We start from the raw sequence: 55993 nt of genomic DNA on the forward strand, positions 1-55993 counted from the left end.
AAGGGCTGGAAGATCCTGACCAAGCTCCGCTGCTGCCCCCGACGCGCCACCGCGATCATCAAGGCCATCCTCGCCCTGCATCACGGCCCGACCAGCCAAAACCCACGATGAAAAGCGCTCAATGTCAGTGTCAGGCGAAAACTGAAGCCGCCTGCGGAAGGGCGAGGTGCTGGGCTGAAGTGGCGCCGGATCGACCTGGACAAGGGGCTCCTCCGCACGCCGCGGCAGCTTCAGCGGCACTGGTGGCAGCACGGCTGCGACAACCCGCACGCGTGCGGCGCTCGCCTGCACAAGGTCGAGCCCGGCCCGAAGGGGTGCAAGCGCCATCAGATCGCGTGTCCGCCGCCGTGCCCCCGCGGCTGCACCCGGACACGCCAGCAGATGCCCTCAGCGCCACGGTGGCGGCCTCAAAGAGGTCGACGTGAAGTCTCGGGCTGGTCGCCGTGCCGTTGGTATTCCCGCTCCCCTGCTCGAAGCGCTGAAGCAGCACAAGGAAGCCCAGGAGAAGGAACGGGAGACCGCAGCACAGCTCTGGGAGGAAGGCGATTGGGTGTTTGCCCAACCGAACGGCAGACCGATCGACCCGCGCGCCGATCATGACGCGTGGAAGGCGCTGTTAAAGGAGGCGAAAGTACAGGATGCCCGCCTGCACGACGCCCGGCACACAGCCGCGACCATGCTCCTGGTACTCGGCGTGCCGACCCGTGCGGTAATAGAGGTGATGGACTGGTCGCAGATGGCGATGACGACCCGCTACCAGCACCTCACCCCGGAACTCATCTCCGGCATCGCTGAGCAGGTCGCCGGACTGCTCTAGCGAACTAACTGAGACGACGCAGGGCACCGGTCATCCGGTGCCCTGCTCACATGCTGGTCAGAGTGTGGGCGCGGCAGGTTTCGAACCTGCGACCCCTCGCTTGTAAGGCGAGTGCTCTCCCACTGAGCTACGCGCCCGGAACGCCCGTACGGCGGGCCGGAGGGTGGCAAGCTTACCCTGCCCCCACCGGCCCGGTCGTGCGGCGTGCCCGGTCGGTCAGGCCGCGACGGCCTCGGCGAGGGCCTTGCGCCAGCCCTGCTGGTCGCGCGCCTCGCCCGGCATGTTCATCTCGGCGAAGCGGACCACGCCCGCCTTGTCGATCACGAAGGTGCCCCGGTTGGCGATGCCCGCGACGTCGTTGAAGACGCCGTACGACTGGGCGACCGCGCCGTGCGGCCAGAAGTCGGCCAGCAGCGGGAACTGGTAGCCCTCCTTGTCGGCCCAGATCTTGTGGGCGTAGACCGAGTCGACGCTGACGGTCAGCACCTGGACGTCGTCGTTGACGTAGTCGTTGAGGTTGTCCCGCACCTCGCACAGCTCACCCTGGCAGATCCCGGTGAAGGCGAGCGGGTAGAAGACCAGCAGCACAGTGCGCTTGCCACGGAAGTCCGAGAGCCGGACCTCCTGGTTGTTCTGGTCCTTGAGCACGAAGTCCGGCGCCTCGGCGCCAACCTCGATCGGCATGCGAGCTCCTCAGGATGGGATCGGATGGGCAACAGCCTGCCACACCCGGCAGCGGGCGCCGCCGGGTGATCGCCGGCGCCGGCCTACTTCTTGCTCTTGGCCCCGCGGCGCAGGACGAGGCGGGCGCCGCTCCAGTCCCGGCCGGCGTTGACGGTGGAGGTCTGCTGGAGGCCGGCGGTGGGCGCGGACTCGGCGACCTCGCTCGGCTCGACGTGCCCCTCGCGCCCCGCCTTGGGCGTGAGCAGCCACACGACACCGTTGTCGGCCAGCGGGCCGAGGGCGTCGACGAGAAGCTCGAAGAGATCACCGTCGCCATCGCGGTACCAGACAAGCACCGCGTCGACCACCTCGTCGGTGTCCTCGTCGACCAGATCTCCACAGCGGTCGGTCAGGGCGTCTCGGAGATCCTGGTCGACGTCGTCGTCGTACCCCATCTCCATGACGACCATCCCCGGTTCGATCCCGAACCGGTCCGCCAGGCTGCGTACCCCGTCGGCGGCCTGACCAGCGGTCGCGCTCACTGTCGCGTGCCTCCTCATCTCATCCCTGCCCGCGGCGTCGCGTCGACGCCGTCAGGCAAAGTCCACACAGTTGTGGCTCCCCGCGCAAGTGGCGCACCGGGTGGAACGGAATTTACCGTGCCAGAAGCGTGCGGGCACCCTGGGTAATTGCTTCCTCGGAGACCAGAACCTGACGGGCCGCCGGACCTAATGGTACAAAAGAGTCAACTCCGGCCACCCGCCGAGCCGCTCCGACATAGCCTGCATCCACCAGGGCCGCGATGACCCCCTCGCCGACCCCGCCGGAGCGGCGGGTCTCGTCCACGACCAGCACCCGGCCGGTCGCCGCCGCCTCCCGGATGACGTCGGCCACGGGCAGCGGGGAGAGCCAGCGCAGGTCCACCACCCGGGTGCCGATCCCCTCGTCGGCGAGGGTCGCCGCCGCGCGCAACGACATCGGCACCCCGTTACCGAACGTGATGATCGTGACATCTTCGGCGGAGCCGACGCCGTAGACGCGGGCCCTCCCGATCGGCACGTGACCGCCGGTCCACGCGCCGGGCTCGGCGTAGCGGGAAAGCCACTCGCCGTCACCGTCGGCGTACAGGTCGCGGGTGTGGTAGAGCGCGATCGGCTCCAGGAAGACGCAGACGCTGCCGTCCACCGCCGCGCTGGCCAGGCAGGTGCGCAGCATGGGCGCGGCGTCGTCCGGCCGCGCCGGCACCGCGATCACCAGGCCCGGCACGTCCCGGAGTACGGCCACCGAGTTGTCGTTGTGGAAGTGCCCGCCGAAGCCCTCCTGGTACGCCAGCCCGGCCACCCGCACCACCATCGGGTTGCGGAAGGCACCCTGCGTGAAGAACTGCATCGTGGCGGCCTCGCCACGCAGCTGGTCCTCGGCGTTGTGCAGGTACGCCAGGTACTGGATCTCGGGTACGGGCAGCATCCCGGCCAGCCCGGCGCCGAGCCCCAGCCCGAGGATCGAGGTCTCGTCGAGCAGCGTGTCGAAGACCCGGGCCACGCCGAAGCGGTCCCGCAGCCCCTTGGTCACCCCGTACACGCCGCCCTTGGCGCCGACATCCTCGCCGAACACCGCCATCTGCGGATGGTCGAGCATCCCGTCGGCGAGCGCGGCGTTGATGCTCTGCGCCAGCGTCAGCGGGCCGGTCAGCTCCGGCGGCTTTCCGCCGAACGCCTCCGTACGGGCGGCGGTGCCGGGGCCGCCGGCACGCGCCGCCGCGTCCGCCACCGCCCGGGCGACGCGTGCCGGCCGGCGCGGGGCCAGCGGGGCGACCACGTCGGCCGGTGCGGTCAGCTTCGGCTCGTCCAGCACCTCCTCGGCGATCCGCCGCACCTGCCAACCGATCTCGTCGTACCGGGCCAGCAGCTCCTCGCCGGTGGCGAGGCCCGCCCCCACCAGCAGCCGTGCCGTGGCGGTCAGCGGATCCCGGGCGAGGTCGGCCGCGATCTCTCCGGGGCTCCGGTACGCGGTCTCGGCATCCGCGCCGGCGTGTCCCATCAGCCGTACGGTCGACAGGTGGAGCACGGCGGGGCGCCGGTGCCGGCGCACCCAGGCCGCCGCCTCGGCGGCCGCCTCGTACGCCCGCGGCAGGTCGCCGCCGTCGGCGGAGAAGTAACGGACCCCCGGCTTCGACCGCAGGGTGGTCTCCACCCACCCCTTCGGGGAGCGGACGCTGATGCCGAGGCCGTTGTCCTCACAGACGAAGAGCACCGGGATGCGCAGGCCCGTGTGGTCGTACCAGCCGGCGGTGTTGAACGCGGCCGTGGCACTGGCGTGGTTGACCGAGGCGTCGCCGAACGAGCAGACCACGATGGCGTCCGGCGGCCAGGAGGTGTGCGTGGCGCCCCCACCGCCGCTGGCCGGCACCCCGTCCCGGCGACCGGAGGTCTCCAGCCGGCGCAGCCGTTCCACGGCCAGCCCCATCCCGACGGCGCGGGGCAGGTGCGAGGCGATCGTGGAGGTGGTCGGGACGACGGCCAGGTCGGCCCGGCCGAAGACCTTGTGCCGCCCGCCCGCGAGCGGCTCGCTGCTGGAGGCGACCATGCCCCGCAGCACGTCGCGGGCCGCCTCGGCGTACCCCGGGTGGATCGGCCGGTCCACGGCGGACCCGGCGCCGCCGGTCGGCTCCCCCGGGTCGGCGGCGTCCGGCACCGAACCGTCGCCGGGGCCGTCCGGGTCGGCCGGCGCGGCCTCGACGGACCCGTCGGCCGCCGCCGGCCGGTCGATGCCGCCCCGCTCGGCGTCGAACCGCCCGACGTCGGACCGCTCAGCGTCGAACCGCTCGGCGTCGAACCGCTCGCCCAAGGGCTGGTCGGCCTCGGGCCGCTCGCCCGAGGGCCAGTCGGCCCCGTCCCGGTAGGCCTCGTCCCGGTCGGCCTCGGGCCGGTCAGCCTCGGGCCGGTCGGCCGGCGTCCACCCGGCGGCCTGGGCGGCGCGGACGCAGTAGAAGGCACCCGAGCGGTAGTGCAGCAGCGCCGGGTCGGTGGCGCGCAGCGCGGCGGCGACCGCGGCGTTGCCCTCGTGGCCGGCGGAGCCGATCGTGTAGTAGCCCTCGCCGAAGCTGCGCAGCCACCGGCCGGCCAGGTCGAGCTGGCGGCTGGTGGCCTGCGCGTCGAAGAGGTCCAGCGCCCGCGCGCCGGTCAGCGTCGTGTCGTCGGTGACCGGCCGTGCGGGGTCACGCCGCTGCGACGGGGTGGCCAGCGCGGCCAGCGTCTCCCGGAACCGGTCGTCGAGATCTTGCGGGGTGGTCACGTCGGACAGCATTACCGACGAGCGGCCTGTGCGCCCACTCGGACACGAACGACGCGGTGTGGGTCAGTCGTCGTCGCACCCCTCGGGGCAGCCGCCGTCGGAGACCTTCCAGACCAGCTCGCGCAGGGTCGCCAGTTCCTCGTCGGTGAGCCCGGCGAGCAGCCGGGAATCCGACATGACCTGGTGCACGCGGGCCCGCACCTGCCGCCCGGACCCGGTCACCACCAGCGTCTTCTGCCGCCGGTCGGCGGGGTCGGCGTGCCGCTCGACCAGCCCGGCCCGCTCCAGCTTGTCGACCAGGGCGGTCACGTTGGAGCGGTCGCAGCCCAGCCCTTCGGCGAGGTCGCGGGCCGGCAGCGGCAGGTCGGGGTCCAGCTCGTGCAGCGCCCGCGCGGTCGCGGGGGTCAGCCCCAGCTCGGCGATCTCCCGGTCCTGGTGGTGGCGCAGCGCGGCGGCGACGTGCGTGATGCGGCGCACGACGTCGCCGGCCAGCGCCGCGCGGTCGGCGGGATCCGGCGGGACGGCGGAGACGGGCTGCGGAGCCATACCTCATATCCTACGCGCGTCAAAAGTTGAGCAGCTCCACCATTGGCGGTTCGCGCGGAATCCCGCCGTCAGCCGGGGAGGAACGAGAAGCGGACGGTCCGGGTGGGGTTGTCGCCGTTGGGGTCGACCAGGCAGACCGACTGCCAGGTGCCCAACGCCAGCCGGCCGTCGACGACCGGCAGCGTCGCGTACGGGGGGACGAACGCCGGCAGGACGTGGTCGCGCCCGTGGCCGGGCGAGCCGTGCCGGTGCCGCCACCGGTCGTCGGTGGGAAGCAGGTCGTCGAGCGCGGCCAGCAGGTCGTCGTCGGACCCCGAGCCGGTCTCGATGATCGCCAGTCCGGCGGTGGCGTGCGGCACGAAGACGTGCAGCAGGCCGTCGCCCTGCCCGGAGACGAACCGCTCGGCCTCCGCCGTGATGTCCCGGACGGTCGGCCGGGCCCCGGTCTGGACGGTGATCACCTCACTGCGCATACGACGCATTCTGCCCGAGCGGGCGGTCGCCCGCCCGGTCCCTGCCGGACGGGCCGGTTGCGCAAAGTTACCGGCGGGTACCTGTGTCGCGCGTCGCGTCTCCGGGCGGTGGGCGTGACGACAGGTGCCACCAGGGGGCAGGATGGCGCTAGAGACCTATCCCACACAGAACCGAGGGAACGCCTGTGGCTACGGAACGCAAGCGCCCGGTGATCACCGCTGGTCTGCCGAGCCAGCTTCCGGACATCGACCCTGAAGAGACCAGCGAATGGGTCGAGTCGCTCGACGGTGTCATCGACGAGCGCGGGACGAAGCGCGCCCGCTACGTCATGCTGCGCCTGCTGGAGCGGGCCCGCGAGCGCCAGGTCGGGGTGCCGTCGCTGACCACCACCGACTACATCAACACCATCCCGCCGGAGCACGAGCCGTGGTTCCCGGGTGACGAGCACGTGGAACGGCGGATCCGGGCGTACGTCCGGTGGAACGCGGCCATGCTGGTGCACCGGGCGCAGCGTCCCGAGATCGGCGTCGGTGGGCACATCTCCACCTTCGCCAGCTCGGCCTCGCTCTACGAGGTGGGCTTCAACCACTTCTTCCGGGGCAAGAACCACCCGGGCGGCGGCGACCACATCTTCTACCAGGGCCACGCCTCCCCCGGCATGTACGCGCGGGCGTTCCTGGAGGGGCGGCTGACCGAGCACCAGCTCGACGGGTTCCGCCAGGAGCTGTCGCACCCGGGCGGCGGCCTGCCGTCGTACCCGCACCCGCGGCTCATGCCGGACTTCTGGGAGTTCCCCACGGTCTCGATGGGCCTGGGCGGGCTGAACGCGATCTACCAGGCGCGGTTCAACCGCTACCTGCACCACCGGGGCATCAAGGACACCTCGGACCAGCACGTGTGGGCGTACCTCGGCGACGGCGAGATGGACGAGCCGGAGACGCTCGGCGCGATCGGCGTGGCCGCCCGCGAGGAGCTGGACAACCTCACCTTCGTGATCAACTGCAACCTCCAGCGGCTCGACGGGCCGGTGCGCGGCAACGGCAAGGTCATGCAGGAGCTGGAGGCGTTCTTCCGGGGCGCCGGCTGGAACGTCATCAAGGTGGTCTGGGGCCGGGAGTGGGACCCGCTGCTCGCCGCGGACACCGACGGCGCGCTGGTCAACCTGATGAACACCACGCCCGACGGTGACTACCAGACCTACAAGGCGGAGTCCGGGGCGTACGTCCGGGAGCACTTCTTCGGCCGCGACCAGCGGACCCGCAAGATGGTCGAGGACCTCAGCGACGACGAGATCTGGAACCTCAAGCGGGGCGGGCACGACTACCGCAAGCTCTACGCGGCCTACAAGGCGGCGATGGAGCACACCGGTCAGCCGACCGTGATCCTGGCCAAGACGATCAAGGGCTGGACGCTGGGCTCGCACTTCGAGGGCCGCAACGCCACCCACCAGATGAAGAAGCTGACGCTGGAGGACCTGAAGACCTTCCGCGACCGGCTCTACCTGGACATCCCGGACAAGGCGCTGGAGGACAACCCCTACCTGCCGCCGTACTTCACCCCGGGCGAGAAGTCCGACGAGATCGCGTACCTCAAGGAGCGGCGCCAGCAGCTCGGCGGCTACCTGCCGTCGCGGCGCTCGGGCCAGAAGCGGCTGGCCATCCCCGGCCCGGAGCGCTTCGCCGACGTCAAGCGCGGCTCGGGCAAGCAGAAGGTGGCCACCACGATGGCCTTCGTCCGCCTGCTCAAGGACGTGATGAAGGACAAGGAGTTCGGCAAGCGCTGGGTGCCGATCATCCCGGACGAGGCCCGCACCTTCGGCATGGACTCGCTCTTCCCGACGCAGAAGATCTACTCGCCGCACGGCCAGCGCTACACCTCGGTCGACCGGGAGCTGTTCCTGTCGTACAAGGAGTCGACCGGCGGGCAGATCCTGCACGAGGGGATCAACGAGGCCGGCTCGGTCGCCTCGTTCACGGCGGCGGGCTCGGCGTACGCCACCCACGACGAGCCGATGATCCCGATGTACATCTTCTACTCGATGTTCGGGTTCCAGCGCACCGCCGACGGGCTGTGGGCCGCCGCCGACCAAATGGCCCGGGGCTTCCTGCTCGGCGCCACCGCCGGCCGGACCACGCTCAACGGCGAGGGGCTCCAGCACGAGGACGGCCACTCGCACCTGATCGCCGCCACCAACCCGGCGGTGGTCGCGTACGACCCGGCGTTCGCGTTCGAGATCGCGCACATCGTGGAGAACGGCCTGCACCGGATGTACGGCGAGGCGCAGGAGAACGTCTTCTACTACCTGACGATCTACAACGAGCCGATCCTCCAGCCGGCGGAGCCGGAGAGCGTGGACGTGGAGGGGCTGCTCAAGGGCATCTACCGCTACTCCCCCGCCCCGTCGGTGGGCGACGACGCGCCGAAGGCCAACGTGCTCGCCTCGGGCACGGGCATGCAGTGGGCGCTCAAGGCGCAGCAGCTGCTGGCCCAGGACTGGGGCGTGGCCGCCGACGTGTGGTCGGTGACCTCCTGGACGGAGCTGCGCCGGGACGCGGTGCAGTGCGAGGAGCACAACCTGCTCAACCCGGGCGCGGAGCAGCGGGTGCCGTACATCCAGCAGAAGCTGGCCGACGCCGAGGGCCCGAAGGTCGCGGTCAGCGACTGGATGCGCGCGGTGCCGGACCTGATCGCCCGCTGGGTGCCCGGCGACTACACCTCGCTCGGCACGGACGGGTTCGGCATGTCCGACACCCGGCACGCCCTGCGCCGGCACTTCCACGTCGACGCCGAGTCGGTGGTGGTCGCGACGCTGCGGCAGCTGGCCCTGCGCGGCACGGTACCGGCGAGCGTGCCGGTCGAGGCGGCCAAGAAGTACGCCATCGAGGACGTGAACGCGGCACCGGTCGGCGAGACCGGCGGCGACAGCTAGGACGTACCAGACGAGGGCCCGGCGCATCCCGCGCCGGGCCCTTCGTCGTCCGCCGACGAGCGAACCGGCGGTGGTCCGGAGTCCCTGGCGGGGACACCGGGCCACCGCCGTCGCGGGTGGCGCCAGGACGTGCCCGGCTCAGCCGACGGCGGCCAGATCGGTCAGCCGGGCGAGCGAGTCCTCCAGGTCGGCGCCGACCCTGCGCAGGCCGAGGCGGAGCAGTGCGGCCTTGACCGGACCGGCCGGCCAGCGTACGACGATGAGCCGCACGATCGTCCCGCCCTCCTCCTCGCCCGCGGTGAGCTGGACGTAGATCTCGGTGCGCGCCTCCGCCCGGGCACCGGCGCCCTTGGCGCGTTCGCGCCAGCCGATCAGGGTCGGCGCCTGATAGGCGATCACCTCGGCCTCATGCGCGGCGCCACGTCCGGCCTGGACGAGTTGTCGGCGCCCGAAGCCCTCTCCCGAGAGCACCTCGGCCGCACGGACCCCCGCCAGCCAGGCCGGCAACTGCTCGGCCCGCTGCACGACGTCCCAGACCGCTTCCACCGGCGCCATCACGTGCGCACTGCGTTCCACGAGGATCATTTCCGTCTTTCCTCCAGTGAGGACATCCCACGATATCGGCACTCTATGCGCAAATTCGGACGTACTGGGACGGGTTCGGAAAAGACACGCCGAAATCCATTGCGCTGCGGCGACGGACGGCCTATGGCGCATCGGCCGGCCGCCCCCTAGAGTCGCGAGCACGATTCACGTACGACGGGAGGGCGCATGTCGACCGCAGCGATGCCCGAGTTCCCCGCCGGATTCCGCTGGGGAGTGTCCACCTCCGCCTACCAGATCGAGGGCGGCGTCGACGAGAACGGGCGGGGAGCGTCCATCTGGGACACCTTCGCCCACACCTCCGGCCGGGTCGCCGACGGCAGCACCGGCGACGTGGCCTGCGACCACTACCACCGGCACGCCGAGGACGTCGCGCTGCTGGCCGGGCTGGGCGTCTCGGCGTACCGCTTCTCGATCGCCTGGCCCCGGGTACGGCCCACCGGCGACGGCCCGGTCGACCCGCGCGGGCTGGACTTCTACGACCGGCTCGTCGACGACCTGCTCGCCCACGGCGTCGACCCGGTCGCCACGCTCTTCCACTGGGACCTGCCGCAGGCCCTCGAGGACGCGGGCGGCTGGCTGAACCGGGACACCGCCCACCGCTTCGCCGAGTACGCCGACGCGACCGCCGCCCGCCTCGGCGACCGGGTGAAGCTCTGGATCACCCTCAACGAGCCCTTCATCCACATGAGCCTCGGCCACGGCACGGGCGAGCACGCCCCCGGCCGAACGCTGCTCTTCGACGCCTTCCCGGTGGCCCACCACCAACTCCTCGCCCACGGCCTCGCCGTCGCCGCGCTGCGGGCGCGTACCGCGAGCCCGGTCGCCATCGCGAACAACTACTCGCCGGTGCGCATCGCCGGCGACACCGACGCCGACCGGGCGGCCGCCGCGGCGTACGAGGCGCTGCACAACCGCCTCTTCACGGACCCGCTGTTCGGCCGGGGCTACCCCGCCGAGCTGGGCTTCGACACGACCGTGGTGCGCGCCGGCGACCTCGACGTGATCGCCGCGCCGATCGACGTGCTGGGGGTCAACTACTACAACCCGACCGGCGTACGCGCCCCGCAGGAGGACTCGCCCCTGCCGTTCGAGTTCGTGCCGCTGGCCGGGTACCCGCGTACCGCCTTCGACTGGCCGGTCGCCCCCGACGGGCTGCGCGAGCTGCTCGGCTGGCTGCACCGCACGTACGGCGACGACCTGCCCCCGATCCAGGTCACCGAGAGCGGCTGCGCGTACGACGACACGCCCGACGCCGACGGCCGGGTGCACGACCCGGAGCGCATCGCGTACCTCGACGGGCACCTGCGCGCGGTACGCGCCGCGATGGCCGAGGGCGTCGACGTGACCGGGTACTTCGTCTGGTCGCTGCTGGACAACTGGGAGTGGGCGGAGGGCTTCACCAAGCGCTTCGGCCTCGTGCACGTCGACTTCGACACCCAGCTCCGTACGCCCAAGTCCTCGTACGCCTGGTTCCGTGACCTGATCGCCCGGCCGTGACCACCGTCGACCCGACACCGGCGTCGCTGCCGGCGGCGCTCGCCGAGCCGACCGCGCCGGTGCGGCGGCGCTGGATCGCGCTGATCTTCGCGGCGAACCTCGGGGTCTGGATGGCGTTCTTCACGCCCATCCAGGTGCTGCTGCCGCAGCAGTTGGGGCGGATCGCGCCAGCCGACAAGGAGACGGCGCTGGCCGTCGTCACCGGCCTCGGCGCGCTCGCCGCCGTGCTCGCCAACCCCCTCGCCGGGGCGCTGTCGGACCGCACCTGCCTGCGGCTGGCCGGGCGGGAGTTCGGCCGGCGGCACGTCTGGACCGCCGGCGGCGCGCTGCTCGGCGCGGCGGCCCTGGTGCTGCTGGCGCAGCAGCGCACCGTCGTCGGCGTCGCGCTCGGCTGGGTCGCCGCGCAGGTCTGCTTCAACGCGATGCTGGCCAGCCTGACCGCCGCCGTGCCGGACCGGGTGCCGGTCGCCCAGCGCGGCGGCGTCTCCGGCTGGGTCGGCATCCCCCAGGCGCTGGGGCTGGTGCTCGGGGTGGTGCTGGTCACCGCCGTGGTGAGCGGCACCGCCGCCGGCTACCTGGCGATGGCGGCGGCGGTGCTGCTGCTGGCCCTCCCGTTCGCGCTGCTCACCGCCGACGACCCGCTGCCCCGTGCGCACCGGCCGGCGCTGCGCTGGCGCGCCCTGCTCGCGTCGATGTGGGTCTCGCCCCGCCGCCACCCCGACTTCGGCTGGGCCTGGATCACCCGGTTCCTGGTGCAGCTCGGCAACGCGCTCGGCACGCTCTACCTGCTCTACTTCCTCACCGACGAGGTGCGCCACCCCGATCCCGAGGGCGGCCTGCTGGTGCTGATCCTGCTCTACACGGCCGGCCTGGCGGCCACCGCCGTGGTGGCCGGGCGGCTGTCGGACCGCTCCGGCAAGCGGAAGGTCTTCGTCATCACCGCCGGCGGCATCATCGCGGTCGCCGCGCTGCTGCTCGCCGTCGCCCCGGTCTGGCCGGTGGCCGTGGTCGCCGCGCTGCTGCTCGGCGCCGGCTACGGCGTCTACCTGTCGGTGGACGCCGCGCTCATCACCCAGGTGCTGCCCGCCGCGACCGACCGGGCCAAGGACCTGGGCGTCATCAACATCGCCAACTCCGCCCCGCAGGTGCTCGGCCCGGCGCTCTCCGCCCCGCTCGTGGTGCACCTCGGCGGCTACCCGGTGCTCTACGCGGTCACCGCGGCGGTCACCGTGCTGGGCAGCGTCCTGGTGCTGAAGATCCGCTCGGTGCCCTGAGCCGCACCCCTGGCGGAATGCGGTCGCGCGCCGCCGTAGGCTGGAGACGTGACGGTACGTGTGCGCTTCGCCCCCTCCCCGACCGGTATGTTCCACGTCGGCGGTGCCCGCTCGGCGCTGCAGAACTGGATCTACGCCAAGCAGCAGGGCGGGGTGTTCGTGCTCCGCATCGAGGACACTGACGCGGCCCGCAACAAGCCGGAGTGGACCGAGGGCATCCTCTCCGCGCTGGACTGGATCGGCATCGAGCGCGGCGGCTACGAGGGCCCGTACTTCCAGTCGGAGTACGCGGGCGAGCACCGGGCCGCCGCCGCGCGGCTGCACGGATCCGGCCGCGCGTACTACTGCGACTGCACCCGCGAGGCCGTGCAGGCCCGTACCGGCTCGCAGTACCAGGGCTACGACGGCTTCTGCCGGGACCGGGGCCTGCCGGCCGGCGAGGGGCGCGCCCTGCGCTTCCGTACGCCCGACGAGGGCGAGACCGTGGTCGTCGACCTGATCCGGGGCGAGCCGACCTTCGAGAACAAGCTGATCGAGGACTTCGTCATCGCCCGGGGCGACGGCTCGCCGGTCTTCCTGCTCGCCAACGTGGTCGACGACATGACCATGGGCATCACCCACGTGATCCGGGCCGAGGAGCACCTGCCCAACACCCCCAAGCAGCAGCTGCTCTGGGAGGCGCTCGGGGTCAAGCCGCCGATCTGGGCGCACGTGCCGGTGGTGGTCAACGAGAAGCGGCAGAAGCTCTCCAAGCGCCGCGACAAGGTGGCCCTGGAGGCGTTCCGGGACGAGGGTTACCTGGCCGCCGCGATGCGCAACTACCTGATGCTGCTCGGCTGGGCGCCGTCGGGCGACCGGGAGATCGTCGAGTGGTCGGTGATCGAGCAGGAGTACCGGCTGGAGGCGGTCAACCCCTCCCCGGCGTTCTTCGACGAGAAGAAGCTCCGCGCGTTCAACGGCGAGTACATCCGGGCGCTGCCGGTCGAGGAGTTCGTCGAGGCCTGCCGGCCGTGGCTGACGGGCACCGGCACCATCGCCCCGCCGCCGTGGCAGCCGGAGGAGTTCGACGCGGACGCCTTCGCGGCCGTGGCCCCGCTGGCGCAGACCCGGATCGCGCTGCTCAGCGAGATCGTGCCGAACGTCGACTTCCTCTTCCTCGCCGCGCCCCTGATCGACGAGGCCGCCTGGGCCAAGGCGATGAAGGAGGGCTCGGCGGAGCTGCTGGACGCCGCCACGGCGGCGTTCGAGGCGCTGGAGTCGTGGGACGCCGAGACGCTGAAGTCGACGCTGGAGGCGGTCGGCGCCGAGCGCGGGCTCAAGCTCGGCAAGGCCCAGGCGCCGGTACGCGTCGCGGTCACCGGCCGTACCGTCGGACTGCCGCTGTTCGAGTCGCTGGAGGTGCTCGGCCGCGAGCGCACCCTGAGCCGGCTGCGCGCCGCCCGGGTCCGCCTGTTCTGAACCGGGCCCGTTCCCGACGGCCACGACCGCCCTGTCGGGACGGCCCACCCACGTCGAACCGTCGCCACGTCGGTCCGCGACCTCCGGCTCCGGCTCGGGGTGGTACCCGACGGCGGCGTACCCGCTCAGCGCCCGGACCGGTGGGTCCGGGCGCTGAGGCGTCCCGGGCTCGTGCCGGTCAGCGGCGGGCGGAGCGGCGACGCAGCAGCAGGCCGGCGGCGAGGGCGGCGAGGAGAAGCACGCCGCCGAGCGCCCACAGCCAGCCGCGCCCGGCCGCGTCGTCGCTCTCCTTCGCCGCGGGCACCGCGGACCCCGGCGTGCCCGCGCCCGTCGGATCGGGCGCGGCCGAGGTCGGCGCGGCGCCGGACGAGGGCGGTACGGCCGACGCCGGGGCGCTCGGGACGGCCGTGCCCGCGCCGGTCGGCGACTCGGCGGGGGTGCCGGTGGTCAGGGTGAACCGCACCTCGCCGGAGACCGGGTGCCCGTCGCTCGACGCCAGCTGATAGCCGACGATGTAGAGCCCCGCCCGGCCCGGCTTGAACGGGACGCTCACCCGCGAGCCGGAGAAGGCCGGCGCGCCGCCGAGCGCGACCACGTTGTCCGGACCGGTCACTGTGATCTTCGTCGTACTCGGATCCGCCTTCGCCAGGAAACGCAGCTCGATCCGGGACGGCGCCTCGGCCACCCGGGCGCCGTTGCGCGGATCGCTGCCGGTCAGCGAGTTGTGGGCGGCCGCCGGCGCGGCCGGCAGCACCAACGACACACCGATCGCCACGCCGACCACCACTGGCCAGGTGCGCGCCATACGTGGGAACCTGCCCCCCATGAACCCCTCCGTAAAGGTACGATCCGCCCGCTGATCCACGGCTACCGTTCATTGGTCGGGCCGGGATCACAGATAGTTCCAATTACTGTTCCACGAGCTGCAACCGATCGACGTTCTGCGCAGTCTTGAGGGTGGCACCCTGCACGGGTTCGGTCACCCCCGTCAGCCAACCAACGCGTGACCTGCAGCAAGCCATCCATCGAACGGGGCGAGGAGGCGGCGATGGTCCGAACGATGCGGCGGCTGGTCGCGGTGTTGGCAGGCGGGCTCGCGGCGGCGGTCCTGTCGCTCGGTTCCGCCGGGACGGCGACGGCGGCGCCGAAGACCCCACCGGCCGGAGTGGAGATCACCGGGCATGGGCTGGCGGAACCGCTGCGGCTGCGCGCGGAGGCCCAGCCCGCGCACGTGGTGGCGGTCATCGACCAGGTCAACTTCCTCGGCCGTACGGGGCAGCCCAAGGGCCCGAAGGCGGCCGACCTCGGTCCGAAGTACACCGTCGTGGTGTTCGCCGGTGACGTCCCGAAGCAGACGTACGACCTCTACCCGAAGGCGGTCGGCGGGCCGCGCGTCTTCCGCCCGGCCAAGCAGCCGGACGCCCGCAAGACCGCCGCGGGCTGGTTCCTCGGCCGGCTCAGCATGTCGGAGACCCTCCGCACGGCGGGCGTGCCGCTGGAGCGGCAGTTCGACACCGTCAGCGGGGGCGTCGGTGGCGGCGAGCGGGTCATCCCGGAGGACGCCCTCAACCCGGCGAAGGACCTCGACGAGGCGCTCGGCGAGTTGCAGCGGCTGATGCTGCTCAACGTCGCGGTGGTGCTGGTCATCACGTCGGGGCTCGCCGGGATCGCGCTGCTGGTCCGCCGCCGCACCCGCTGAGCCCACCGCCGGCGCCCCGCCCCATGGCCGGCCCAGGCGGGGGTCAGACCTCCAGGACCACCTTGCCGCAGACGTGCCCCGCCTCCACCAGGCGCTGCGCGTCCGCCGCCTGCGCCAGCGGGAACGTCCGTTCGACGTGGACGGTCAGCCGGCCGGCGTCCACCAGCCCGGCGAGCATGCCCAGGTCCACGGTCGACGGCTTGACGAAGAGGTAGCTGCCGCCCAGCCGGGTGACGTGCTCCGGGTCGGCCGTCGAGATCAGCCGCGCGGGACGGGTGATCAGCTCGGCCGACACGTCGAGCGCGTCGCCGCCGAACAAGTCGAGCACCACGTCCACCCCGTCGGGCGCGACCGCGCGGACCCGGTCGGCCAACCCGTCGCCGTACGCGACCGGCTCGGCGCCCAGCGACCGGACGAAGTCGTGGTTGGCCGGGCCGGCCGTGCCGATCACGCGGTCGGCGCCGAACGCCCGGGCGATCTGCACCGCCAGGTGGCCCACCCCGCCGGACGCCCCGTGCACCAGCACCGTGTCGCCGGCGCCGGTGCGGGCCGACTGGAGCGCCTGGTACGCCGTGAGGCCCGCCAGGGGCAGGCCGCCCGCCTCGGCCCAGGACGCCCGCACCGGCTTGGCCGCCAGCGTCCGCTCGGGCGCCGGGACGAGTTCGGCGTACGTGCCGTACTGGACGTGGTCGCGCCGGACGTAGCCGACGACCTCGTCGCCGACGGCGAACCCGGTCACCGCCGGCCCGACCGCCTCGATCACCCCGGCCGCGTCCCAGCCGGGGACGAGCGGGAAGTGACCCGGGATCGCACCGGCCAGGTGCCCCTCGCGCACCTTCCAGTCGACCGGGTTCACCCCGGCCGCCCGGACCCGTACGAGCACCGTGTCCGGGCCGACCGGCGGGTCGGGCAGGTCCCGGACGGTCAGCAGGTCGGCCGGGCCGTACGTGTCGATCGCGATCGCCTTCACACCGGTCACGCTAGCGGCCGGGCGGCGTCGCCGTGGTCAGCACCAGCGGCGTGGCGGCCGCTCACGGCGGTTGACGCGCTGTTGGGGGCGGACCGGGCCGTGCCGGTGCGCGCCGGCCCAGCCGGGCAGGTCGCTGCGGCAGCCCGGGACCGCCGCCGGCTCGGCCTCAACGGGCGGAGCCGGTTCCGCGACGCGCTGCCGAGGCACCGTGACGTCGTCCTCGGGGCGCTCGGGCGCGCGGGCCGGGTGCTCCGGCGAGTGGGCCGGGAACCCTCCGGGCAGCCGGCGGTGCTTGGCTGCCGCCTGCTGCTCGTGGTGGCCCGGCCGGCAGGGCTCGCCCTGGGCGCAGCCGTGCTCGGCCTCCCCGTGCGCCATCGGAGTCTCCTCACGCTCGCCCCGCCCGCCGGGGTCGCTCCGACGGGCCCTGTCACCGTACTGGCCGGCACCGACGCCCCACCCGACTCCCCCACCGCACCCACCCCCTCCCTCGCGATCATGGAGTCGTGGTGGGAATTTCGTACGACGGTGCAGCTTTCGTCCCCCACCACGACTGCATGATCGGCGGAAACGGGCCGGGTGGGGGGTGGTGGGATCGGGGGGTGAGGGCGGCGGGGTGGGTGAAGGCCGGGACGGGTGGACGGGATCTCGTGCTGGCGTGCGCCTCCCTGGTTGGCGGGGTGGTCCTGTACGGGCTGGGCACGCAGCCGCAGCTGTCCTGGCACCCGGACCTGCCGAAACCATTGTTCCTGCTGCCGCTGGCGGTGGTCTGCACGGCGGTGGGCCTACGCCGGGTCGCCACCCGGGCCAGCCTGGCGCTCGGCACGGTGGCGGTGCTGGCCGACCTCGCGATGGGCGGCTCACTGGCCACCGTCCTCGTCTACACCCAGGTGCTCTACGACGCGTGCGTGTTCGGCTCGGCCCGGACCTGGCGCCGGCTGCTCCAGGCCACGATCGGGTTGAGCGTCCTCGGCACGGCGGTGGGGGTGCTGCTGAGGGGCGACTGGCGGGGCGTGGGCATCGGGGCGCCCGTGGTGCTGGCCGGGGTGCTGCCGGTGCTCACCGGGATCAGCGTGCGGCAGTACCGGGACCAGGCGGTCGCCGAACGGGCCCGGGCCGAGCAGACGGCCCGACTGGTGGAGCTGGACCGCCGGCAGGCCGTCGGCGCGGAGCGGGCCCGGATGGCCCGGGAGCTGCACGACGTGATCGCCAACCACCTGAGCGCGGTGGCCATCCACGCCACGGCCGCGCTCTCCGTGCCCGGGCTCGACCGGTCGCAGGTCGAGTCGGCGCTGCGGGTGATCCGGGAGAGCAGCGTGCAGGGGCTGGGCGAGATGCGGCAGATGATCGGCCTGCTGCGGGAACCGGCGGAGGGCGGGGCGGCCGTCGACGCCACCGACGAGACGACCCGGGCGCGGCTCAGCGAGGTCGACGCTCTCGTGGACCGGGTCCGCGCCGCCGGACTGACCGTCCGGGCGACCCGGCGCGGCGAGCCCCGCGCGCTGCCGGTCGGGGTGGACCTGGCCGCGTACCGGATCGTGCAGGAGTCGCTGACCAACGCGCTCAAGCACGGCGCCGGCGAGGCCGACCTGCTGGTCGCGTACGAGCCGGCGGGGGTGGTGGTGGGCGTGGAGAACCCGGTCGGCGCCGGCCGGGACACGCTGACCGGCGCGGGCGTCGGCCTGATCGGGATGCGGGAGCGGGCGGCGCTGCTGAACGGCCGGTTCGCCGCCGGCCCGGCGGGGGGCCGCTGGCGGGTACGGGTGGAGCTGCCGACGGAGGTGGCGCCGTGACGGGACGGGGCGTGGCATGGCCGAGGTGATCCGGGTGCTGCTCGCCGACGACCAGCCGGCGGTGCGGGCCGGGCTGGCGCTGATCCTGGCCGGGGCGGCCGGCGTCGAGGTGGTGGGCGAGGCCGAGGACGGCGCCGAGGCGGTCCGGCTGTGCCGGGAGCTGCGTCCGGACGTCGCGGTGCTGGACGTGCGGATGCCCCGGCTGGACGGCATCTCGGCCACCCGGGAGATCGCCGCCGACCGGCTCGCCGACGTGCTCGTGCTCACCACCTTCGACGTCGACGAGTACGTCTTCGGGGCGCTGCGGGCCGGCGCGGCGGGCTTCGTCCTCAAGGACATCGACGCGGCGGGGCTGGTGGCGGCCGTGCGGACGGTCGCCCGGGGCGAGGGGTTCATCGCCCCGGCGGTCACCCGCCGCCTGATCACCGAGTTCGCGGCGACCGCCCCCACCACCTCCGCCGCGGCCCGGCAGGCGGTGGACGCGCTGACCCCCCGGGAGCGCGACGTGCTGGCCTGTCTCGGGCTCGGCCTGTCCAACCAACAGGTCGCCGACCGGTTGGCGATGGCCGAGAGCACCACCAAGACCCACGTCAGCCGGATCCTCGCCAAGCTGGACCTGCGCAGCCGGGTGCAGGCCGCCATCCTGGCCCAGGAGCTGGGACTGCCCGTCCCGCCGCCGGCCTGACCCACCGCCGCAGGTCGGGGCGTGTCAGGCTGGGGCGGTGAGCGAGCCGGGCGGGACGGAACTGTCGGCCACGCTGCGCCGGATCGAGCGGGCGGCGGGGGCGCTGGCCAGCGCCAGCGTGGCCCGGATGGACGAGACGCTGCCCTGGTTCCGCGACCTGCCGCCCGACCACCGCTCCTGGGTGATGCTGGTGGCCCAGGCCGGCGCCCGGTCGCTGGTGCAGTGGCTGCGCGACGGCGGCGGCACGGCGGACAGCACCCAGGAGGTCTCGGACGAGGTCTTCGCCACCGCGCCGCAGGCGCTCGCCCGCTCGATCAGCCTCCAGCAGACCGTCGCGCTGGTGAAGGTGATGATCGACGTCGTCGAGGAGCAGGTGTCGCACCTGGCGGCGAAGGGCGAGGAACAGCAGCTGCGCGAGGCGGTGCTGCGGTTCTCCCGGGAGATCGCCTTCGCCGCCGCCCGGGTGTACGCCCGGGCCGCCGAGTCGCGCGGCTCCTGGGACGCCCGGTTGCAGGCGTTGCTGGTGGACGCGCTGCTGCGGGGCGACTCGCCGGACGTGCTGGCGAGCCGGGCGGCGGCGCTCGGCTGGGCGGACGCCCCGCCGGTGGCGGTGGCGGTCGGGCGCTCCCCCGGCGGGGAGGTCTCCGCCGTGCTGCACACCGTCCACCGGCAGGCCCGGCGCATCGGCACGGAGGTGATCGGCGGGGTGCACGGCGACCGGCTGGTCATCGTGCTGGGCGGCGCCGCCGACCCGGTCGCGGCCACCGGCAAGCTGCTCGGCGCCTTCGGGGACGGGCCGGTGGTGGTCGGTCCGGCCGTGCCGAGCCTGGACGAGGCGACCGAGTCGGCGCGCGCCGCGCTGGCCGGCTTCCGGGCCGCACCGGCCTGGCCGACCGCGCCCCGGCCGGTGCCTGCCGACGACCTGCTGCCGGAGCGGGCGCTGGCCGGGGACGCGGAGGCGCGCCGGCGGCTGCGGCACGACGTCTACGCCGCGCTGGTGCGGGCCGGCGGGGAACTGCTGGAGACCCTGGACGCCTTCTTCGCGGCCGGCGGCACCCTGGAGAGCGCCGCGCGCTCCCTCTTCGTGCACCCGAACACGGTGCGCTACCGGCTGCGGCGGATCTCGGACGTCACCGGCTTCTCGCCGCTCGCGGCGCGGGACGCCTTCGCGCTCCAGGTGGCCCTCACCGTCGGCCGGCTCGACCCGGTGGTCCCGGTGGTACCAACCCAGACAATGACCCCGAACGCCGGTAAAACATCACACATAGGTGATGATCGCCGCCGATTTTTGTAGGAACCCTCCAAAGGTTCTAGTGCGGTTTGGTCGGGGGCGGCACAGCGCTACCCGCGCGTATCCGGGAGAGTCATAGGAGTGCTCGCCGTACTCTCGCCCGGCCAGGGTTCCCAGAAACCCGGCTTCCTGACTCCCTGGCTGGACCTCACCGGCGCCGAAGCACGTCTGCGCTGGTGGTCGGCGCTGGCCGGGGTCGACCTGGTGCACCTCGGCACCGCGGCCGACGCGGACGAGATCAGGGACACCGCGCGGACCCAGCCGCTGCTGGTCGCCGCCGCGCTGCTGGCCGCCGAGCACCTGCCGATGTACGACGTCACGCTCACCGTCGGCCACAGCGTCGGCGAGCTGGGCGCGGCGGCGCTCGCCGGGGTCCTCCCGGCGGAGGCGGCGATCACCCTGGCCGGCGTACGCGGGCGGGAGATGGCCGCGGCCTGCGCCCTGGAGCCGACCGGGATGGCCGCCGTGCTGGGCGGGGACCCCGACGAGGTGCTCGCCTCGATCGTCGCGCACGGGCTGCACCCGGCCAACCGCAACGGCGCGGGCCAGTTCGTCGCCGCCGGCTCCGTCGAGGGGCTGGAGAAGCTCGCCGCCGAGCCGCCGGTGAAGGCCCGGGTGATCCGCCTGAAGGTGGCCGGCGCCTTCCACACGCCGTACATGGCCCCCGCCGAGACGGCGCTGGCCGCCGTGGCCGCCGGGATCACCCCGAGCGACCCGGCCCGGATCCTGCTGTCGAATCTCGACGGGGCCGCGGTCAACCACGGGCGTGACATGGTGCAGCGCCTGGTCCGCCAGGTCACCGCGCCGGTGCGCTGGGACCTCTGCATGCGTACCCTGGCCGACCTCGGGGTGACCGGCGTGATCGAGCTGCCCCCGGCCGGCACCCTCGCGGGCCTGGTGAAGCGGGAACTGAAGGGGGCCGGGGCCCCCGAGGTGGTCACCCTGAACACCCCCGACGACCTGCCCGCCGCCCGGGACCTGATCGCCCGGCACGGCATGGCGCCGGGCCACGAGCCGACCATGCACTTCCGCGTGGTGGTGGCCCCGTCGGCCGGCACCTTCGAGCCGGCGCGGGAGCTCACCGAGGGCGACACGCTCCGCACCGGCCAGGTCGTCGGCCACGTGGCCACCCGGCAGGGCCCGGTCGAGGTGAACGCCCACGGCAGCGGCGTGCTCACCGAGTGGCTCGCCCACCACGACGACCCGGTCGCGCCGGGCCAACCGCTCGTCCGCATCGGAGGTCACGCATGACCGGCAGTCGGATCGTCGCGTTGGGGCACTACCAGCCCTCCCGCGTGGTCACCAACGACGACATCGCCCAGCTGGTCGAGACCAGCGACGAGTGGATCCGGGACCGCGTCGGCATCGTCACCCGGCGGATCGCCGACGGCGAGACGGTCGCCGACATGGCCGCCGCCGCCGCCGGCAAGGCGCTGGCCAACTCCGGGCTCACCGCCGCCGACATCGACCTGGTCGTGGTGGCGACGTGCAGCTCCGCCGACCGCAGCCCGAACGTGGCCTGCCGGGTCGCCGCCAAGCTCGGCATCACCGCGCCCGGGGCGTTCGACCTCAACACGGCCTGCTCCGGCTTCGCGTACGCGCTGGGCACCGTGGACCACGCCATCCGGGCCGGCGCCTCGCGCAACGCCCTGGTCATCGGCGCGGAGAAGCTGTCCGACATCGTCGACTGGACGGACCGCTCCACCTGCATCATCTTCGCCGACGGCGCCGGGGCCGCCGTGGTGTCGGCCGTCGGCGAGGGCGAGCCCGCCGGCGTCGGCCCGGTGGTCTGGGGCTCGGTGCCGGAGAAGGGCGACGCGGTACGCATCGAGGGCTGGCGCCCGTCCATCCAGCAGGAGGGGCAGTCGGTCTTCCGCTGGGCCACCACGGAGCTGGCGCCGCTGGCCCGGCAGGCGTGCGAGCGCGCCGGGGTCGACCCGTCGGAGCTGGCCGCCTTCGTGCCGCACCAGGCCAACGCCCGGATCATCGACGGCATCGTCAAGCGCCTCGGCATCCCGAACGCGATCGTCGCCAAGGACATCGTCGAGTCCGGCAACACCTCGGCGGCGAGCGTGCCGCTGGCCCTGTCCAAGCTGGTCGAGCGGCGGGAGGTGCCCTCCGGCGCCCCGGTGCTGCTCTTCGGCTTCGGCGGTGGCCTGACCTACGCCGGTCAGGTCGTCCGCTGCCCCTGAAAGCCCCTCCGGCCGCCGCGCCGGGGAGTGACGGTCGGCGTCGTCGGCCGTCGAATGATCCACGATGAGAGGAACCAACCGCAATGACCCGTGACGAGATCACCGCCGGCCTCGCCGAGATCCTCGAAGAGGTTGCCGGGGTGAACCCGGACGACGTGGCCGAGGGGAAGTCCTTCACCGACGACCTGGACGTCGACTCGCTCTCCATGGTGGAGGTCGTGGTGGCGGCCGAGGAGAAGTTCGGCGTCAAGATCCCGGACAACGAGGTGCAGAACCTGAAGACCGTCGGGGACGCCGTCAGCTACATCGAGGCGCAGTCCTGATCATGGCTCACACCGACGTCGTCGTCACCGGGCTCGGCGCGACCACCCCGCTGGGCGGGGACGTCGCGTCGACCTGGGACGCCATGCTCGCCGGCCGCTCCGGGGTGGGTCCGCTCACCCAGGAGTGGGCCGAGCAACTGCCGGTCCGGATCGCCGCCCGGCTCGCGGTCGAGCCGACCGGCCTGATCGACCGGGTCAAGCTCCGCCGGCTCGACCGTTCCGAGGCGATCGCAATCATCGCGGCGCAGCAGGCCTGGGCGGACTCCGGCCTGGCCGACTCCGGGCTGGACCCGGAGCGGCTGGGCGTCAGCGTCGGCTCCGGCATCGGCGGCGCGCTGACGCTGCTCGCCCAGGACGACATCCTGGAGGCGTCCGGCCCGCGGCGGGTCTCCCCGCACACGATCCCGATGCTGATGCCGAACGGCCCCGCCGCCTGGGTGGGGCTGGAGCTGGGCGCGAAGGCCGGGGTGCACTCGGTGGCCAGCGCCTGCGCGACCGGCGCCGAGGCGATCGCGCTCGGCATGGACATGATCCGTGCCGGCCGGGCCGACGTGGTGGTGGCCGGCGGCACCGAGGCGGTCATCCACCAGCTGCCGATCGCCGGGTTCAGTTCGATGCGGGCGATGTCGACCCGCAACGACGAGCCGGAGCGGGCCTCCCGGCCGTGGGACAAGGGCCGCGACGGCTTCGTGCTGGGTGAGGGCGCGGGCATCGTGGTGCTGGAGCGGGCGGAGCACGCCGCCGCCCGGGGCGCCCGGGTCTACGCCCGGCTGGCCGGCGCCGGCCTCACCTCCGACGGCTACGACATCGTCCAGCCGCACCCGGAGGGCGAGGGCGCGATCCGGGCGATCGCGAAGGCGATCGCCGACGCGGGCGTCGCCAGGGCGGACATCGTGCACGTCAACGCGCACGCCACGTCGACCCCGGTCGGGGACGTCGCGGAGATCACCGCGCTGCGCGCGGCGCTGGGTGACCACCCGGTGCTGACCTCGACCAAGTCGATGTCCGGTCACCTGCTGGGCGCGGCGGGCGCGCTGGAGTCGATCGCCACCATCCTGGCGATCCGCGACAGTGTCGTACCGCCGACGATCAACCTGGACGACCCCGACGACGGGCTCAGCCTGGACGTGGCCGCCAACGAGGCGCGCCACATGGACATCCCCGCCGCGCTGAACAACTCGTTCGGCTTCGGCGGGCACAACGTGGCTCTCGTCTTCACGCGGGCCTGAGACCACAGCCATGGAGGCTCACGTGACCACCACCGCCGTTGGCGTGGACGCTTCGTCCGTCGCGGACCATCGGGATCCGGAGGTTCGGCTCCGGGCGTTGTTCGACGCGGGTTCGTTGCGGCTGTCGGTGCCGCGGGACACCTCGGGTGTGCTGTGGGCGCGCGGTGAGGTCGAGGGTTCGCCGGTCGTCGCGTACGCCACGGACGCGACGCGGATGGGCGGGGCGATGGGCACCGAGGGGTGCCGGCACGTCGTGGACGCGATCGACACCGCGGTACGGGAGCGGGTGCCGGTGATCGGGTTGTGGCACTCGGGTGGTGCGCGGTTGGCCGAGGGCGTGGTCGCCCTGGACGCGGTGGGTCAGGTGTTCGCGGCGATGGTGCGGGCCTCGGGGCGGGTGCCGCAGATCTCCACGGTGCTGGGCCCGGCGGCCGGTGGCGCCGCGTACGGGCCGGCGCTGACCGACATCGTGGTGATGAGCGGAGCGGGTCGGATCTTCGTGACCGGCCCGGAGGTGGTCCGCAGCGTGACGGGCGAGCAGGTCGACATGGCCCGCCTCGGTGGGCCCGAGCCGCACGGCCGCCGTTCCGGGGTGGTCCACGTGACCTGCGCCGACGACGAGACGGCGCTGGCCGAGACGCGCAAGCTCGCCGCGCTGCTCGGTCGGCAGGGGCGCCTGTCGCCCGACGACGTGTCCGCCCAGGACGAGGGGGGACACGACCTGACGGCGAAGATGCCGGTCGAGACGAACCGGGCCTACGACGTCAAGCCGGTGGTGAAGGCGCTGCTGGACGCCCCCGGGGTGGAGCTGCACGCCAAGTGGGCGCCGAACGTGGTGACCACCCTGGGTCGCTTCGCCGGGCGTACCGTCGGGGTCATCGCGAACAACCCGCTGCGCCTGGGCGGCTGCCTGGACGCCTCCAGCGCCGAGAAGGCCGCCCGGTTCGTGCGCATGTGCGACTCCCTCGGCGTGCCGCTGATCGTCCTGGTCGACGTCCCCGGCTACCTGCCCGGCCTGGGCCAGGAGTGGGACGGTGTCGTCCGCCGGGGCGCGAAGCTCCTGCACGCCTTCGCCGAGGCCGTCGTGCCCCGGGTCACCCTGGTCACGCGCAAGGCCTACGGCGGGGCGTACATCGCGATGAACTCCCGCTCCCTGGGCGCCACCGCGGTGTTCGCCTGGCCCAACGCGGAGGTCGCGGTGATGGGCGCCGGCGCCGCCGTCAACATCCTGCACCGCAAGAAGCTCGCCGCCGCCCCGGCCGAGGAGCGCGAGGCGCTGCGCACGCAACTCGTCGAGGAGCAGACCCGCATCGCCGGTGGCGTCAACCGGGCCCTCGAGATCGGCGTCGTCGACGACGTGATCACCCCGGCCGAGACCCGCCGCCGCATCGCCGAAGCCCTCGCCGCCGCCCCGGCGGCCCGGGGCGCGCACGGCAACATCCCGCTGTAGCCGCACGTACCGTCGTGGGGCCCGCGCTCAGCACGAGCGCGGGCCCCACGCGCCGTTCAGCCCCGGTTGCGGGGGTGCTGGCGGGCGGTCCGCTCGTTGCCCCGGCGGTAGTTGCCGGTCCACCGGGCCATCACGAGCTGCGGGTCGTCGTCGACCTCGGCGAGGAACTCCGCCGCCCGGCCGCCGCGCAGGGTGCCCGCCGCCCGGCCGTGGTGGGTGATGACCACCGTGCCGTCCGACCGCTCGTCGTACGCGAAACCCTCAGCCGTCCCCATGCACGCGAGGGTGCCAGTCGGGACCGCCGGACGCGACCCGGTTTCCCGCTTGACTCTCCAGCGGCTGGAGACAGGAGGCTTCTCGACCTGCTCCCGCCCACCGCCCGGTCCACCGGCGGCCCCCGTTCCCGCCCACGGTGCCCGCCGTGGAGTGGCTGGTGGCCGCCCTGCGCGCGGCACCGTAGATCAACCGGATTGACGCCGCCGCCCCGCGCCGCTTTGATGAGCCGGCTCTCGTCGTCAACGGGGAATGGACACCATGCGACGTCGTACCCGCGCCGCCGTGCTCGCGGCGCTCGCCATCGGACTGACCGGCGGCTGCGCCGACGGGAAGGAGGCACCGTCGGCCGGTGGCTCCCCGTCGGCCTCGCCGAGCGTCACCGCCTCCCCGGTGACCCCCGGCCCGCCCTGGCACGACGAGGTGGTGGCGGCTCCCGCCGGGACCACGGTGGGCGGCAAGGGCACGCCCTGCGAGCTGCCGGTCACCTTCTCGGTGCCGGCGAAGTGGAAGGTCGAGGCGGTGAAGGGTTCGGCGAAGTTCGGCGAGCCCCGCCTCGGCAAGGCCCTCATGTTGTGCGAGATCGACGCCCGGCCGACCGGCTCCACCGGGTTCCTGCGGGTGTGGCGGGTCGACGGGGTCGCCGGCGGCGCACAGCAGCACCTCAAGCACTTCCTCGACGCCTACGCCCCGGAGGCCGCGGACGCGGAGTACCGGCGGGTGAAGGCCGGCACCGTCGACGCCGTCGAGGCGAGCTACTCCAAGGAGGCCGGCGGCACGGTCCACGACCGGGCCATCGCGATCTCCTCCCTCTACGGTCCGATCGTGCTGAGCCTGGACACCTCGGACCCCGTGGAGCTGCTGCCGGCGTACCAGCTGGTGAAGCAGTCGGCCCGGATCAACCGGGACTGACCCGGCTCAGGCGCCGCAGGTCGTGGCGGGCAGGCCGGACACCGGCACCGGGGACCGACCGCCCGGTCGGGTCTTGCCGGCCAGCACCCCGGCGAGGGCGGTCATCGACGCCCGGCTGGAGGAGTAGGTCGCCAGGAGCGTGGGCGACTTGGCCTTCGCCAGCACGTACGGGGTGTCCATGGCGACCGTGACGGCGGCGTCGGCGCGCAGGTCGCCGGCGCCGTCGCCGTACCCGACGAGGTGCACCACCGTGCCGCCGCCGGCCACCACCTTCACCCCGGCCGCCTTGAGCGCCTCGGTCAGCGCCGCCCGCGTGTGCTCGCGCCCGCCGGAGGAGGTCACGGTCACCGGCCCCCGTACGCCGCCGCCGCAGGCGCCCCGCAGCACCGTCACCGCCGCCGCGGCCAGGTCCTCCGCCGCCTTGCGGTGCGCCGGGCCGGCCAGCGTGGACAGCTCGGGCGTGGGCCGGTCGGCCAGCTTGAACTTCATCGTCAGCACCCGGGTCGCGGCCTCGACGAGGCGGGTCCGGGGCAGCGACTTGTCGCGGAGCGCGGCGAGCAACCCGTCGTACGCCTGGCGGACGTTCGGCGGCATGAGGATGAGGTCGTTGCCCGCCTTCAGGGCCCGCACGGCGGCCTCGCCCGGTGACCAGCGCTTGGCCGGCGGCATGTTCATCCCGTCGGTGATCACCACGCCCTGGAAGCCGAGCTGGCCGCGGAGCACGTCGGTGAGCAGCTTGTGCGAGAAGGTCGCCGCGGTGCCCGGGTCCACCGATCGCGCGTCGAGGTGGGCGGACATCACGGCCATCGTGCCCGCGTCGATGGCGGCGGAGAAGGGCGGCCACGCCCCGGTCTCCAGCGTCCGGCGGGGCTGGTCGAGCACCGGCAGTCCCTCGTGGGAGTCGGCGGCGCTGTGCCCGTGCCCCGGGAAGTGCTTGACGGTGGCCGCGACGCCCGCGGCCTGCAGGCCCCGGACCGCGCCCGCGACCTGCCCCGCCGTCACCTTCGGGTCCGCACCGTACGACCGGGAGCCGATCACGGTGCTGCGGGTGGCGAGCACGTCGGCGACGGGGGCGAAGTCGAGGTTGATCCCCATCGCGGCGAGTTCGGTGCCGGCCGCCCGCCAGGCGGCCTCGGTCAGCTCCGGTCGTCCGGCGGCGCCGGCGGCGAGGGCGCTGGGCAGCAGGGTCACGCCGTCGGTGATCCGGGTGACCACACCGTGCTCCTGGTCGGTGCCGATCAGGAAGGGCGCCGGCCCGGCGGGCAGCCGACCGGCGGTCGCGCGCAGGCCGTCGGTCAGCGCGCGTACCTGCTTCGGGTTGTCGACGTTTGTCGTCTCCTGGTTGCCCTTGGTCGGGTCGTCGGCGCTGAAGCCGACCAGGATCAGCCCGCCGAGCCGGTACTTCTCGACCATCTGGGCGGGGGTGTCCACCCCCGCCAGCGCCTGGTTGCCGGCCGCCGAGCCGGGCGAGACCCGGGTGGCCGCGTCGCCGTAGGCGTACGGCATCAGCACCTGGCCGACGAGGTCCTCGTCGGCGAGCGAGGCCACGAGGGCGGCGGCGCGGGCGGCGGGGTCGGTGCCGGGGACGCTCGCGGCGGGTGTCGGGGTGGCCGGCGGGGCGGCGGCGCTCGTCGGGGCCGGATCGGGACGGCGGTCCGCCGGCCCGGAGCACCCGGAGACGAGCAGTGCGGTCAGGGCGGCGAGCGCGACGCCGGCACGTCGCGGGGTAGTCGACACGCGGCCCATCCCACCAGTTCACCCCTTATCGGGGCAACTTGACCTTCACCCGCCAGGATGAGTCGGCCCCGGTCCGGGCCCCGACGTCAGCCGACGCGGGTGAGCAGGGTCACCGGCGCGCCGTCGCCGGCGTACCGGTAGGGCTCCAACTCGGCGTCCCACGCCGTGCCGAGCGCCTTGTCGAGGGCGTGCGCGAGGGCCTCGGGCGCCCGCGCGCCCGCCATGATGCTGCGCAGGCGGTCCTCGCCGAGCTGGATGTCGCCGGCCGCGCCGACGCCCGCCCGGAACAGGCCCCGTCCGGGCACGTACATGAAGCGCTCGCCGTCGGCGCCGGGGCTTGGTTCCTCGGTGACCTCGAAACGGATCATGGGCCACTGCCGGAGGGCAGCAGCCAGCTCGGCGCCCGTCCCCGGGCGACCGGTCCACCCGCACTCGGCCCGGCGTGCGCCGGGGTCGACGGGCTGAGCCGTCCACTGCAGGTTGACCGGCGCGGCAAGGACGCGCGCGATCGCCCACTCGACGTGTGAGCACACGGCGAGCGGGGTCGAGTGGACGTATACGACGCCACGCGTTGGCACGGTGACCTCCCGGAGAGCGAGGTGCGTCTTCCCCTACGACCTCGACCACCCGAGTGGTTGCTGGAACACATGATGACTGGTGTGACGGATGATGCGCCAGGGAATCGGAAAATTCGCGGGTCGGAATAGTCGGACGAGCACCCCGGTTGACCCGTCACGACGCGATGACCAGCCAGGGACCGTGGTCGTGTACAGTTCCATCGGCGGCCTGTGCCGCGCACATCTTCCGCGGGCCCACCCACCAGGGTGTCGTCCGCACAGCCCCCGGACGTTCCGTCCTCCCGTACGTCTTGCAAGGAGTACCTCCGTGGCGAGCAACACCTCTAAGACCGCGCGCGCGTCAGTCCGGGCCGGCCAGGCTGGCCAGGGTGGCGCCCTCAGCGTGCTGGGCGAGTTCAAGTACCTCATCCCGCTCAACGGCGGCAAGCACGCCTACGTGCGGAACCTGACCAACGGCAAGACCGCGCACCTGCGCACCGACTCCGAGGCCTTCGTCGAGGAGATCCGGGTGCTGGCCGCCGCCGGCCACGCCGCGAAGATCCGCGCCGAGATCAACAACCTCAACACCACCCACCCGGGTGACGGCTGGGACGCCACCGAGAAGCGCCTCGTCGAGGCCGGCGTCTTCGAGGGCTGACCCCCCTCCCCCACGCAACACCCGAACCGCCCGCCGGGACCCCCCGACGGGCGGTTCGCGCATCCCGCCCCCTCCCTCCCCTCTCTCCGTCCCCGTTGATCATGAAGTTGTTGCGCTCCGCCCCGGCGTGTCGCGACAACAACTTCATGATCAACGAGGGTGGGGTGGGTGGGGGAGTTTTTTTACGGCTCTAGCAGGGTCACCTCGCCGGTGGTCAGGTCGTAGAGGGCGCCGGACACCGTCAGGCGGCCGGCGGCGATCGGGACGGCGAGCCGGTCGTCGGCGCGCAGGGCGGCGACCGTACGGAGCACGTGCCGCCGGACCGCCATCGGGTGCACCCGGGGGTCGTCGACGCCCACCTCGGTCACCGCCGGGGCGATCTGGTCGACGAGGTGGGCCAGCGCGCCGCCCGGCGACCGCCCGCCACGCAACGCGTCCACGGCGGAGGCCACCGCGCCGCACCGCTCGTGCCCGAGCACCATCACCAGCGGCACGCCCAGCTCACCGACCACGTACTCGATGGAGCCGAGCACCGCCCGGTCCAGTACGTGCCCACCGGTGCGGATCACGCAGATCGAGCCGAAGGTCTGGTCGAAGATCGCCTCCAGCGGCACCCGCGAGTCGATGCAGCCGAGCAGGACCGCGTACGGCTGCTGGTCGCCCGAGGCCGCCGCGGCGGCAGTGACGTCGTGGCCGTGCATCGGCTGGCCGCTGACGAAGCGGCGGTTGCCGGCGAGCAGCTCGGCCAGCGCGGCCCGGGGCGACCCCATGCCCCCAGCTTGGCGGGCCCGCTGGCCGCCCGGAGCGGGTTGCGAACCTTCTCACCGACATGGTTGCCGTGGTCTCATGACGGGTAGCCGGTGTTACCACCGGGTATCCCCGGTGTTGCGGTTCCGTGCGGCCCTGGGGAGGTGACGATGCCGGAGCACGTCGAGGTACGCCTTCCCGACGACGTACGCCTGCACGTCGAGGCGATTGGACCGGCCGACGCCGAGGTCACCGTCGTGCTGCTGCACGGCTGGACGCTGGACGGGCGGGCCTGGCACCGGCAGCTCGCCGACCTGCGGCAACGCTTCGGCGACGCGGTGCGGGTGGTGACCTACGACGCCCGCGGCCACGGCCGGTCGAGCTGCATGGCGCTGCCCACCGCCACCGTGGCCCAGCTCGGCGACGACCTCGCCGCGGTGCTGGACGAGGTGGCCCCGGCCGGCCGTGTCGTGCTGGTCGGCCACTCGATGGGCGGCATGACGATCATGGAGTACGCGCACCGCCACCCCGCGCACTTCGCCGCCCGGACGGCCGGGCTGGTCTTCGTCTCCACCACCGCCGAGGGGCACACGCACACCGCGTACGGCCTCTCGCCCCGGATCGCCCGGCTGATCCGGCTCGCCGAGACCACCGGGGCCGGCGTGCTGGCCCGGTGCGGGGCCTGGCGACCGCCCCGGGCGCTGCTGCGCGCGCTGCGTCCCAGCATCCGCTGGATGCTCTTCGGCGACCGCTGCGACCCGCACGACATCCGGCTGGTCACCTCGGCGGTGGCCCGCGCCACCCTCCGCTCGATCGGCGGGTTCCGCGCGTCCATCGGGGCGCAGCACCGGCTGGACACCCTCGCCGCGCTGGCCCACCTGCCGGCCGCCGCCCTGGTCGGCGACCGGGACCGGCTCACCCCGCCGCCCTGCGCCGAGTCGATCGCCGGCGCGCTGCCGGCGACCGAGCTGACCGTCTGCCCGGGTGCCGGGCACATGCTGATGATGGAACGCCCCGACGAGGTCAACGCGGCGCTCGGCGGCGTGCTCCGTCGCGTGCTCACCGCCCCCGGCGCCGGTGCCACCACCGCCGCCCGCGCGGACTGAACCGGGCCCGGCGGGGAGCGCGGCATCGGACCGGACCGGGCCCGGCGGGGAGTGTGACGCGGCCCCTGCGGGCGTGACGCGGGTTCCTTTCCCGCACCGGTGGCGCCGTTGGTTGCGTGCGGGCCGTACCCTCTTGCGGTTGGCCTGGCGCGGTTCGCACGGTTCGCGCCGCCCGCCGCCGACGTCAGGAGGAGCGAGCGGTGACCGACCAGACCACCCTGGAACAGGAGATCGCCGTCGAGCAGCGGCATCTCGACCGGGTGTACGCCCGACTGGCCGAGCTGCGCCGGTCGGCGGTCAGCGCCGAGAAGGAGGGCTACCGGCTCGCCCGGGTGGGCAACTTCGGGGCGCTGGTCGAACGGGACGCGATGGTGTTCCACGCCGCACGGCGGCGGCACATGCTGGACGCCGAGCACGAGGGCCTGGTCTTCGGCCGGCTGGACCTGCTCGACCGGCAGGTGCTGCACGTCGGGCGGCTCGGCATCCGCGACGACGACGCGTCCACCCTGGTGGTCGACTGGCGGGCCCCGGCCGCCGCCGCCTTCTACCAGGCCACCCCCGCGCAGCCGCTGGGCGTGGTGCGGCGACGCACGATCCAGTCCTCCGCCGAGCGGGTCACCCGGATCGAGGACGACCTGCTCGATCCCGTCGCCGCGCCCGCCGACATGGCGGTGGTCGGCGACGGCGCGCTGCTGGCCACGCTGTCGAAGGCCACCGGCCGGGGGATGCGGGACATCGTCGCCACCATCCAGCGGGAGCAGGACGAGGCGATCCGCTCCCCCGGCTCGGGCGTGACGATCGTGTCCGGCGGTCCGGGCACCGGGAAGACGGCCGTCGCCCTGCACCGGGCCGCGTACCTGCTCTATTCCGACCGCAGCCGGTTCGCCGGCGGCGGCATCCTGGTGGTGGGCCCGTCGTCGGTCTTCGTCGAGTACATCGCCTCGGTGCTGCCCTCGCTCGGCGAGGACACCGCCACCCTGCACTCGCTGGGCACGCTCTTCGTGGGCCTGACCGCCACCCGCACCGATCCGCCGGCGGTGGCGGCGGTGAAGGGCTCGCTGCGGATGCGGCGGGTGCTGGAGCGGGCGGTCCGGGACGCGGTGCCGGGCGGCCCGACCGAGCTCCGCCTGCTCTACCGGGGCGCGCTGCTCCGGCTGGAGCGCCGCGAGCTGGACGGCATCCGGGACCGGGCGATGCCCCGGGGCGCCCGCCGCAACGAGGTGCGCCGGGCCGGCTTCGACGGGGTCTTCGCGGCGCTGTGGGCGCAGGCCCGCAGGCTGGGCGTGGGCCGGCTGCCCGAGCAGCGCGCGTTCGAGGACGAGATCGCCGAGCGGCCGGAATTCCGGGAGTTCCTGAAGGCGTGGTGGCCCCGGCTGCACCCCCGGCACGTGCTGGGTTGGCTGGCCCGTCCGGACCGGCTGCACCGCTACGCCGAGGGGATCCTCTCCCGCGCCGAGATCCGGCTGCTGACCGACGCGTACCGCAGCCTCGACGCCGCCGGGCTGACGATCGCCGACATCGCGCTGCTCGACGAGCTGGACGCGCTGCTCGGCAAGCCGATGAAGCCCGCCCGGGCGAAGCGGGACCCGTTCCAGCTGGCCGGCGGGGTCCGCGAGCTGAGCACCTTCGCCGACCGGCAGCGTGCCGCCCGCGAGGCGGCGCGGGAACGCCCGGACGACTACCGGGAGTACGCGCACGTGGTGGTCGACGAGTCGCAGGACGTCTCGCCGATGCAGTGGCGCATGATCGGCCGGCGGGGCCGGCTGGCCTCGTGGACGGTGGTGGGCGACCCGGCGCAGACGGCGTGGACGGGGGATCCGGAGGAGCTGACCCGGGCCCGGGACCAGGCGCTGGGCCGGCGCAAGCGGCACCACTTCACCCTCACCACGAACTACCGCAACTCGGCGGAGATCTTCGCGGTGGCGGCGGCCGAGATCCGCCGGCTGCACCCGGACCTGCCGCTGCCCCGGGCGGTGCGCTCCACCGGCATCGACCCGGTCGCGCTGTCGGTGCCGCCGGCTGAGCTGGAGGCCGCGGTGGTGGCGGCGGCCGGCGCGCTGCTCGCCGACGTCGAGGGCACGGTCGGGGTGATCACGCCGGTGCCGCGCCGCGACGAGGTGGCCGGCTGGCTGGGCCGGCTCGGCGCGCCGCGTTTGCAGGTGGTGACCAGCCTGGAGGCCAAGGGCATGGAGTACGACGGGGTCGTCCTCGTCGCCCCGGGCGAGATCCGGGCCGACCCGGGGTCGGGGGTGCGGACGCTCTACGTGGCGCTGTCCCGGGCCACCCAGCGGCTGACCACCGTCGACCCGATCGGCTGAGCCGACGTTACTTGCATACATAGCGATGTGAACATAGATTGAACGCGAATCCGGACGCCTGACGGAGGGTGGGCGCGTGGGCGCAGGTCATGACCACCATCACGGGTCGGTGGCGAATGCCGCGCACCGCCACCGGGGCCGGCTCTGGGCGGCGTTCGGGCTGCTCGCCGGCCTCATGGTGGTGGAGGCGGTGGCGGCCTTCCGCACGGGCTCGCTGGCCCTGCTGAGCGACGCCGGGCACATGTTCACCGACGTGCTCGGCATCGGCATGGCGCTCGCGGCGATCGCCGCCACCCGGCGGGCGGGCGCCGACCCGCAGCGCACCTTCGGCCTCTACCGGCTGGAGGTGCTGGCCGCACTGGCCAACGCCGTCCTGCTCTCCGGCGTCGCGGTCTACGTCGTGATCGAGGCGGTGCGCCGCTTCGGCGACCCGCCGGTGGTGCTGGCCGGCCCGATGCTGGTGGTCGCCGTGCTCGGCCTGCTCGCCAACATCGGCGCCTTCGCGCTGCTGCGCTCCGGGGCGAAGGAGAGCATCAACGTCCACGGGGCGTACCTGGAGGTGCTCGGCGACCTGCTGGGGTCACTCGGCGTGATCGGGGCCGCCCTGCTGATCGCCACCACCGGCTGGTGGTGGGCGGACCCCCTGGTGGCGGTCGCGATCGGGGTGTTCATCCTGCCGCGCACCTGGCGGCTCGGGCGGGCCGCGCTGCGCATCCTGGTGCAGGCCGCGCCGGAGCACCTCCAGGTGACCGCGGTGCACGACCGGCTGGCCGCCGTGCCCGGCGTCGCCGAGGTGCACGACCTGCACGTCTGGACGCTGACCTCCGGAATGGAGGTGGCCTCGGCCCACCTGACCATGGCACCCGGCGCGGAGGTCGGCGCGGTGCTGGGCGCCGCCCGGGCCGCGCTGCACGACGACTTCCACATCGAGCACGCCACGTTGCAGATCGAGCCCGGAGCGTCGCGCGGGGCCTGCGGGTCGGTTGAGTGGTAATGAGGACAGCCTTAAATCTGGGAGAGTATTGTGCGCTTATGCCGGATTTGACTGTTAGTGGACGTACACCCTGCGTCACCTGCGCTGCATCAGTCACACCGGCACCGGTAGGCTCGGCTTCGGCCTCCGCCAGGCGGCACCCACCGGTGCCGGCGGTGGCCGCCGCCTAATCGCCCGGCGGGGCGAACCGGGGAACCAAGTTCGTGGGGTGCATCCGCGTCAGCGGTAGGGATCTTCCGTCCCGAACCCGTCAGCTAACCCGGTCGGCGGCTGACGGAAGGACACCTGCATGCCAGTGATGGCACCTGTACGACGACGTGCCGCCCGGACGGCGGCCCTGATCGCCACGATGCTCGCCCTCGGCGCCGCGGTGGCTCCGGTCACCGCCGCCCCGGCGGCGGCCGCCACCCGGGCCGGCCTGCTCGCCGCAGCTCCCGGCCAGGACGAGGAGGGCGGCACCCCCGCCCTGCGGGCCCAGTTGGAGGCCGCCAGCAAGGGCTACCTCGACGCCAAGCGCGCCCTGGACACGTCGGCCAAGCGGCAGCAGCAGCTCGCCACGCAGCTCAAGACCACCGAGGTCGAGCTGGCCGCGCACACCGCCAGGGTCGGCGAGATCGCGGGGGCGGCCTACCGCACCGGTCGGCTCAGCGTGGCGTCCGCCCTGCTCAACAGCAGCTCGCCGGACGGCTTCATGGACCGCGCCGCCGCCCTCGACGCGGTGGCCGCCAAGGAGGACCGGGCCCTGCGCGAACTCCAGGAGACCCGGGACGAGGCCACCCGCACCAAGCTCGCCCTGGACGGCGAGATCCGGGAGCAGCGCAAGCAGGTCACCGTGATGGCCAAGCGCAAGGAGCAGGCCGAACGGGCGCTGACGGTCGCCAACCGCGAGCAGCAGCAACAGCGGCAGCAGTCCACGGGGGCGGGCACCTCGCCGGGCGGCACCTCCAGCAAGACGGCGAAGGCGGCCCCGCGCAACTCCGACGGCTCCTGGCCGCGCGAGTCGTGCAGCGTCAACGACCCCACCCCCGCCAACGGCTGTATCACCCCGCGCACCCTGCACGCGCTCAACCAGGCCAAGGCGGCGGGCTTCACCCGCTACGTCTCCTGCTACCGCCCCGGCGGCTCGGGCGAGCACCCGAAGGGCCGGGCCTGCGACTTCGCGGCCCAGAAGGGCGGCTTCGGCGGCGACGCCACCGGCGGCGACCGGACGTACGGCAACAACCTGTCGGCGTACTTCGTGCGCAACGCCGACCGGCTCGCCGTGCTCTACGTGATCTGGTACAGGCAGATCTGGCTGCCCAGCAGCGGATGGAAGTCGTACAGCGGAGCCAACGGCGACCCGTCCAGCGACCACACCAACCACGTGCACCTGTCGGTCTACTGACGCCCGCGCCCCGGTCCCCCGCCCGTCGCGGGTCACCGGGGCGCGGCGGCGTCCGCCGCCTCCAGCCACTGCGGCCGGGCCCGTCCGGCGGTCAGTCGGCCGGCGGCCCAGGCGGGCTCGTGTCGAGGGCCACGGCGAGGCGGGCGGCCAGCCCGAGGTGGGCGGCGCGGGCCTGGCGGAACGCGTAGCCGAAGAGCGGCGCGGGCGCGGCGAGGGTGATCTCGACCTCGATGCGGACCACGCCGTCGGGCTCCGCCCGCAGCCGGGTGTGGTTGCGCACCGTGGTGGCAGGCCACTGCCGGGCCACGGTGACGATCTCGTCGGGATCGTCGACGAGGACGTCGGCCCGGTAGGTGATCGGCAGGCGCACCGGCCCGGCGGCCAGTCGATCGGTGATGTCGTAGCTGGCCCGCGCGCCAGGACGGGGCGGCACCCGGCGGACCCGGACGATCAGCGGGTGCAGGTCCTCCTGCCGGGTGGGGTCGGCGAGCAGCGCCGCGGCCTCCGCGAGGGAACAGCGTGCCTGGACGGTGTAGCTGAAGGAACTTCGCCTGAGCACGCCGTCTCCCCAGCGTCGGTGGTCGCCCGATCGTCGCGCATGCCGGGCCCCCTGGCAACGCCGCGCCGATCCCGCCCGGAGTCCGGACGTCCGGCCGCCGACCACACTACGGTCAGCTGATGGATGGTCACGGTACGTGTCGATCGGCGGAGGATGGGCGCATGGACGGGTACGACGGATGAGCGGGCACGTGATGGTCTTCGCGCCCACGCCCCGGCTGACGGTGACCGTCGACCAGCCCAGCGAGGCGCCGGAGCTGCACCTGCACCCCGGCGGGCAGGGCGTCTGGCAGGCCCGGATGGTGATGTCGCTCGGGGTCGACGTGGTGCTCTGCACCGCCCTCGGCGGCGAGATCGGCCAGGTGCTGGAGCCGCTGCTGGTCAGCGAGGGGGTGCACCTGAAGGTGGTGGTCCGCGACTCCGGCAGCGGCGGGTACGTGCACGATCGGCGCGAGGGCTCCCGGCAGGAGATCGTGGACGTGCCCGGCCAGCCGCTCAGCCGGCACGAGCTGGACGAGCTCTACAACCTGGCGCTCGGCGAGGGGCTGCGCGCCCCGGTCAGCGTGCTGAGCGGGCCGAACGAGCCGTCGCTGGTCCCGGCCGACCTCTACCGGCGGTTCGCCGCCGACCTGGGGGCCAACGGCAGTCGGGTGGTGGTCGACCTCTGCGGCGAGCACCTCGACGCCGTGCTGGACAGCGGCGTCTTCTTCCTCAAGGTCAGCCACGAGGAGCTGATCGCCGACGGCCGCGCCGACGGCGAGGACGAGGAGCAGCTCACCCGGGCCCTGTACGACCTGCACGCCGGCGGCGCCGAGAACGTGGTGGTGAGCCGGGCCGACAAGCCCGCCCTCGCCCTGGTCGACGGCGAGGTCTTCGAGGTCGAGATGCCCCGGCTGGAGGCGGCCGATCCGCGCGGGGCGGGCGACTCGATGACCGCCGGGGTGGCGGCCGTGGTGGCGCGCGGCGGTGACGTGCGCACCGCGATCCGTACCGGCGCGGCGGCCGGCGCGCTGAACGTGACCCGGCACGGCCTGGGCACCGGCCGGCTCGACTCGATCACCGGCCTGGTCGACCGGGTGCGTCTCGTACCGGCCGGCAGCCGGCCGCAGGAGCGGACGAGCCCCGACGAGCTGGCCGAACGGGCGGCCGAGCGATGACGCTGCGGGTACTGGTCACCAACGACGACGGGATCGCCGCGCCCGGCATCCAGACGCTGGCGCGGGCGGCGGCGGACCGGGGCCTGGACGTGGTCGTCGCCGCGCCGCTGGAGGAGGCGAGCGGCACCAGCGCCGCGATGACCGCCGTGGAGCGCGACGGGCACGTGGTGGTCCACGAGCACCCGCTGCCGGAGCTGCCGGGGGTGCCGGCGTTCGCGGTCGGCGGCTCCCCCGGCTTCATCGCGCTGATCGCCGTGCACGGCGCCTTCGGGCCTCCGCCGGCGGTGGTGCTGTCCGGCATCAACCGGGGCGCGAACGCGGGACGCGCGGTGCTGCACTCGGGCACGGTGGGTGCGGCCTTCACCGCCGCCGCGAACGGCTGCCGGGCGATGGCCGTCTCGCTCGACGTGCTCTCGGCCGGGGATGCCACGGCCGCCAGCGGGGGTGCCGCGGTGGCCGCCGCCGCCCGGGTACGCGACGCCGAGCGGCACTGGGCGACGGCCGCCCGGGTCGCCCTGGACCTGCTGCCCCGGCTCACCGCCGGACCGGTGGAGAGCGTGCTCAACGTGAACGCGCCGGACCTGCCGCACGGTCGGCTGCGCGGGGTGCGCCGGGGCACGCTGGCCACCTTCGGCCAGGTGCAGATGACGGTGGCGGAGGCCGGGCACGGCTTCGTCCGCACGTCGCTGGAGGAGCCGGGGCAGGCCGTGCAGCCCGGCACCGACCTGGCGCTGCTGGCCGAGGGGTACGCCTCGGTGACGGCGATCCGCGCGGTCACCGAGGTGGCGGACGTCGACCTGTCGGGCCTCGGCGACGCCTGAGCGGCCCGCCTCCCGCCTCGCGGCGCCGTGGGCGGGTCAGGCGCCCGGGAGGACCTCGGGGGTGGGTGCGCCGGCGTAGTAGGGCTCGGGGGCGCCGAAGAGGCCGAGCAGGCCGGTCACCCAGAGCTGCCGGTGCACGAAGCGGCTGGGCTCGGTGACGACGAGCTTGACGCCGCTCACCTCGGCGGTCTGGAAGCCGGCGACCATCGCGCTGATGCCGACCGAGTCGATGAAGGTGACGAGCCGCATGTTCAGCTCGATCCGACCGGGGCGCCCCTTGGTCAGGACCTCGGCGATCGCCTCGCGCACCTCGTACGCGGTGTCGACGTCGATCTCCCCCCGCGGGGCGATCTCGATGACACCACCGGGCAGGACCGACTTCACGATCGACAGGCTCACGCGAGCACCTCCACTCGCCCGTCCGACGGGCGCCTCATCAGTACGCGGGCCGCGACCGAGAGTATTCCTCTGACGGCCTCGGTCGCCACCCCTCGGGATGAGCAATTCGCGGATCAGGGCACAGCAAGTCGCCCTTATCCGGACTATTAACGTTTTGCCCAACCAACGATCAGCTGCCGCTGACACGTCGCGCCCCAGGGTAGCCGGCTTCCTCCGGCACCGCCCAACAGCCGGTCCCCCGGCGTGGCCCGTACCGCTTCGGCACGGTCCTTGCCCGTTCTGCCTAGCATCGGCTCGGAGACACGACTGCGACCGGGAGGACGATCGATGCTCAGGAGACTTGCCGCGCTGGCCGGCGTCAGCGCGCTGTTGGCCCTCGTACTGGCCTGCGGGTTCGGCGGCGGCGGAGGCGACGATGACGACGACGACGACGACTTCGCGCGGGGCGCGACCACGGCGGTCGCCGTCCGCTGACGCCGGGCCCGCGCACCGCCCGCCGATGTCACCCGGGCTGCCGCACCCGCGGTACGGGGTTTGCGGAGCAGCCCTGCGGGGCACAGGCGGAAAACGAGCGAACCGTCACACGCCGGTGCGACGCCGAAGTCCGAAAATGGCCGCCGGCTTCGGCCCGAGGAGGTAACCACCATGTTCGGAAGCAACCTGCTGGACCGCAGCAAGCCCGAGCGGATCACGGACCAGGCGTGGCAGCACCTGGTCTCGGCGGTCAGCTCCGCCAGCGACAGCGTCCGGGACACCGCCCGTTCGGCCCGCCGAGGCGGCTCCGGTTTCGCCGACGAGGCCGGCGACCTGGTGGGCTCGGCGGCGGACGAGGCCCGGCGCCGGGCCACCCAGGCCTTCGACGCGCTGGCCGGCCGCCGGCCGGCGCTGCCCTGGACGCTGCTGATCGGCGCCACGCTGGTCGGCGCGGCCATCGGCTGGGCCGCCGGCACCGCCGCGCGGGCCGCCGGCAGCCGGGGCGACCGGGCGATGGACGACATCGAGTTCGTCGACGTCGACCGACCCAACTCCCCCGTCGGCCTCGACGGCTGACCGGTCCGGCACACGCTCGCGACGAACGGGCCCCGGTCGACCCATCGAGGTCGGCCGGGGCCCGCGCCTGTTCCGGGGCGACGTGCCGCGACAGGCGGCCCGCCGTCCCGCGGCCCACCGTCCCGCCGCCCCGCGGCCCCGCGGCCCCGCGGCCCACCGTCCCGCGGCCCACCGTCCCGCGGCCCACCGTCCCGCGGCCAGTCGTCCCGCGGCTCGCGGCCCTGTTCAGAGGCTCGCGGCTCAACGGCCCGCAGCCGTGGCCGGCGGGCTCACGGCCCGCAGCCAGCGGCCCTGTTCCGAAGGCTCGCGGCCCGTTCAGAGGGCGGCTTCAGAGGGCGGCGACGCTCGCCGGAGCCCGCTCCGCCCGGCTCAGGGCGCGCAGCACCGCCGGCTGCCCGTGCCGGCGTACGGCGAGACGGGCCAGCAGCGTCAGCACCGGGTCGACGGTCTCGGCCGGCAGCTCCGGGGTGGGCACGCCGACGCTGACCGCGAGATCGTCCGCGTGCACGACGAGTTCCATCAGCCGGGTGGCCAGGTAGTCGTCCAGGGTGAGCGACCACGGGCCACGGACCATGTGCACCACCCGCCCGGACGGCTCCGCCGCCAGCACGTCCGTCAACTCGCGCAGCGTGGCGGCGCACCGGTCGACCAGAGCGGCCGGGCCGTCGGCGGCGAGGCCGTCACCGGCGCGGCGGATGGCGACGTTCACCGTGGCGTCGACCGGGGCGCCGAGCCAGGTGCCGCGCGCGTAGTGGTCGAGCAGTCCCACGGGTTCGCCGGCGGGGACGGTTGCGGCCAGCACGGCGGGGACGCCGAGCACCTGGCTGGCGAGGTGGCCGGCCAGGCCCCCCACGCCGAACGCAGGCAGGGCGCTCGGTTCGTCCCAGCGGGTTGCTACGGCGGGGTCGGCGAGCAGGTCCACCGCCGAGCGCGCGGCGGTGAGATAGGCCGTCCTGATCGGACTCACGGAGGATCCCTCCTTCGACGGGCGAAGCTCCGAGCCTATGGCTTGCGGGGACACCGGCCCTCTCGGTGCGTGCCGGGTAGCCCGCCCCCTCCCGGCCACGAACCGGAGGCGGTGCCGACCGGAACGGCACAGCCGGAGCCCGTCCGCGCCGGTAGGAGACCCGGGCCGCTCCGCACGATCGCGCACGTCCCGCCCCTGGTGGGGACGGGGGTGCGCGGTCGGCGGAGCGCGGCGGTCAGCGGGCGGTGCAGGTGACGGTGGTCGGGGCGGTGTTCGCGCCGGTCGTACTGGCCAGGAAGCCGGCGGTGGCGGTGGCGCCCGCACCGAGGGCGCCGTTCCAGCTGGCGTCCCGGACGGAGACAGTCGCCCCGGTCTGGGTGTGGGTGCCGCCCCAGAGCTGGGTGATCTGCTGGCCGTCGGGGAAGGTCCAGCCCACCGTCCAGCCGGCGATCGCCGCGCTGCCGGCGTTGCGGACCACCAGTTCGCCCTGGAAGCCGCCCTGCCAGGAGCCGGTCACCCGGTACGTCGCCGTGCAACCGCTGGTCGGCGGCGGGGTGGTCGGGGGCGGGGTGGTCGGAGGTGGCGTCGTCGGAGGTGGCGTCGTCGGGGGCGGGGTGGAGGTGGTCGGCGTCGGGTCGGGCGTGCCGCCGAGCCGGTCCGCCACCAGGATGCCGCGGCCGTTGGTGCCGAGGTAGACCCGGCCGTAGACCCGGGGGTCGCCGGTCAGTGCCTCGCCCGCGTTGCCGTACTGGTGCTGGTCGTCGTTGATCCGCACCCAGGTCGCGCCGGTGTCGTCCGAGCGGTGCACGCCGGGCCGGCCGTCGACGGTGCCGAACAGGTACAGCGCCGGGTACGTCCGGCCGGGCGCGGCCTTGCCGAAGCCGACGTTGCCGGCGGTGCTCACCCCCGCCAGCTTCGTGAACGTGGCCCCGGAGTCGGTGGAGCGCCACAGCCCGCCCTCGCCGGCCAGCCACAGCTCACCCGTCCTGCCGGGCAGCGCCTTGAACTTGACGTTGCCGGTGCTGGGCAGGCCGGCGGCGGCCGAGGCGGTGAAGCTGGCCCCGCCGTTGGTGCTGACGTAGAGCTCGCCGCCGCTGAAGCCGTAGAACTTGTTGGGGTCGACCCGGTCGGACTCGATCGTCGCGTTGGCCGGGATGCCCGTCGACGCGGTCCACGCGTTGCCGAACCCGACCGAGTGCACCACCTGCTGGCCGGCGTCGCCCGGCGCCCAGACGAAGCGGCTGCCGTCGGCCGACGCGGCGACCGTGCCGCCGCTGTTGACGCCGGACGGCTCGCTGCCCTGGAACCAGTTGGCGCCGCCGTCGGTGGAGAACGCGACGTGGCTGTCGTTGGGGCGGTCCGCGTCGGTGAAGTTGCCGGCGCGCACCATCACGGCCGGCTTCGTCTCGGCGTAGTCCAGGCTGGTGGTGCTGGTGAAGGTGGGCTGGGTGAACATCATCGGCGGCACGGCGTCCAGGTCGGTGTGCCGGAAGCCGCCGATGTCACCGAGCGCGCTGACCAGCGGCGCCCCGGACGGCGGGCTGACCAGGTCGAGCACCGCGGTCTCCTCCAGGCCCTTGACCATGGGCTTGATGGTGAACTGGCCGCCGGTGTCCCACTTGGTGAGGTCGGTGCTGCCGTAGATGGTGGCGCCGGTGCCGTACATGAAGCGGTTGCTGTCGTGTGGGTCGATCTCGACCGACTCGTTCATCCAGCCGAGCTTCGGCGTCTCCTCCGGCGGGGCGGGGTTGCTGCCGAAGGTCAGCCACGGCACCGAACTGACGTCCATGGTGTAGCGCTTGGACCTGTTGGGGTAGCTGGTGAAGTCCCAGATCCGGGTCCAGGTGGCTCCCCCGTCGGTGCTGCGCCAGAAGATCGCGTCCGGCCACCAGGAGATCTGGGTGGCCACCATCAGGGTGTTCGGCTTTTGCCGGTCGATGGTCAGGCCGCTGTAGCCGAAGTACGCGTCGGCGCTGGTGGACGGGACCGGGCTGATCCGCGTCCACGCGCCGGTGGCGCGGCTGAACTTCCAGACGTCGCCCTTGCCGCCGTCGTACGGGCCGCCGGTGTCGCTGGTGGCGATGTAGAGGAAGCCGCCCACCGGGTCGACGACGCCCTTGTGCGCGAGGTAACCGGTCGGCTGCCCCGCGATCCGCTCCCAGGTGGCGCCGCCGTTCGTGCTGCGGTAGACCGGGTTCTCCTTGTCGGCCACACCCACGTAGACGGTCTGCGTGGCGGTGCCGGCCGTACCCGTGCTCTTGTCGAAGCTGACCCAGGTCAGGCCCTGATTCTGGCCGTTGTAGCCGTTCGGGTCGCTCGGGTCGGCCCGGTAGTTGCCGACGTTGGGGAAGTTGGTCACCTTCGCCCAGGTCGCCCCGAAGTCGGTGCTGCGCCACAGGCCGTTGCCGCCCTCGGCGCCGTAGTAGAGGATGCTGTTCCGGTTGGGGTCGACGGCCAGCCGCTCGCCCATGCCCCGGCCGGGCATGTTCCCGCCGTTCTTGAACGGCAGCTCGGTGACCTGCCAGGTGGCGCCCTTGTCGGCCGACCGGAGGATGGCGCCGTTGTTCGGGTCCCAGTCGTTGGTGTACATCCCGACGGCCGCGTAGACGCGGTTGGTCTGCACCGGGTCCGTGGCGACGCTGACCACGCCGTTCCAGCCCCACCTGTCGGCGCCGACCCAGTCCAGCAGCGGCGTCCAGGACTGCGTGGCCTGCGTCCACCGGTACATCCCGCCGATGTCCGTGCGGGCGTAGATCAGGTTCTTCTCCGTGGGGTTGAAGACGATGCCGGGGACGAAGCCGCCGCCGTCGATCCGGACGTTCTTCCAGGTGTACGGCTCGGCGGCGGCTGCGGCGGTGGGCGCGCCGGCTGCGGTGAACGGTGCCGCCACGACGGCCGCGGCGACGACCAGCGCGGACACGACCGCGCCGGCGTAACTTCTGCGCATCTGCGGTTCCTTCCGGGTTCGGACGCCGGGAGCCGACGTGGTGACGGCCGGACCCGGCAACGGGTACGTGCGGAATCGCGCCGGAGCTGCCCTGGCTCCGGTCATCGGCGCGACGGCTCCCGCACCCGAGGAACGCGCTTACCCTAACCGATCCGACCGGCCACCTGGAAGCGCTCCCAAGAGCCACCCGGTTCGGGTGAGGGGCCCTCACCCCGGCCGGCGCCAGGATCGGTCCCGGCGAACCCGTGCGCACCGGCAGCTATCCCGTGAGGAGTGACAGATGGCCATCGAGACGATCAGCCGTACCGACCAGGACATCCAGTCGGCCGTCCTCGACGAGCTGACCTGGGAACCCCGGGTACGGCCGCACGAGATCGGCGTGACCGTCGCCGAGGGTGTGGTCACGCTGACCGGCCGGGTGGACAGCTACGCCAAGAAGTGGGCCGCCGAGCGGGCGGCGCACCGGGTGGCGCGCGTCCGGGCGGTCGCCAACGACCTGGCCGTACGCCTCGGCACCGGCGCCGAACGCGCCGACCCGGACATCGCCGCCGCGGCGGGGCACACGCTCGAGTGGGACGCGTTCGTGCCCCTGGAGCAGCTCGAGGTGACCGTCTCGCGCGGCTGGGTCACGCTGCACGGCGAGGTGGACTGGGAGTACCAACGCCGCGCCGCCGAACGCGCCGTGGCCCGGCTGACCGGCGTACGCGGGGTCAGCAACGGCATCACCGTCCGCCCGGACACCCGGCCGGACGGGCACGACCTGGCGGTACGCATCGTCGACGCGCTGGCCCGCAACGGGGCCACCGAGGCGGAGCGGATCACCGTCCGGGTGCACGGCGACACCGTGCTGCTCGGCGGGCTGGTCCACTCGATGCCGGAGCGGGCCGAGGTGGAACGGACCGTCTGGTGCGCGCCGGGCATCCGCGAGGTGCAGAACCACATCGCGGTCGCCCCGGTGCTGGGCTGAGCCGGGCGCCGGACCACCCGGGCGGGGTGAGCCACCCTCACCCCGCCGCGGGGAAGGCTGGGAGGCATGACTGAGGTGACCCGATGACCACTCCACTCCAGGTCACCGCCCGCCTGCGGACCCCGGTGACCGGGCACGACAACGTCCGCGGGCCGGTGGACGCGCCGGTGACCATCGTCGAGTACGCCGACTTCCAGTGCCGGTTCTGCGGAGCCGCGTACGCGAACCTGCGGGAGCTGCTGCGACAGCGGGCCGACACGGTGCGGCTGGTGTACCGGCACTTCCCCATCACCAACATGCACCCGTACGCGGAGCAGGCCGCCGAGGCGGCCGAGGCGGCCGGCCGGCGCGGGCAGTTCTGGGCGATGCACGACTGGCTCTACGAGCACCAGGACCAGCTCGACCCCGTGCACCTGTCGCTCGGCATGGAGCAGCTCGGCCTGCCCGCCGACGAGGTCGCCGCGGAGGTGGAGCGGCAGGCGCACGGCGACCGGGTGCGGCGGGACTTCGTGGGCGGCATCCGCAGCGGCGTCCATGCCACCCCGACCCTGTTCGTCAACGGCACCCGCCACGACGGCACCTACGACCTGACGGACCTCCTGACGGCCGTCGACACCGCCACCCCGTAACGCCCGCCACAAGTGCATGATCGACGCAGTGGAGGGGTGGAGGGGCGGGGTGGGTTAGATGAGGTGGAGGGCGCGGGCTCGGCGGACGGCCTCGCGGCGGCGGGTGGCGTCGAGCTTGCGGTAGATGTTGCGCACGTGGGTCTTGACCGTGTTGACCGACAGGGACAGCTCGGCCGCGATCTCCACGTTGGACAGGATGCTCTGCAGGTAACGCAGGATCGTCAGCTCCCGCTCGGTCAGCGGCTCGTCCAGCGCCCCCGTGCCCCGCTCCGCCGGGGCCCGCTCGGCCGGCGCGTCGGCGCCCCGGACGAGGTCGCTGACCGTCGGCCAGTGCGCGGTACCGCCGTCCAGGTGCGCGGCGAGCAGGTCACGGACGCCGGGCTCGGCGCGGGTGAACGCCCGCCGGAAGCCCTCCGGCCCGGCCAGGTCGAGAGCCCGCTCCAGCAGCCGTCCGGCCCGCCGGTCGTCGCCCGCGCGCCCGGCCAGCACCGCGTCGAGCACGGCGGCGTCCAGGCGTACGGGCAGCGGCCAGCCGGCCGCCTCCGGCGCCTCCCAGTCCGGCAGCGCGTACCCGGCGGCGCGCGGGTCGCCGGCACGCAACTCCACCCGGGCGAGGGCGACGGCCAGCGGCGGGGCGGCCGCGTCGGGTGCCCGCGCGAGCAGGTCCCGGGCGGCGCCCAGGTCACCCCGTGCCCCGCGTACGTCCGACTCGGCGGCCAGCAGCCAGTGCGTCAGCTCGCCGGCCCGGGGGCGGTCGGCCAGCCGCTCCCGTGCCTCGGCCAGCACCCGGTGGCCCTCGGGCAGGTCACCGGCGTCCCGCAGCAGGTACGCCCGGCACAGCGCCGCCACCGCCCCCACCACGGGCTCGCCGGTGGCCGGCGCGGCCAGCGCCAGGTTCGCCTCCGCTTCCTCGGGCTGGTCCCGGTGCAGCGCGACCAGGGCCAGCGCCAGGTACGCGTGGGCGCAGTCCTCCCGGCAGGACCAACCGTGGCAGGGCGGCATGGCGAGGGCGTCCCGGGCGAGGATCTCGGCGGCCCGCAGCTCGCCCCGGACGGCGTGCAGCAGGGCCGCCCGGCTGGCGCAGACCAGCTCCGTACGCGGTCGTCCTGCTTCCCGGGCCGCCGACAGCGACCGGGCGAAGGCGAGGCCGGCGGCGGGCAGGTCCCCGTCCGCCAGGTCGGCCAGGCCCAGCGCGGTGCCGGCCACCGCCCGCACGTCGGCGTCCTCGGCGGCGGCGCCGCGCGGCTCGGCGGGCACCGGTGCGGCGAGCAGCCCGTCGACGGCGCTCCCCGACGGCGCCGCGCGCCCCGCTGGCCCACCGGTCGCCGGGGACGGGGACGCTCCGGGCGACGCCGGGGAGACGGACAGGTCGGGCGACGCCGGGGACGGTGCGGGGCGGGTGGCGAGCAGCCGGGCTGCGGCGGCGCGTACCGCTTCGGGGTCGTCGGCCAGCCGGGCCAGGGTGAGTTCCAGCGCGGTGACCAGCCGCCGGAACCGGTCCCGGCGCGGCGCCGGCAGCGTCCGGGCGGCCTCGACGGCGTCGCGCAGGTGCCCGGCGGCGGCGGTGGCGTCGCCGGCCCGGGCCCGCTCGGCGGCGCAGGCCAGCCCGAGCTCCGGATCGCGGCGCACGGCCTCCGGCGGCGGGGGCGCGGGCGGACGGCTGGCGGGCGTCTCCCGGTCGTACGGGACCAGCTCCGGCCAGCGGGCCACGAAGAGCGCGGCGGCCCGGTCGTGGTCGCCGCCGGCGAGCGCGTGCCGCAGCGCCTCGGCGGGCCGCCCGTTGTCGGCGTACCAGCCGGCCGCGCGCAGGTGCAGGTCGCGCAGTTCGTCGGCGGGCAGCCGGCCCAGCTCGGCGTGCAGCAGGTCGGCCAGCAGCGGGGGGCACCGGTACCAGGGCGGGCGGCTGTCGTCGCGGCGCAGCAGCCCGCCGTCGCCGGCCAGGCCGGCCAGCGCCTGCTCGGCATCGGTCCGGCCGGTCAGCGCGTCGGCGAGGCCGGCACAGACCGCGTCGGCGACGGCGGAGCGGCGCAGCACGTCCCGCGCGTCCGGGTCGAGCCCCGCCAGCACCTCCTCGCGCAGGTAGCCGGCCACGTCCGGCTGGTCGCCGCCGAACTGCTCGGCCCAGCGGGCCGGGTCCGGCTGCCCGCGTAGCGCCAGCGCGGCGAAGCGGAGCGCCGCCGGCCAGCCGCCGGTGCGTTCCCGCAGCCGGCGTACCCCGGCCGCCGGCAGCGCCACCCCGTGCGCGGTCAGCAGGTCGGCGACCTCGTCGTCGCCGAAGGCCAGTTCGTCGGGGCCGACCTCGGTCAGCTCGCCGGCCAGCCGCAGCCGGTGCACGGCCAGCGGCAGCCCGGCGCGGGCGCCGACCACCAGCCGCAGCCGCTGCTCGGCGTGGCGGAGCAGGAACTCCAGTCCGGCCAGTGCCTCGGGGTCGGTGATCCGGTGCAGGTCGTCCAGGACCAGCAGCACCGGCCGTTCCCGGGCGGCGAGGGCCGCGGCCAGCACCTCCAACTGGTCGGGGCGGGGCGGCCGGTCGGGCACGGGTGGCCCCGGCACGAAGTCGGCGTGATCCGTGGCCGCGCGCAGCGCCGCCGCGAGGTAGGACCAGAGCCGGTCCCCGTCGTCGCCGGTCTCCACCGAGACCCAGGCTGCCCGGGGCCCACCGGGTTCGGCTGGCACGCCGGCCGCCGCGCCGAAGTCGCCCGGCGCGGCACCGGTCGGCCCGTCGTCCCGGCGCCCCTGGGCGGCGTCGGTCACCGGCCCCGGCCCCACCCGGCCCCGCGGCGCGCCGGCCTCCCCGGCGGCCCGGAACCAGGAGGCGAGCAGCGTCGTCTTGCCCCACCCCGCGGGGGCGCGGACCAGGGTGACCGGCCCGGCGGTCCCCTCGTCCAGCGCCCGCAGCAGCCGGGGTCGCAGCACCAGCGGCTCCGGCGGCGGGGCGGGGCACAGCCGCGACGTCAGCAGCGGCGCGCCGGCCGGCCCGGGTGCGACCGCGACGACTCCCGTGTCCCGTACGTCCTCCGGCATCCGGCCCCGCCCTCCACCGACGCGTCCACTCCCCCAGGTCCCGCCGGCGGCGGTTACCCGGCGCGGGCCCGTTCACCCCTTCGGGGGGAGCCGGCTTCACCCCGCCCCGGCCGACCCTGGTCGTACGCGGGCGACCGGCCGCGCGCGCCGGTGCGCGTCCGGCGTGGGAGGGGACCGGGAGGCGGGGCCGAGGTGGATCGGAGACGACGGCTGGCGGGCGCGACCGTGGTGGCGGTCGCCGTCGCGGCGGCGGGCCGGGCGCTGGCCGTACGGCGGCGCGGATCGGACTGGCCCCGCGCGGCCGGCACCGACCCGCGACCCGCGCGCTGGCAGGTGGTGACCGTCGACCGCCCGCCCGGCGAGGTGCTGCCCGGCGGCCGCTGGCCGGAGCCCCTGCGCCGGCTCGGCCGCGCCGTGCAGGTCGAGCTGCGGCCGGCCCCCGGCTGCCGGGGCACGGAGCTGGCCGCCCGGCCGGTGCCCGGCGCGGCGGCCCCGGCGGGGCTCGCCGCCCACCTGGTCGGCGACGATCCCGGGCTGCTGGTGCGGCGGGCGTTGCGGGAGGTCAAGCAGCTCGCCGAGACCGGCGAGGTGCTCCGCGCGGACCGCTGGCCGGCCGACCGTCCGCCGGGACCGCCGCGGTGAGGGCGCTGTGCTGGGTGGGCGCGGGCGAGCTGGCGGTACGGCAGGTGCCCGACCCGGAGCTGCGCAACGGCCACGACGTCATCGTCCGGGTCCGGCAGAGCGCCACCTGCGGCGGGGACCTGCCGCTGCTGGCCGGGCGGGTGCCGTTCCTCGCCGTCGGGGACGTGCTCGGCCACGAGTTCCTCGGCGAGGTGGTCGAGGCCGGGCCGGAGGTACGCCGGCACCGGGTCGGCGACCGGGTGGTGGTCTGCTCGTCGGTGGCCTGCGGCAGCTGCTGGTACTGCCGGCGCGACCTGCCCTCCTGCTGCGACAACGGCAGTGCCGACCCGGCCGTCACCGAGGCGGCCTGGGGCCATCCCACCGGCGGGGCGTTCGGTCAGCCCCGGGCGATGGGCGGCTTCGCCGGCAGCCACGCGGAGTACGTCCGGGTGCCGTACGCGGACGTCGGCGCGTTCACCGTGCCGGAGGCGGTCAGCGACGACCGCGCCCTGTTCGCCTCCGACGCCGCGCCGGCCGGTTGGATGGGTGCGGACCTCGGCCAGGTGCGCCCCGGCGACGTGGTGGCGGTCTGGGGCGCGGGCGCGGTCGGGCAGCTCGCGGCCAGGGCGGCGTGGCTGCTCGGCGCCGAGCGGGTGATCGTCGTCGACGCGGAGGAGGAGCGGCTGCGGATGGCCGAACGGCACGCCGGCGCGGAGCCGATCGACCACCGGCTCGCCGACGTCGTCGCCGAGCTGCGCGAGCGCACCGGCGGCCGAGGCCCGGACGTCTGCGTCGAGGCGGTCGGGGCGGCCTGGAACGGGCACGGCCCCCGGTCGCTTGCCGAGCGGTTCACCGGCGGCGCCGAGCGACCGGCCGCCGTCCGTGAGGCTGTGCACGCCTGCCGCAAGGGTGGCTCGGTCTTCCTGCTCGGCGAGTTCACCGGCTTCGTCGACACCTTCCCGCTCGGGGCGGTCACCCAGAAGGGGCTGACGGTGCGGGGCGCTCGGCAGCACGGGCAGCGCTACATCCCGATGCTGCTGGAGCGGATGGCCCGCGACGAGCTGCGTACCGAGCACCTGGCCACCCACCGGCTGCCGTTGGAGCGGGGAGCGCAGGGGTACGCGCTGTTCCGGGACCGGGCCGACGGCTGCGTCCGCGCCGTACTCAGCCCCGACCTTCCGGCCGCCGCCGGCTGAGGCGGAACGCTGCGACGTCGAGGACGCCCACGACTGCGGTTCCGCGCAGCGGCCCAGCACTCCCTGCGCCGGACCGCGACGGCGCAGGGAGCGTCCAGGACCGTGTGGGGTCTACCCGGCAGCGATGTCGGCGATGACGCAGGCGATGTTGTCCGGCGCCCCTTCGGCCTGCGCCAGGTCGATCAGTCTGCGCACCGTGAGCGCAGGATCGGTGGCGGCGCTCAGTGCCGATTGCAGGATGGCCCGGTTGACGACGGCAGACAGCCCGTCGGAGCACAGCAGATACCGGTCACCGGGCAGGGCGGTGCGTAGCGCAAGATCGGCCTCGACCTGCTGCCCGCCGCCGAGGGCGCGCACCAGCAGAGCGCGCTCGGGATGCGCGGCAGCCTGGTCCCGGTCGAGCTTGCCCTGATCCACCTGGGTCTGCACCCAGGTGTGGTCCTGGGTGAGCAGAGCCAGTTCGCCGCCGCGCAGCAGGTATGCCCGGGTGTCGCCGATGTGCACCAGGGCCAACTGGGAGCCGCTGCGCAGCAGCGCGGTCAGCGTGGTGACCGGCTGGTGGTCGTCGGTCGCGAGCGCGCGCACGGTGCGGTCGGCGTCGGCGACCGCAGCGGCCAGCATCGTCAGCAGGTCGGCGGCCGGCACGTCGGCGAGGTCCAACGCTTTCAGGGCGTCGATGGCGGCCGTGCTGGCTGCGGCGCCGCCAGGCCCTCGCATGCCGTCGGCGACGGCCAGCAACCGCTCGCTGGCGTACGCGGCGTCCTCGTTGCTGTCGCGTACGGCCCCGGTGTCACACCCGGCGGCGTAGCGGACGACAAGGGTGGGATTCGCTTGGACCATGGTGGTGCCTCCTCCTGACAGACGATCCACGAGGAAGGTGGCGAGCCGCGCGCGAGCTGCGGTGTCGGCGGTGACCTCCTGCCAGTACGCGGTGATCGTCTCAGCCGCCGCCGCGGGCTCCAGGCCGCACACGGTGCGGATCTTCGCCAGTGGCATGCCGAGGCGACGTAGCTGGGCGACCAGCCGGGCCAGCGGCAGCTGCTCCGGGTCGTAGAGCCGGTATCCGGACTCGGGATCGACCGCGGCCGGCGGCAGGATCCCGACCTGGTCGTACAGGCGCAACGCCTTCGGTGTCAGTCTCGCCGCCCGGGCGAACGCCCCGATGGTCAGCAGCCCCACGTCGACATCCTCCTCGTGCCGATCACAGCGACCGGCACGCACCAGGGTGGGCCTTGCCCGAGGGGCAAGGTCAAGACCGGGGACCTCGACCCCGACAGCTCGACCAGGGCCACGTCCCGCGGCTGCCCAGGCTTCGACACCGCCCGCGTCGGCCGCCCGCCCGCCGCGCCGGGTGGCAGACTCGGTGGATGTGTGAGCAGCGGACATACGACGTCGTCCTCTTCGGGGCCACCGGCTTCACCGGGGGGCTGACCGCCGAGTACCTGGCCCGCAACGCTCCGCCGGGGCTGCGTTGGGCGCTCGCGGGGCGCAACCCCGGCAGGCTGGCCGCCGTACGGGACCGGCTGGCCGCCATCGACCCGGCGCTGGCCGGGCTGCCCCTGCTCACCGCCGACGTCACCGATGCGGAGTCGCTGCGGGCGGTCGCCGAGAGCGCCCGGGTGGTGGCCACCACCGTCGGCCCGTACGTGCACCACGGGGAGCCGCTGGTCGCCGCCTGCGCCCGCGCCGGCACCGACTACCTCGACATCACCGGCGAACCCGAGTTCGTCGACCTGATGTACGTGCGCCACCACGCCGAGGCGGAGCGCACCGGGGCGCGGCTCGTGCACGCCTGCGGGTTCGACTCGATCCCCCACGACCTGGGCGTCTGGTTCACGCTCAAGCACCTCCCGGACGACGTGCCGATCACCGTCGACGGCTTCGTCCGGGCGGGCGGGCGGTTCTCCGCCGGCACGTACCACTCGGCGCTCACCGCCTTCTCCCGTACCGCCGAGGCGTCCCGGGCGGCCCGCGAGCGGCGGCAGGTCGAGCCGCGACCGACCGGGCGGCGGGTACGCGCGGTGCCCGGCCGCCTCGCCCGCTCGAAGGAGCTGGGCATGTGGATCGTGCCGCTGCCGACCATCGACCCGCAGGTGGTCCGCCGCTCGGCCGCCGCCCGCCCGGAGTACGGGCCGGACTTCCGCTACCGGCACTTCGCGGCCGTGAAGCGGCTGCCCACGGTGCTGGCCGGCGGGGTCGGGCTGGGCGGGCTGGTGGCGCTGGTGAAGCTGCCGCCGACCCGGCGCTGGCTGCTCGGCCGGCTCGCCTCCGGGCAGGGGCCGACGCCGCAGCAGCGGGCGAAGTCCTGGTTCCGGGTCCGGTTCGTCGCCACGGGCGGCGGGCGGCGGGTGCTGACCGAGGTGGCCGGCGGCGACCCCGGCTACGACGAGACGGCGAAGATGCTCGGCGAGTCGGCGCTCTGCCTGGCCGGCGACGAACTGCCGGCCACGGCGGGGCAGGTCACGCCGGTGGCGGCGATGGGCGACGCGCTGCTGGACCGGCTGGTGCGGGCGGGAATGACCTTCCGGGTGCTGGACCGGCCCCGCTGAGCGCAGGCCCCGACCGTCGGGCCGCCCGGCCCGGCGCGGGTTGACCCTCGACCAGGTTGAGACGACAGGATCGGCGCCGTGGAGAGCGACCTGCGCAGCATCGGCGAGCTGGCCCGGGCCAGCGGGTTGACCGTGAGCGCCCTGCGGTTCTACGACTCGGCCGGGGTGCTGGCCCCGGCCCTGGTCGACCCGGTGACCGGCTACCGCTGGTACACGGGCGACCAGGTGGCCCCCGCCCGGCTGGTGGCCGGGCTGCGCCGGGTCGGCCTGCCGGTCGCCGAGATCGCCGCCGCGCTGCGGTCCGAGCCGGCCCAGATCCACCGCCTGCTCGACGCGCACCTGCGCCGGCTGGAGGACGGTCTCGCCGACGCCCGCCGGGAGCTCTCCCGGATCCGTACGCTGATCGACCCCGGGGAGCCCGCCATGACCACCCGTCTCGTCCTGTCCCGCGTCGACCTGGCCGCCGCCGTGGACGCGGTCCGCTTCGCCGTCGGCACCGATCCCGACCTGCCGGTGCTGGCCGGCGTGCTGTTCGAGTCCGACGTCGACGGCGTACGGCTGGTGGCGACCGACCGGCACCGGCTGGCCGTCGCGCGGGCGGACGCCCGGGTCGACGGGCCGGCGGTGCGGGTGCTCGCCCCGGTCGCCTTCGTCGACGAGGTGCGGGCCCTGCTCGACACCGGCGCGGGGAGCACCCCCGAGGCCCGGCTGACGGTGGCCGCCGGCACGATCTCCGTCTCCGTCGCCGGCCGCACGGTCGACGCCGCCGTCCTGCCGTACGACTTCCCGGACCACCGCCGGCTGCTCCGCCCGACGCCCGACGACGGGCCGGCGCACCGGCTGACGGTCGACGCCGACGCCCTGCGGGCGGCCCTGACCAGCGCCGACGCCCCCGTCGTCACCCGGCGGCACGACGGCCTCCCGCTCGCGGTGACCGTGCTCGGCCCGGACGGCCGGGGCGGGGTGCGGCTGCTCGGGGCGGACGAGCTGGCCGGGGAGTCCGACGCGTTCCGCGTCGGGGTGAACGGCGGTTACCTGCTGGAGGCCCTCGACGCGGCCGGCCGGGGCCAGTTGCTGCTGGAGCTGGACGGGCCGATCGCCCCGCTGGCCGTGCGCCGGCCGGACGACGTCGAGGCGTTCTCCGTCCTGATGCCCATCCGGCTCTGACCGCCGCGCCGGCCCCGAGCCGCCGGCCGGCTCTGACCGCCGCGCCGGCTGCGGGCCGAGCGCCCGGCGTCGCGGGGGTGCGACGCCTGCCGGGCGGGGTCGTCGAGACCGGGCCGGGGCGCGGCCGGGCCGCGACGGTAGCATCGGTGGGTCCACCCGACGTCCGGACGGAGCGTACGGAGCAGCATGCTCGACATGGAGTTGATCCGGAAGGATCGCGAGGCGGTGGCGACCGCGCTGGCGAAGCGACTGGATCCCGCCGAGGTCAACCGGGCCCTGGACGAGATCCAGCGGCTCGACCAGGAACGCCGCGCCCTGATCAGTGGCATCGACGGCGAGCGGCAGCGCCGCAAGGCCGAGGCGCGCGCCTACGCGGCGGCGAAGCGCGCCGGCACCGAGCCGGAGGTCTCCACGCCGGAGGCGGGCCGCAAGCAGCTCGCCGAGCTGGAGTCCGAGCTGGACGAGGTGCAGGCGCGGCTGCGCTCCGTGATGAGCGAGCTGCCCAACCTGCCCGCCGACGACGTGCTGCCGGGCGGCAAGGAGGCCAACCGGGTCGTCCGGGCCTTCGGCGAGCCGCCGGCGATCGAGAAGGTCCGCGACCACATCGAGCTGAGCCGGATGCTGGGCCTGGTCGACCACGAGCGCGGGGTCAAGCTCGGCGGCTCGGGCTTCTGGATGTACACGGGCATGGGCGCCCGGCTGGAGTGGGCGCTGCTCAACTTCTTCGTCGACGAGCACATCGGCGCCGGCTACGAGTTCCTGCTCCCGCCGCACCTGCTGCTGGACACCGCCGGCTTCGCCGCCGGCCAGTTCCCGAAGTTCTACGACGACGTCTACCACCTGGACCGGGAGTCCGCCCCGCGCGGGCAGTTCCTGCTGCCCACCTCGGAGACGGCGATCCTCGGGGCGTACCAGGACGAGATCCTGGAGACGGCGAAGCTGCCGCTGAAGGCGTTCGCGTACACCCCCTGCTACCGCCGCGAGGCGGCCGGCTCGCACTCGGACGAGCGGGGAACCGTGCGGGGCCACCAGTTCAACAAGGTGGAGATCTTCCAGTTCTGCCTGCCGGAGCAGGCCGACGCCGCGCTGGAGGAGATGCTCCTGCACGCGGAGAGCCTGGTCGAGAAGCTGGGCCTGCACTACCAGCGCACCCTGCTGTCGGCGGGCGACGCCAGCGCGTCGATGAAGAAGACCCTCGACATCGAGGTGTGGATGCCGAGCACCGGCAAGTACAAGGAGGTGTCGTCGGTCTCCTGGGCCGGCGACTACCAGGCGCGCCGGGCGGCCATCCGCTACCGCGAGCCGGGCGGCAAGCAGACCCGCTTCGTGCACACCCTCAACGGGTCGGCGCTGGCCACCAGCCGGCTCTTCCCGGCCATCCTGGAGCAGTTCCAGCAGCCCGACGGCTCGGTGCTGGTCCCCGAGGTCCTCCAGGCCCGCCTGGGCACCGACCGCCTCACCCCCCGCTGACCCGCCGGCCTCCCCCGCCCCCTCAGGGGGCGGGGGTGAGTCGCAGCGCGAGTTCGGGGCAGACCTTGACCGCCTTGCGCGCGCCCTCGCGCAGCCAGGTCGGCACGGGGGTGGGCGGGAAGGCGGGGTAGCCGTTCCCGTCGAGCCGGATGAAGTCCGGCACCACGTGCGCGCACAGCCCGTGCCCGTCGCAGCGGGACCAGTCCAGCGTGAGCCGCTGCGGGTTCGGGTCGGGGGCGCCCGGCAGGCCCATCACCGCCCGGACCCGCCGGCCACAACCCTCGCCGGTGGTGTGCAGCCGCAGGTCCTCGGCGAAGACCTCCATCGCGGAGAGCGCGAACCGGGCCGTACCGTCGGGGTGGCTGCACGCCCCGCGGCCCTTCACGTCGCCGGCGGCGGCGCGGACCACCTCCACCGGGGCGCTGCCGGAGACCGCCAGGTCGACGGCGCGGGCCAGGTCGGGCAGGCCCATCCGGCACGGGCCGCACTGCCCCGCGGACTCGCCGGCCAGGTAGCGCACCACCTGGGCGGCCTCGCCGAGCGGGCAGGTGTCCGCGCCGAGCGGGACGAGGATGCCCGCGCCGAGGGTGCCGCCCAC

The 55993-nt window shown here is 74.4% G+C and carries 51 protein-coding genes, 1 tRNA gene, 1 pseudogene and 1 riboswitch (1 of these 54 cut by a window edge); of the genes and pseudogenes, 32 read left to right on the forward strand and 21 right to left on the reverse strand.

Going from position 1 to position 55993, the window contains the following annotated elements; translation table 11 throughout:
* Both ACPXCB_RS16140 and ACPXCB_RS16145 read left to right on the forward strand, forming a co-directional pair.
* Positions 1-111: pseudogene (locus ACPXCB_RS16140) on the forward strand (IS5/IS1182 family transposase); the annotation flags it as partial.
* Positions 112-421: 310 nt separating this feature from the next.
* Positions 422-817, forward strand: coding sequence for a tyrosine-type recombinase/integrase (locus tag ACPXCB_RS16145; protein ID WP_425876200.1), 396 nt, complete (start codon positions 422-424; stop codon positions 815-817).
* Between the two features lie 65 nt (positions 818-882).
* On the opposite strand, the gene ACPXCB_RS16150 is transcribed toward ACPXCB_RS16145, so the two are convergent.
* The 6 genes from ACPXCB_RS16150 to ACPXCB_RS16175 all read right to left on the reverse strand — a co-directional run bounded on the left by ACPXCB_RS16150 (position 883) and on the right by ACPXCB_RS16175 (position 5793).
* Positions 883-954, reverse strand: a tRNA-Val gene (locus tag ACPXCB_RS16150).
* 79 nt (positions 955-1033) lie between these two features.
* Positions 1034-1501, reverse strand: coding sequence for a peroxiredoxin (locus tag ACPXCB_RS16155; protein WP_121400357.1), 468 nt, complete (start codon positions 1499-1501; stop codon positions 1034-1036).
* Between the two features lie 83 nt (positions 1502-1584).
* A complete protein-coding gene (locus tag ACPXCB_RS16160; RefSeq protein ID WP_425876202.1) occupies positions 1585-2022 on the reverse strand; it encodes a DUF3052 domain-containing protein in 438 nt (145 codons plus the stop codon).
* Between the two features lie 112 nt (positions 2023-2134).
* On the reverse strand, positions 2135-4648 hold the full coding sequence (locus ACPXCB_RS16165) for a transketolase C-terminal domain-containing protein (protein WP_425876482.1): 2514 nt from the start codon (positions 4646-4648) through the stop codon (positions 2135-2137).
* 189 nt (positions 4649-4837) lie between these two features.
* Positions 4838-5320: a MarR family winged helix-turn-helix transcriptional regulator gene (locus tag ACPXCB_RS16170; protein ID WP_425876204.1), complete on the reverse strand. Its 483-nt coding sequence runs from the start codon at positions 5318-5320 to the stop codon at positions 4838-4840.
* Between the two features lie 68 nt (positions 5321-5388).
* The gene (locus ACPXCB_RS16175) at positions 5389-5793 is read right to left on the reverse strand and encodes a YjbQ family protein (RefSeq protein WP_311411931.1); all 405 of its coding nucleotides are present in this window, start codon (positions 5791-5793) and stop codon (positions 5389-5391) included.
* A 185-nt stretch (positions 5794-5978) separates the two neighbouring features.
* Between ACPXCB_RS16175 and aceE the strand changes: the two genes are divergently transcribed.
* Complete coding sequence (aceE, locus tag ACPXCB_RS16180) at positions 5979-8723, forward strand: pyruvate dehydrogenase (acetyl-transferring), homodimeric type (protein ID WP_425876207.1); 2745 nt, start codon at positions 5979-5981, stop codon at positions 8721-8723.
* A gap of 138 nt (positions 8724-8861) precedes the next feature.
* Here aceE and ACPXCB_RS16185 read toward each other — a convergent pair whose 3' ends face one another.
* Positions 8862-9308, reverse strand: a complete 447-nt coding sequence (locus ACPXCB_RS16185; protein WP_311411929.1) for an SRPBCC family protein — start codon at positions 9306-9308, stop codon at positions 8862-8864.
* A 186-nt stretch (positions 9309-9494) separates the two neighbouring features.
* Here ACPXCB_RS16185 and ACPXCB_RS16190 point away from each other — a divergent pair, with 186 nt between their 5' ends.
* Genes ACPXCB_RS16190 through gltX form a run of 3 tightly spaced genes read left to right on the forward strand, consistent with a single transcriptional unit; the run spans position 9495 to position 13558 of the window.
* Positions 9495-10826 carry a GH1 family beta-glucosidase gene (locus ACPXCB_RS16190; protein WP_425876209.1) on the forward strand — a complete coding sequence of 444 codons (1332 nt, stop codon included), beginning with the start codon at positions 9495-9497 and terminating at the stop codon, positions 10824-10826.
* Positions 10823-12100 carry an MFS transporter gene (locus ACPXCB_RS16195; protein WP_425876211.1) on the forward strand — a complete coding sequence of 426 codons (1278 nt, stop codon included), beginning with the start codon at positions 10823-10825 and terminating at the stop codon, positions 12098-12100. The genes ACPXCB_RS16190 and ACPXCB_RS16195 overlap by 4 nt, the downstream gene beginning before the upstream one ends.
* 48 nt (positions 12101-12148) lie before the next feature.
* On the forward strand, positions 12149-13558 hold the full coding sequence (gltX, locus tag ACPXCB_RS16200) for a glutamate--tRNA ligase (RefSeq protein WP_425876213.1): 1410 nt from the start codon (positions 12149-12151) through the stop codon (positions 13556-13558).
* 178 nt (positions 13559-13736) lie between these two features.
* On the opposite strand, the gene ACPXCB_RS16205 is transcribed toward gltX, so the two are convergent.
* Positions 13737-14363: a copper resistance protein CopC gene (locus ACPXCB_RS16205; protein WP_425876215.1), complete on the reverse strand. Its 627-nt coding sequence runs from the start codon at positions 14361-14363 to the stop codon at positions 13737-13739.
* Between the two features lie 243 nt (positions 14364-14606).
* Between ACPXCB_RS16205 and ACPXCB_RS16210 the strand changes: the two genes are divergently transcribed.
* Positions 14607-15257 (forward strand): hypothetical protein, encoded by a 651-nt coding sequence (locus ACPXCB_RS16210; RefSeq protein WP_425876217.1) that lies wholly within the window; start codon positions 14607-14609, stop codon positions 15255-15257.
* Between the two features lie 43 nt (positions 15258-15300).
* Here the strand turns inward: ACPXCB_RS16210 and ACPXCB_RS16215 are convergent, their stop codons facing one another.
* Both ACPXCB_RS16215 and ACPXCB_RS16220 read right to left on the reverse strand, forming a co-directional pair.
* Positions 15301-16227 (reverse strand): NADP-dependent oxidoreductase, encoded by a 927-nt coding sequence (locus ACPXCB_RS16215; RefSeq protein ID WP_425876219.1) that lies wholly within the window; start codon positions 16225-16227, stop codon positions 15301-15303.
* 36 nt (positions 16228-16263) lie between these two features.
* The gene (locus tag ACPXCB_RS16220) at positions 16264-16602 is read right to left on the reverse strand and encodes a hypothetical protein (protein ID WP_425876221.1); all 339 of its coding nucleotides are present in this window, start codon (positions 16600-16602) and stop codon (positions 16264-16266) included.
* Between the two features lie 224 nt (positions 16603-16826).
* Here ACPXCB_RS16220 and ACPXCB_RS16225 point away from each other — a divergent pair, with 224 nt between their 5' ends.
* From ACPXCB_RS16225 to ACPXCB_RS16260, 8 genes are all read left to right on the forward strand, one after another.
* Positions 16827-18017: a sensor histidine kinase gene (locus ACPXCB_RS16225; RefSeq protein WP_425876223.1), complete on the forward strand. Its 1191-nt coding sequence runs from the start codon at positions 16827-16829 to the stop codon at positions 18015-18017.
* A 16-nt stretch (positions 18018-18033) separates the two neighbouring features.
* Positions 18034-18702, forward strand: a complete 669-nt coding sequence (locus ACPXCB_RS16230) for a response regulator transcription factor (protein ID WP_327029238.1) — start codon at positions 18034-18036, stop codon at positions 18700-18702.
* A 37-nt stretch (positions 18703-18739) separates the two neighbouring features.
* Positions 18740-19996 carry a PucR family transcriptional regulator gene (locus ACPXCB_RS16235; RefSeq protein WP_425876225.1) on the forward strand — a complete coding sequence of 419 codons (1257 nt, stop codon included), beginning with the start codon at positions 18740-18742 and terminating at the stop codon, positions 19994-19996.
* Between the two features lie 78 nt (positions 19997-20074).
* Complete coding sequence (locus ACPXCB_RS16240) at positions 20075-21244, forward strand: acyltransferase domain-containing protein (RefSeq protein ID WP_425876227.1); 1170 nt, start codon at positions 20075-20077, stop codon at positions 21242-21244.
* On the forward strand, positions 21241-22185 hold the full coding sequence (locus ACPXCB_RS16245; RefSeq protein ID WP_425876229.1) for a beta-ketoacyl-ACP synthase III: 945 nt from the start codon (positions 21241-21243) through the stop codon (positions 22183-22185). Before ACPXCB_RS16240 ends, ACPXCB_RS16245 begins: the two co-directional genes overlap by 4 nt.
* 83 nt (positions 22186-22268) lie before the next feature.
* Positions 22269-22508 carry an acyl carrier protein gene (locus ACPXCB_RS16250; protein ID WP_007072348.1) on the forward strand — a complete coding sequence of 80 codons (240 nt, stop codon included), beginning with the start codon at positions 22269-22271 and terminating at the stop codon, positions 22506-22508.
* A 2-nt stretch (positions 22509-22510) separates the two neighbouring features.
* Positions 22511-23737 carry a beta-ketoacyl-ACP synthase II gene (fabF, locus tag ACPXCB_RS16255; protein ID WP_425876231.1) on the forward strand — a complete coding sequence of 409 codons (1227 nt, stop codon included), beginning with the start codon at positions 22511-22513 and terminating at the stop codon, positions 23735-23737.
* Positions 23738-23747: 10 nt separating this feature from the next.
* A complete protein-coding gene (locus tag ACPXCB_RS16260) occupies positions 23748-25187 on the forward strand; it encodes an acyl-CoA carboxylase subunit beta (protein ID WP_425876233.1) in 1440 nt (479 codons plus the stop codon).
* A 56-nt stretch (positions 25188-25243) separates the two neighbouring features.
* Here the strand turns inward: ACPXCB_RS16260 and ACPXCB_RS16265 are convergent, their stop codons facing one another.
* Positions 25244-25462: a hypothetical protein gene (locus ACPXCB_RS16265; protein WP_425876235.1), complete on the reverse strand. Its 219-nt coding sequence runs from the start codon at positions 25460-25462 to the stop codon at positions 25244-25246.
* 259 nt (positions 25463-25721) lie between these two features.
* Here ACPXCB_RS16265 and ACPXCB_RS16270 point away from each other — a divergent pair, with 259 nt between their 5' ends.
* On the forward strand, positions 25722-26372 hold the full coding sequence (locus tag ACPXCB_RS16270; RefSeq protein ID WP_425876237.1) for a lipoprotein: 651 nt from the start codon (positions 25722-25724) through the stop codon (positions 26370-26372).
* A gap of 6 nt (positions 26373-26378) precedes the next feature.
* Here ACPXCB_RS16270 and ACPXCB_RS16275 read toward each other — a convergent pair whose 3' ends face one another.
* Together ACPXCB_RS16275 and ACPXCB_RS16280 are read right to left on the reverse strand one after the other, a co-directional pair.
* Positions 26379-28118, reverse strand: coding sequence for a glycoside hydrolase family 3 protein (locus tag ACPXCB_RS16275; RefSeq protein WP_425876239.1), 1740 nt, complete (start codon positions 28116-28118; stop codon positions 26379-26381).
* A gap of 77 nt (positions 28119-28195) precedes the next feature.
* Complete coding sequence (locus ACPXCB_RS16280; RefSeq protein WP_327029244.1) at positions 28196-28687, reverse strand: DUF3145 domain-containing protein; 492 nt, start codon at positions 28685-28687, stop codon at positions 28196-28198.
* A 307-nt stretch (positions 28688-28994) separates the two neighbouring features.
* Here ACPXCB_RS16280 and ACPXCB_RS16285 point away from each other — a divergent pair, with 307 nt between their 5' ends.
* Complete coding sequence (locus ACPXCB_RS16285; RefSeq protein ID WP_074313395.1) at positions 28995-29324, forward strand: hypothetical protein; 330 nt, start codon at positions 28995-28997, stop codon at positions 29322-29324.
* A 182-nt stretch (positions 29325-29506) separates the two neighbouring features.
* On the opposite strand, the gene ACPXCB_RS16290 is transcribed toward ACPXCB_RS16285, so the two are convergent.
* Entirely contained in the window at positions 29507-30094 is a 588-nt protein-coding gene (locus tag ACPXCB_RS16290; RefSeq protein WP_425876242.1) for a carbonic anhydrase, read from the reverse strand.
* A 147-nt stretch (positions 30095-30241) separates the two neighbouring features.
* On the opposite strand from ACPXCB_RS16290, the gene ACPXCB_RS16295 reads away from it, so the two are divergent.
* The 4 genes from ACPXCB_RS16295 (at position 30242) to ACPXCB_RS16310 (ending at position 35873) form a co-directional block, all read left to right on the forward strand.
* On the forward strand, positions 30242-31177 hold the full coding sequence (locus ACPXCB_RS16295; protein WP_425876244.1) for an alpha/beta fold hydrolase: 936 nt from the start codon (positions 30242-30244) through the stop codon (positions 31175-31177).
* A gap of 200 nt (positions 31178-31377) precedes the next feature.
* Entirely contained in the window at positions 31378-33495 is a 2118-nt protein-coding gene (locus tag ACPXCB_RS16300) for a HelD family protein (RefSeq protein WP_425876246.1), read from the forward strand.
* Between the two features lie 76 nt (positions 33496-33571).
* Entirely contained in the window at positions 33572-34489 is a 918-nt protein-coding gene (locus ACPXCB_RS16305; RefSeq protein ID WP_425876248.1) for a cation diffusion facilitator family transporter, read from the forward strand.
* Between the two features lie 153 nt (positions 34490-34642).
* Positions 34643-34774: riboswitch (cyclic di-AMP (ydaO/yuaA leader) on the forward strand.
* 13 nt (positions 34775-34787) lie between these two features.
* The gene (locus ACPXCB_RS16310; RefSeq protein ID WP_425876250.1) at positions 34788-35873 is read left to right on the forward strand and encodes a coiled-coil domain-containing protein; all 1086 of its coding nucleotides are present in this window, start codon (positions 34788-34790) and stop codon (positions 35871-35873) included.
* A gap of 91 nt (positions 35874-35964) precedes the next feature.
* Here the strand turns inward: ACPXCB_RS16310 and ACPXCB_RS16315 are convergent, their stop codons facing one another.
* Entirely contained in the window at positions 35965-36432 is a 468-nt protein-coding gene (locus ACPXCB_RS16315) for an SRPBCC family protein (protein ID WP_425876252.1), read from the reverse strand.
* Between the two features lie 178 nt (positions 36433-36610).
* Between ACPXCB_RS16315 and ACPXCB_RS16320 the strand changes: the two genes are divergently transcribed.
* Positions 36611-37588, forward strand: a complete 978-nt coding sequence (locus tag ACPXCB_RS16320) for a 1-phosphofructokinase family hexose kinase (RefSeq protein ID WP_425876254.1) — start codon at positions 36611-36613, stop codon at positions 37586-37588.
* Positions 37585-38409, forward strand: a complete 825-nt coding sequence (surE, locus tag ACPXCB_RS16325; protein ID WP_425876256.1) for a 5'/3'-nucleotidase SurE — start codon at positions 37585-37587, stop codon at positions 38407-38409. The genes ACPXCB_RS16320 and surE overlap by 4 nt, the downstream gene beginning before the upstream one ends.
* 36 nt (positions 38410-38445) lie before the next feature.
* Here the strand turns inward: surE and ACPXCB_RS16330 are convergent, their stop codons facing one another.
* Entirely contained in the window at positions 38446-38808 is a 363-nt protein-coding gene (locus tag ACPXCB_RS16330; protein ID WP_088998998.1) for an STAS domain-containing protein, read from the reverse strand.
* A gap of 327 nt (positions 38809-39135) precedes the next feature.
* Here ACPXCB_RS16330 and ACPXCB_RS16335 point away from each other — a divergent pair, with 327 nt between their 5' ends.
* Both ACPXCB_RS16335 and ACPXCB_RS16340 read left to right on the forward strand, forming a co-directional pair.
* Complete coding sequence (locus ACPXCB_RS16335) at positions 39136-39282, forward strand: hypothetical protein (protein WP_425876258.1); 147 nt, start codon at positions 39136-39138, stop codon at positions 39280-39282.
* A 171-nt stretch (positions 39283-39453) separates the two neighbouring features.
* Complete coding sequence (locus ACPXCB_RS16340; protein ID WP_425876260.1) at positions 39454-39858, forward strand: hypothetical protein; 405 nt, start codon at positions 39454-39456, stop codon at positions 39856-39858.
* A 328-nt stretch (positions 39859-40186) separates the two neighbouring features.
* On the opposite strand, the gene ACPXCB_RS16345 is transcribed toward ACPXCB_RS16340, so the two are convergent.
* Together ACPXCB_RS16345 and ACPXCB_RS16350 are read right to left on the reverse strand one after the other, a co-directional pair.
* Positions 40187-40825, reverse strand: coding sequence for a maleylpyruvate isomerase N-terminal domain-containing protein (locus ACPXCB_RS16345; protein ID WP_425876262.1), 639 nt, complete (start codon positions 40823-40825; stop codon positions 40187-40189).
* A 235-nt stretch (positions 40826-41060) separates the two neighbouring features.
* Positions 41061-43772 (reverse strand): cellulose binding domain-containing protein, encoded by a 2712-nt coding sequence (locus ACPXCB_RS16350; protein ID WP_425876264.1) that lies wholly within the window; start codon positions 43770-43772, stop codon positions 41061-41063.
* A 280-nt stretch (positions 43773-44052) separates the two neighbouring features.
* Between ACPXCB_RS16350 and ACPXCB_RS16355 the strand changes: the two genes are divergently transcribed.
* Together ACPXCB_RS16355 and ACPXCB_RS16360 are read left to right on the forward strand one after the other, a co-directional pair.
* Positions 44053-44739, forward strand: coding sequence for a BON domain-containing protein (locus ACPXCB_RS16355; protein ID WP_425876266.1), 687 nt, complete (start codon positions 44053-44055; stop codon positions 44737-44739).
* 83 nt (positions 44740-44822) lie between these two features.
* A complete protein-coding gene (locus ACPXCB_RS16360; protein WP_425876268.1) occupies positions 44823-45368 on the forward strand; it encodes a DsbA family protein in 546 nt (181 codons plus the stop codon).
* Between the two features lie 54 nt (positions 45369-45422).
* Here ACPXCB_RS16360 and ACPXCB_RS16365 read toward each other — a convergent pair whose 3' ends face one another.
* Positions 45423-48392 carry a LuxR C-terminal-related transcriptional regulator gene (locus tag ACPXCB_RS16365; RefSeq protein ID WP_425876270.1) on the reverse strand — a complete coding sequence of 990 codons (2970 nt, stop codon included), beginning with the start codon at positions 48390-48392 and terminating at the stop codon, positions 45423-45425.
* Positions 48393-48584: 192 nt separating this feature from the next.
* On the opposite strand from ACPXCB_RS16365, the gene ACPXCB_RS16370 reads away from it, so the two are divergent.
* Together ACPXCB_RS16370 and ACPXCB_RS16375 are read left to right on the forward strand one after the other, a co-directional pair.
* Complete coding sequence (locus ACPXCB_RS16370; RefSeq protein WP_425876272.1) at positions 48585-49034, forward strand: hypothetical protein; 450 nt, start codon at positions 48585-48587, stop codon at positions 49032-49034.
* Entirely contained in the window at positions 49031-50209 is a 1179-nt protein-coding gene (locus ACPXCB_RS16375) for a zinc-dependent alcohol dehydrogenase (protein ID WP_425876274.1), read from the forward strand. Before ACPXCB_RS16370 ends, ACPXCB_RS16375 begins: the two co-directional genes overlap by 4 nt.
* 111 nt (positions 50210-50320) lie before the next feature.
* On the opposite strand, the gene ACPXCB_RS16380 is transcribed toward ACPXCB_RS16375, so the two are convergent.
* Positions 50321-51388: a MerR family transcriptional regulator gene (locus tag ACPXCB_RS16380; protein ID WP_425876276.1), complete on the reverse strand. Its 1068-nt coding sequence runs from the start codon at positions 51386-51388 to the stop codon at positions 50321-50323.
* A gap of 188 nt (positions 51389-51576) precedes the next feature.
* Here ACPXCB_RS16380 and ACPXCB_RS16385 point away from each other — a divergent pair, with 188 nt between their 5' ends.
* From ACPXCB_RS16385 to serS, 3 genes are all read left to right on the forward strand, one after another.
* Positions 51577-52758 (forward strand): saccharopine dehydrogenase family protein, encoded by a 1182-nt coding sequence (locus ACPXCB_RS16385; RefSeq protein WP_425876277.1) that lies wholly within the window; start codon positions 51577-51579, stop codon positions 52756-52758.
* A gap of 90 nt (positions 52759-52848) precedes the next feature.
* The gene (locus ACPXCB_RS16390) at positions 52849-53925 is read left to right on the forward strand and encodes a MerR family transcriptional regulator (protein ID WP_425876484.1); all 1077 of its coding nucleotides are present in this window, start codon (positions 52849-52851) and stop codon (positions 53923-53925) included.
* Between the two features lie 186 nt (positions 53926-54111).
* Positions 54112-55395 (forward strand): serine--tRNA ligase, encoded by a 1284-nt coding sequence (gene serS, locus ACPXCB_RS16395; RefSeq protein ID WP_425876279.1) that lies wholly within the window; start codon positions 54112-54114, stop codon positions 55393-55395.
* 22 nt (positions 55396-55417) lie between these two features.
* On the opposite strand, the gene ACPXCB_RS16400 is transcribed toward serS, so the two are convergent.
* On the reverse strand, positions 55418-55993 hold the final stretch of the coding sequence (locus ACPXCB_RS16400; RefSeq protein ID WP_425876281.1) for an NADH-ubiquinone oxidoreductase-F iron-sulfur binding region domain-containing protein. It continues 891 nt past the right edge of the window; the window shows 576 of its 1467 coding nt (coding positions 892-1467); the start codon falls outside the window, past its right edge; the stop codon is at positions 55418-55420.

It is taken from the genome of Micromonospora sp. DT62 (assembly GCF_049847285.1).
GTDB lineage: Bacteria > Actinomycetota > Actinomycetes > Mycobacteriales > Micromonosporaceae > Micromonospora > Micromonospora reichwaldensis.

Coding starts and splice junctions, on each gene's coding strand:
- ACPXCB_RS16245 (WP_425876229.1), top strand. CDS start 21,241: ATGACCGGCAGTCGGATCGTCGCGTTGGGGCACTACCAGCCCTCCCGC.
- ACPXCB_RS16350 (WP_425876264.1), bottom strand. CDS start 43,772: ATGCGCAGAAGTTACGCCGGCGCGGTCGTGTCCGCGCTGGTCGTCGCC.
- fabF (WP_425876231.1), top strand. CDS start 22,511: ATGGCTCACACCGACGTCGTCGTCACCGGGCTCGGCGCGACCACCCCG.
- ACPXCB_RS16270 (WP_425876237.1), top strand. CDS start 25,722: ATGCGACGTCGTACCCGCGCCGCCGTGCTCGCGGCGCTCGCCATCGGA.
- surE (WP_425876256.1), top strand. CDS start 37,585: ATGACGCTGCGGGTACTGGTCACCAACGACGACGGGATCGCCGCGCCC.
- ACPXCB_RS16205 (WP_425876215.1), bottom strand. CDS start 14,363: ATGGCGCGCACCTGGCCAGTGGTGGTCGGCGTGGCGATCGGTGTGTCG.
- ACPXCB_RS16260 (WP_425876233.1), top strand. CDS start 23,748: ATGGAGGCTCACGTGACCACCACCGCCGTTGGCGTGGACGCTTCGTCC.
- ACPXCB_RS16170 (WP_425876204.1), bottom strand. CDS start 5,320: ATGGCTCCGCAGCCCGTCTCCGCCGTCCCGCCGGATCCCGCCGACCGC.
- ACPXCB_RS16265 (WP_425876235.1), bottom strand. CDS start 25,462: ATGGGGACGGCTGAGGGTTTCGCGTACGACGAGCGGTCGGACGGCACG.
- ACPXCB_RS16220 (WP_425876221.1), bottom strand. CDS start 16,602: ATGGCGCACGGGGAGGCCGAGCACGGCTGCGCCCAGGGCGAGCCCTGC.
- ACPXCB_RS16230 (WP_327029238.1), top strand. CDS start 18,034: ATGGCCGAGGTGATCCGGGTGCTGCTCGCCGACGACCAGCCGGCGGTG.
- ACPXCB_RS16190 (WP_425876209.1), top strand. CDS start 9,495: ATGTCGACCGCAGCGATGCCCGAGTTCCCCGCCGGATTCCGCTGGGGA.
- ACPXCB_RS16310 (WP_425876250.1), top strand. CDS start 34,788: ATGGCACCTGTACGACGACGTGCCGCCCGGACGGCGGCCCTGATCGCC.
- ACPXCB_RS16320 (WP_425876254.1), top strand. CDS start 36,611: ATGAGCGGGCACGTGATGGTCTTCGCGCCCACGCCCCGGCTGACGGTG.
- ACPXCB_RS16360 (WP_425876268.1), top strand. CDS start 44,823: ATGACCACTCCACTCCAGGTCACCGCCCGCCTGCGGACCCCGGTGACC.
- ACPXCB_RS16250 (WP_007072348.1), top strand. CDS start 22,269: ATGACCCGTGACGAGATCACCGCCGGCCTCGCCGAGATCCTCGAAGAG.
- ACPXCB_RS16210 (WP_425876217.1), top strand. CDS start 14,607: ATGGTCCGAACGATGCGGCGGCTGGTCGCGGTGTTGGCAGGCGGGCTC.
- ACPXCB_RS16290 (WP_425876242.1), bottom strand. CDS start 30,094: ATGGGGTCGCCCCGGGCCGCGCTGGCCGAGCTGCTCGCCGGCAACCGC.
- ACPXCB_RS16275 (WP_425876239.1), bottom strand. CDS start 28,118: ATGGGCCGCGTGTCGACTACCCCGCGACGTGCCGGCGTCGCGCTCGCC.
- ACPXCB_RS16355 (WP_425876266.1), top strand. CDS start 44,053: ATGGCCATCGAGACGATCAGCCGTACCGACCAGGACATCCAGTCGGCC.
- ACPXCB_RS16335 (WP_425876258.1), top strand. CDS start 39,136: ATGCTCAGGAGACTTGCCGCGCTGGCCGGCGTCAGCGCGCTGTTGGCC.
- ACPXCB_RS16295 (WP_425876244.1), top strand. CDS start 30,242: ATGCCGGAGCACGTCGAGGTACGCCTTCCCGACGACGTACGCCTGCAC.
- ACPXCB_RS16185 (WP_311411929.1), bottom strand. CDS start 9,308: ATGATCCTCGTGGAACGCAGTGCGCACGTGATGGCGCCGGTGGAAGCG.
- serS (WP_425876279.1), top strand. CDS start 54,112: ATGCTCGACATGGAGTTGATCCGGAAGGATCGCGAGGCGGTGGCGACC.
- ACPXCB_RS16340 (WP_425876260.1), top strand. CDS start 39,454: ATGTTCGGAAGCAACCTGCTGGACCGCAGCAAGCCCGAGCGGATCACG.
- ACPXCB_RS16385 (WP_425876277.1), top strand. CDS start 51,577: ATGTGTGAGCAGCGGACATACGACGTCGTCCTCTTCGGGGCCACCGGC.
- ACPXCB_RS16175 (WP_311411931.1), bottom strand. CDS start 5,793: ATGCGCAGTGAGGTGATCACCGTCCAGACCGGGGCCCGGCCGACCGTC.
- ACPXCB_RS16155 (WP_121400357.1), bottom strand. CDS start 1,501: ATGCCGATCGAGGTTGGCGCCGAGGCGCCGGACTTCGTGCTCAAGGAC.
- ACPXCB_RS16365 (WP_425876270.1), bottom strand. CDS start 48,392: ATGCCGGAGGACGTACGGGACACGGGAGTCGTCGCGGTCGCACCCGGG.